The sequence below is a fragment of the Dermabacter sp. HMSC06F07 genome, assembly GCF_001807345.1.
GTDB classification, from domain to species: Bacteria; Actinomycetota; Actinomycetes; order Actinomycetales; family Dermabacteraceae; genus Dermabacter; species Dermabacter hominis.
Map to the genome: position 1 here is coordinate 208,005 of NZ_KV788577.1, position 47,810 is coordinate 255,814.

General features: G+C 62.3%; 36 protein-coding genes. 15 read left to right on the forward strand and 21 right to left on the reverse strand.

Annotation, left to right across the window (positions count from 1 at the left end):
- Positions 1-107: 107 nt before the first annotated feature.
- The 3 genes from HMPREF3157_RS03305 to HMPREF3157_RS03315 form a co-directional block, all read right to left on the reverse strand.
- Positions 108-2,258, reverse strand: a complete 2,151-nt coding sequence (locus HMPREF3157_RS03305; RefSeq protein WP_070435498.1) for a bifunctional metallophosphatase/5'-nucleotidase — start codon at positions 2,256-2,258, stop codon at positions 108-110.
- 371 nt (positions 2,259-2,629) lie between these two features.
- Positions 2,630-3,430 (reverse strand): anaerobic ribonucleoside-triphosphate reductase activating protein, encoded by an 801-nt coding sequence (locus tag HMPREF3157_RS03310; protein WP_070435499.1) that lies wholly within the window; start codon positions 3,428-3,430, stop codon positions 2,630-2,632.
- Positions 3,427-5,286 carry a ribonucleoside triphosphate reductase gene (locus tag HMPREF3157_RS03315; RefSeq protein ID WP_070435500.1) on the reverse strand — a complete coding sequence of 620 codons (1,860 nt, stop codon included), beginning with the start codon at positions 5,284-5,286 and terminating at the stop codon, positions 3,427-3,429. Before HMPREF3157_RS03315 ends, HMPREF3157_RS03310 begins: the two co-directional genes overlap by 4 nt.
- A gap of 1,034 nt (positions 5,287-6,320) precedes the next feature.
- Here HMPREF3157_RS03315 and speC point away from each other — a divergent pair.
- Both speC and potE read left to right on the forward strand, forming a co-directional pair.
- Positions 6,321-8,501 (forward strand): ornithine decarboxylase, encoded by a 2,181-nt coding sequence (gene speC, locus HMPREF3157_RS03320; RefSeq protein WP_070435501.1) that lies wholly within the window; start codon positions 6,321-6,323, stop codon positions 8,499-8,501.
- Between the two features lie 77 nt (positions 8,502-8,578).
- Positions 8,579-9,979 carry a putrescine-ornithine antiporter gene (potE, locus tag HMPREF3157_RS03325; RefSeq protein ID WP_070435502.1) on the forward strand — a complete coding sequence of 467 codons (1,401 nt, stop codon included), beginning with the start codon at positions 8,579-8,581 and terminating at the stop codon, positions 9,977-9,979.
- 328 nt (positions 9,980-10,307) lie between these two features.
- Here potE and lysS read toward each other — a convergent pair whose 3' ends face one another.
- The gene (gene lysS, locus HMPREF3157_RS03330) at positions 10,308-11,810 is read right to left on the reverse strand and encodes a lysine--tRNA ligase (protein WP_070435503.1); all 1,503 of its coding nucleotides are present in this window, start codon (positions 11,808-11,810) and stop codon (positions 10,308-10,310) included.
- Positions 11,811-12,096: 286 nt separating this feature from the next.
- On the opposite strand from lysS, the gene HMPREF3157_RS03335 reads away from it, so the two are divergent.
- Both HMPREF3157_RS03335 and HMPREF3157_RS03340 read left to right on the forward strand, forming a co-directional pair.
- Entirely contained in the window at positions 12,097-13,650 is a 1,554-nt protein-coding gene (locus tag HMPREF3157_RS03335; protein WP_070435504.1) for an MFS transporter, read from the forward strand.
- Between the two features lie 50 nt (positions 13,651-13,700).
- On the forward strand, positions 13,701-14,690 hold the full coding sequence (locus HMPREF3157_RS03340; RefSeq protein WP_070435505.1) for a GNAT family N-acetyltransferase: 990 nt from the start codon (positions 13,701-13,703) through the stop codon (positions 14,688-14,690).
- A 330-nt stretch (positions 14,691-15,020) separates the two neighbouring features.
- Here HMPREF3157_RS03340 and guaA read toward each other — a convergent pair whose 3' ends face one another.
- From guaA to HMPREF3157_RS03355, 3 genes are read right to left on the reverse strand one after another with little or no spacing between them, the layout of a single operon-like run.
- Positions 15,021-16,625 carry a glutamine-hydrolyzing GMP synthase gene (gene guaA / locus HMPREF3157_RS03345; protein WP_141740608.1) on the reverse strand — a complete coding sequence of 535 codons (1,605 nt, stop codon included), beginning with the start codon at positions 16,623-16,625 and terminating at the stop codon, positions 15,021-15,023.
- A 25-nt stretch (positions 16,626-16,650) separates the two neighbouring features.
- Positions 16,651-17,031 carry a DUF3817 domain-containing protein gene (locus tag HMPREF3157_RS03350; RefSeq protein WP_016663906.1) on the reverse strand — a complete coding sequence of 127 codons (381 nt, stop codon included), beginning with the start codon at positions 17,029-17,031 and terminating at the stop codon, positions 16,651-16,653.
- 35 nt (positions 17,032-17,066) lie between these two features.
- Positions 17,067-17,993, reverse strand: coding sequence for an SURF1 family protein (locus HMPREF3157_RS03355; RefSeq protein WP_070435507.1), 927 nt, complete (start codon positions 17,991-17,993; stop codon positions 17,067-17,069).
- A gap of 82 nt (positions 17,994-18,075) precedes the next feature.
- Between HMPREF3157_RS03355 and pta the strand changes: the two genes are divergently transcribed.
- Together pta and HMPREF3157_RS03365 are read left to right on the forward strand one after the other, a co-directional pair.
- Positions 18,076-20,136, forward strand: coding sequence for a phosphate acetyltransferase (gene pta, locus HMPREF3157_RS03360; RefSeq protein WP_070435508.1), 2,061 nt, complete (start codon positions 18,076-18,078; stop codon positions 20,134-20,136).
- Positions 20,137-20,175: 39 nt separating this feature from the next.
- Complete coding sequence (locus HMPREF3157_RS03365; protein ID WP_070435551.1) at positions 20,176-21,372, forward strand: acetate/propionate family kinase; 1,197 nt, start codon at positions 20,176-20,178, stop codon at positions 21,370-21,372.
- 62 nt (positions 21,373-21,434) lie between these two features.
- On the opposite strand, the gene HMPREF3157_RS03370 is transcribed toward HMPREF3157_RS03365, so the two are convergent.
- Both HMPREF3157_RS03370 and HMPREF3157_RS03375 read right to left on the reverse strand, forming a co-directional pair.
- The gene (locus tag HMPREF3157_RS03370) at positions 21,435-22,547 is read right to left on the reverse strand and encodes a GuaB3 family IMP dehydrogenase-related protein (RefSeq protein ID WP_016663902.1); all 1,113 of its coding nucleotides are present in this window, start codon (positions 22,545-22,547) and stop codon (positions 21,435-21,437) included.
- A 10-nt stretch (positions 22,548-22,557) separates the two neighbouring features.
- Positions 22,558-23,262: an exonuclease domain-containing protein gene (locus tag HMPREF3157_RS03375; protein ID WP_070435509.1), complete on the reverse strand. Its 705-nt coding sequence runs from the start codon at positions 23,260-23,262 to the stop codon at positions 22,558-22,560.
- Positions 23,263-23,352: 90 nt separating this feature from the next.
- Between HMPREF3157_RS03375 and HMPREF3157_RS03380 the strand changes: the two genes are divergently transcribed.
- Positions 23,353-26,730, forward strand: coding sequence for an ABC transporter ATP-binding protein/permease (locus HMPREF3157_RS03380; RefSeq protein ID WP_070435510.1), 3,378 nt, complete (start codon positions 23,353-23,355; stop codon positions 26,728-26,730).
- A gap of 9 nt (positions 26,731-26,739) precedes the next feature.
- Here HMPREF3157_RS03380 and guaB read toward each other — a convergent pair whose 3' ends face one another.
- The 6 genes from guaB to groES form a co-directional block, all read right to left on the reverse strand.
- On the reverse strand, positions 26,740-28,236 hold the full coding sequence (gene guaB, locus HMPREF3157_RS03385; protein ID WP_070435511.1) for an IMP dehydrogenase: 1,497 nt from the start codon (positions 28,234-28,236) through the stop codon (positions 26,740-26,742).
- Positions 28,237-28,245: 9 nt separating this feature from the next.
- Entirely contained in the window at positions 28,246-28,887 is a 642-nt protein-coding gene (locus HMPREF3157_RS03390; RefSeq protein WP_070435512.1) for a hypothetical protein, read from the reverse strand.
- Positions 28,880-29,857, reverse strand: coding sequence for a pseudouridine synthase (locus HMPREF3157_RS03395; protein ID WP_070435513.1), 978 nt, complete (start codon positions 29,855-29,857; stop codon positions 28,880-28,882). Before HMPREF3157_RS03395 ends, HMPREF3157_RS03390 begins: the two co-directional genes overlap by 8 nt.
- Before the next feature lie 29 nt (positions 29,858-29,886).
- A complete protein-coding gene (locus HMPREF3157_RS03400) occupies positions 29,887-30,528 on the reverse strand; it encodes a hypothetical protein (protein ID WP_141740599.1) in 642 nt (213 codons plus the stop codon).
- A 256-nt stretch (positions 30,529-30,784) separates the two neighbouring features.
- Positions 30,785-32,371 carry a chaperonin GroEL gene (gene groL / locus HMPREF3157_RS03410; protein WP_016663895.1) on the reverse strand — a complete coding sequence of 529 codons (1,587 nt, stop codon included), beginning with the start codon at positions 32,369-32,371 and terminating at the stop codon, positions 30,785-30,787.
- 10 nt (positions 32,372-32,381) lie between these two features.
- Entirely contained in the window at positions 32,382-32,678 is a 297-nt protein-coding gene (groES, locus tag HMPREF3157_RS03415; protein ID WP_016663894.1) for a co-chaperone GroES, read from the reverse strand.
- Positions 32,679-33,117: 439 nt separating this feature from the next.
- Here groES and HMPREF3157_RS10495 point away from each other — a divergent pair, with 439 nt between their 5' ends.
- Positions 33,118-33,291, forward strand: a complete 174-nt coding sequence (locus HMPREF3157_RS10495; RefSeq protein WP_016663893.1) for a hypothetical protein — start codon at positions 33,118-33,120, stop codon at positions 33,289-33,291.
- Positions 33,292-33,392: 101 nt separating this feature from the next.
- On the opposite strand, the gene HMPREF3157_RS03420 is transcribed toward HMPREF3157_RS10495, so the two are convergent.
- Genes HMPREF3157_RS03420 through glp form a run of 4 tightly spaced genes read right to left on the reverse strand, consistent with a single transcriptional unit; the run spans position 33,393 to position 36,215 of the window.
- Positions 33,393-33,881 (reverse strand): molybdenum cofactor biosynthesis protein MoaE, encoded by a 489-nt coding sequence (locus HMPREF3157_RS03420; protein ID WP_016663892.1) that lies wholly within the window; start codon positions 33,879-33,881, stop codon positions 33,393-33,395.
- Positions 33,878-34,372 (reverse strand): MogA/MoaB family molybdenum cofactor biosynthesis protein, encoded by a 495-nt coding sequence (locus HMPREF3157_RS03425; protein WP_016663891.1) that lies wholly within the window; start codon positions 34,370-34,372, stop codon positions 33,878-33,880. The genes HMPREF3157_RS03420 and HMPREF3157_RS03425 overlap by 4 nt, the downstream gene beginning before the upstream one ends.
- A complete protein-coding gene (gene moaC / locus HMPREF3157_RS03430; protein ID WP_016663890.1) occupies positions 34,369-34,896 on the reverse strand; it encodes a cyclic pyranopterin monophosphate synthase MoaC in 528 nt (175 codons plus the stop codon). Before moaC ends, HMPREF3157_RS03425 begins: the two co-directional genes overlap by 4 nt.
- Entirely contained in the window at positions 34,893-36,215 is a 1,323-nt protein-coding gene (gene glp / locus HMPREF3157_RS03435) for a molybdopterin molybdotransferase MoeA (protein ID WP_016663889.1), read from the reverse strand. Before glp ends, moaC begins: the two co-directional genes overlap by 4 nt.
- 100 nt (positions 36,216-36,315) lie before the next feature.
- Between glp and HMPREF3157_RS03440 the strand changes: the two genes are divergently transcribed.
- Positions 36,316-37,545 (forward strand): GTP 3',8-cyclase MoaA, encoded by a 1,230-nt coding sequence (locus HMPREF3157_RS03440; protein WP_070435516.1) that lies wholly within the window; start codon positions 36,316-36,318, stop codon positions 37,543-37,545.
- 25 nt (positions 37,546-37,570) lie between these two features.
- On the forward strand, positions 37,571-37,846 hold the full coding sequence (locus tag HMPREF3157_RS03445; RefSeq protein ID WP_070435517.1) for a MoaD/ThiS family protein: 276 nt from the start codon (positions 37,571-37,573) through the stop codon (positions 37,844-37,846).
- Positions 37,847-37,976: 130 nt separating this feature from the next.
- Here HMPREF3157_RS03445 and HMPREF3157_RS03450 read toward each other — a convergent pair whose 3' ends face one another.
- Complete coding sequence (locus HMPREF3157_RS03450; RefSeq protein ID WP_141740601.1) at positions 37,977-38,990, reverse strand: hypothetical protein; 1,014 nt, start codon at positions 38,988-38,990, stop codon at positions 37,977-37,979.
- A 349-nt stretch (positions 38,991-39,339) separates the two neighbouring features.
- A complete protein-coding gene (locus HMPREF3157_RS03455) occupies positions 39,340-40,599 on the reverse strand; it encodes a HesA/MoeB/ThiF family protein (RefSeq protein WP_070435519.1) in 1,260 nt (419 codons plus the stop codon).
- Positions 40,600-40,968: 369 nt separating this feature from the next.
- On the opposite strand from HMPREF3157_RS03455, the gene HMPREF3157_RS03460 reads away from it, so the two are divergent.
- The 5 genes from HMPREF3157_RS03460 to HMPREF3157_RS10715 all read left to right on the forward strand — a co-directional run.
- Positions 40,969-41,964, forward strand: a complete 996-nt coding sequence (locus tag HMPREF3157_RS03460) for an ABC transporter permease (RefSeq protein ID WP_070435520.1) — start codon at positions 40,969-40,971, stop codon at positions 41,962-41,964.
- 4 nt (positions 41,965-41,968) lie between these two features.
- Entirely contained in the window at positions 41,969-42,952 is a 984-nt protein-coding gene (locus HMPREF3157_RS03465) for an ABC transporter permease (protein ID WP_070435521.1), read from the forward strand.
- The gene (locus HMPREF3157_RS03470; RefSeq protein WP_070435522.1) at positions 42,903-45,020 is read left to right on the forward strand and encodes a dipeptide ABC transporter ATP-binding protein; all 2,118 of its coding nucleotides are present in this window, start codon (positions 42,903-42,905) and stop codon (positions 45,018-45,020) included. Before HMPREF3157_RS03465 ends, HMPREF3157_RS03470 begins: the two co-directional genes overlap by 50 nt.
- Before the next feature lie 74 nt (positions 45,021-45,094).
- Positions 45,095-46,828: an ABC transporter family substrate-binding protein gene (locus tag HMPREF3157_RS03475; protein WP_070435523.1), complete on the forward strand. Its 1,734-nt coding sequence runs from the start codon at positions 45,095-45,097 to the stop codon at positions 46,826-46,828.
- A gap of 193 nt (positions 46,829-47,021) precedes the next feature.
- On the forward strand, positions 47,022-47,810 hold a 789-nt coding region (locus HMPREF3157_RS10715; RefSeq protein ID WP_246816500.1), incomplete at its 3' end, for an ABC transporter substrate-binding protein.

Sequence of the window (47,810 nt, forward strand, 5' to 3'; positions counted from 1 at the left end):
GCCCCGCAGCCCCGCAGCCCCGCAGCCCCGAGCAGCTTAAAACGCGAGACTCGGACCCAAGCCACATAGGCCCGGATCCGAGTCCCGAAATCAGAGGTCAGCTCAAGCTACGCGCGGCTTGCACGTCGCCGCGATACGAGCACACCACCCGCAGCGATAGCCGCGAAGGCAACGCCAGCAACACCGAGCGACTCAGCGCCTGTGCGCGGGAGCGCCGAAGCGCCCGTACCGCGCGCACCGGTCGAACCGGAAACCCTCTCGCTTCCATCGCCCGCCGACGCTGGAACATCCGAGCCCTCACCATCGGCGGGGGTACCGTCGGAATCGCCCACGCCCGGGTCTTCCTCACCGGCCGAGCCTCCCGCGCCTTCCGAATCATCCGCCGGGGTGTCCTCGGAACCGTTGCCGGTACCCGGCGCTATACCACCCCGGTCGAACACAAGGGCCACGTAACCGGTCGTCGCGCCAGCCTTGATGGTGTAGACGTAGGTACCGGATTCCGTGTAGTTCGGGATCGTAATGGTGAACGTGGCCTTGCCTGTCTCATTGCCGTCAAGGGTGTTGTCCACCGGGCCGCGACCAACCTCATTGCCCTTGTCGTCGTACATCACCGCTTCGGTCGGCTTGTCTTCGTCGGCCGTCATGGACAGTGAACTCAGGCTCACCTCAACTTTGTCGCCGGCCTTGAACGATTTGGCGGAGGACGTGAAGCCGATTCCGCGCTGGCCCTGATCAACCTTGTAGGGGGAAACCTTCTTTAGCCATGCATTGAACGCATCGAGATCAACCTCGGTCGAGTCGATGCGGTTCTTACCGTCACCGAACACGCTCGAAAGGAGGTACGACGTCGTGGCGACCGTATACGTCGCCTTCGGATCGATCGGTGTGCCATCGAGACGGACGTCCATCACCTTCGATCCCTCGGGGGCCGTGGGATCGTAGGTGTAGGAAAGGTTCCGGCTGAAGCCAGCATTCTTCACGCGGGGCTTGCCGGCATCGTCGGTACCAAACTGCGCCTCGACGAGCCCGATCAGCTGCGCACCGGTGATCTCGACAGTACCCAAAGTGTTGCCGAATGGCTGCACCGTTCCCGACTCGACAACGGTGATCTTGCCGTCCTGGTTCGGATCGAGGTCAGCGCGGGTACCGCCGGCGTTCTGGTAGCCGAGGTCGGCGCCCTGCTTCTGGTCCTTACCCCACGCAAGGAAACCGTCGGCAATCATGTTGACGGCCGTGGACTCGGCACCCGAGGAGCGGGCGGTGAGTGCCTTGCCCTCGATTTCGGCGAGGGTCTTGTTTGTCTTTTCGGCGTAGGCGGCGGCTTTGGAGTAGATGTCCATCGCCTTAGGCTCCGTAGGGGCATCGGGAGTTTGCTCGATGTCGGCAACCTCGCTCATCGACGCCTTCACGCTCACCTTGCCGTCCGCAGCAACGGTGATGTCGAAGCGGCCGAGAAGCTGGCCGAAGTTTGCCGGTTGAATTACGGGAGCCCCGCTCGCCGTTGCGAGCTCAGCCTTGCGGTGGCTGTGGCCACCCACCGCGGCATCAACGTTCTTGCCAACCTTCGCCGCAATGTCAGCATCATCGTGCACGAGGGCGATGACGACGTCGGCTTCGCCGTTGGACTCGTCGCCATCCTTGAGCTGCGCCGCGTACTTGTCGACAGCGGCAACGGGGTCAGTGACCGCTAGCCCCTGGTTCGTGAAGGAGTCCACCGAAATATCCTTCGGCGAGGAAATGGGCGCGGTACCGATGAAACCGACCTTCACGCCTGATTCCGTGTCGATGATCGTGTACGGCGGGATCGCTTCGGGATCGGCCCCGGTGAGGTTCGCTGCGAGGTACGGGAAATTCGATTCCTTGTTCAGGCGCGCACCTGCCGCCATGTCTTCTTTGTACCCCTTGTCGAACTCGTGATTGCCGGCCGAGGACACCTGAAGGCCCATCGCGTTGAGCGCTTCGATGGTAGGTTCGTCCTTCTGGACCGACGAAATGTAGGCGCTACCCCCCACCGAGTCGCCGTTGGACGCGACAATCGTGTCGCCTGGGTTCTCCGCCTTGATCTGTTCAATCTGGTAGGCAACGTTCGGGACTCGTTCTAGATGCCCGTGGAGGTCGGTGAACGTTGCGACGGTAATGGTCTTCGAACCGTCGTCGTTCACGGCCGCGAGCGCGGGCGCTGCCGCGGAAAGGGCAAGGGCGCTGGCTGTGGCCAGGCTCGCGCCCGTCAGCAGGGCACGGCGGGGGAAAAGGCGCATGAATGATCCTCACGGAGATGCGGGCATGGGACAAGGGGAAGCAGCCCAAGGTTACGCCCACAACTTTGCACTTCGGGGTGGACACGGTGACGGCTTGGTGAACGAGTGCAGTTTGCGGGATCTGCAGGGATAAGGGTCCGACGGCTCTCGCGCTTAAGGTCCACGCTTGTCGTCCGTGCCCTTCGATTCTAGACCCAACGTTTGCGGCGGTATGCCGGGCTATTCCGCCACAAACGTAGGGTTTAGATTCCTAGCCTATTCGGAGGCAGCCCCGCAGCCCCAGGCGGCGTACAGGGATCACCTTGATCAGTGCCGTAGCCCATAGCCGATTCCCCGCAACCTCATCCCGTAGGCGCGGCGGAAGGTCCTACCTAGGCACGAGCCTCGACACGAACACCCACCACGTCGCCGGTCGTCCGCGCACTTTCGAGCACCGCCTCGAACATTCGGTTCCAGCGGGGGCGCTCGGGAAGCGTGCGCGCAAAGGTATCGGACGTACCGTCGGACCTCGCCTGCTGAAAAATCAGCGTTCGCGCTTCCCTCTCCGCCCCGGCTTCGCGCCAGAGATCCGAGGCGACCTCGACGATGCGCGGGGCGTACGGGGCGAGCACCGGGGTGAGGGTCGTGCGCAGCTCAATCTCTACCCCGGCGCGTGCAAGTGCGAGGAACGACTCGCGTGAGCGTTCAAAGGCGCGGCTCGCGTTCGGATTCACGCTTCTCAGTCCGACGGTTTCCTCAAACACTTCGGGCGGTGCTTTGAGGTCAAATCCGACCCAATCGACGAGAGGCCCGCCTGGGTCCGAGGAGACGATGTCGTGAATCCGGGACGGAAAGGCACCTCCCGTGTGCAGGCCGGTGCGAAACCCGAGCGCCCGCACCTCTTGAAACGCAGGGGTGATGGCACGCTGGAGCGTCGCCTCTCCCCCGGAAAACACGACACCATCGAGGAGCCCGCGCCTTCTTGCCAAGAGATCCTCGACCTCGCCCCACGTGACCGTGCCCGGAGTTCGGGGGTCGAGGATCGCGTGGTTGTGGCAATAGTTGCACCGCCACGGGCAACCCTGGAGAAAGAGCGTCGCGGTAAGCTTTCCAGGCCAATCCACCGTCGAGAGCGGCACGAGGCCCGCAATTGCGAGATCATGCGGACTCAGGGCTGCGGAATGCTCACTCATGCAGGGACGACGGTTTCCGGGCGAGCGTCGGACGCGCGAAGTTCCCCGTGGCGCTCAGCCGCACCCTCCGTGAAGAACTTTCGCTCTTCGAACTCCCCCTTTTTGCCAATGTTGAACGAGCTTACGGGGCGGTGGTAGCCCATTACGCGTGTCCACACCTCGCAGCTTTCGCCGCACGTGGGACACACGTGGTGTTCGCCCTTGAGGTAGCCGTGGCTCGCACAGATTGAAAACGTCGGCGTGATCGTGAGGTACGGCAAGTGGAAACGCGTCAGGGCCCGCTTGACGAGTTGTTTCGCCGCCTCGGGCGAACTCATCTGTTCATTCATGTACAGGTGCAAAACCGTGCCGCCCGTGTATTTCGTCTGCAGCTCATCTTGCCATTCCAATGCTTCAAATGGATCGTCGGTCGCGCCCACGGGAATTTGCGAGGAGTTCGTGTAGTACGGGTTTTCGGCGGTACCCGCTTGAATGATCTCGGGATAGCGCTCGCGATCCGCTTTCGCGAGGCGATAGGTTGCGCCCTCGGCAGGTGTCGCCTCGAGGTTGTAGAGATTCCCGGTTTCTTCCTGGAATTCGACCATTTTCCCGCGAATATGGTCGAGAATCCGCACGCACATCGCGCGCCCGTCATCCGTCACGAGGTTGTGGGCATCACCCGTAAAGTTCCGCACCATTTCGTTCATGCCATTAACCCCGAGCGTCGAGAAGTGGTTACCGAGGTGGCCCATGTAGCGCTTCGTGTACGGGTAAAGCCCGCGATCGATGAGCTCCTGCACCGTCGCGCGCCGCCTCTCGAGAGTGTCTTTACCCAGGTCAAGGAGGCGATCGAGAGCATCCATGAGCGCGGCTTCATCACCCTTGTGGAGGTAGCCCAGGCGCGCCATATTGATCGTGACCACGCCAATCGAGCCCGTGAGTTCAGCGCTTCCGAAAAGGCCATTGCCGCGTTTGAGGAGCTCTCGAAGATCGAGCTGGAGGCGGCAGCACATCGAGCGAATCTGCCCGGGATCAAGCTCCGAGTTGATGAAGTTTTGGAAGTACGGGAGGCCGTACTTCGCGGTCATCCGGAAAAGACGCTCTGAGTTCGGTGAGTCCCAATCAAAGTCCCGCGTGATGTTGTACGTCGGAATCGGGAAGGTGAACACGCGACCATTCGCGTCCCCCTCCGTCATCACGTCGATGTACGCGCGATTAATCAGGTCCATTTCTTCTTGCAGCTCGCCGTACGTAAAGTCGCACACCTCTGAGCCAATAAGCGGATACTGATCCTTGAGGTCATCCGGGCAGTTCCAATCAAACGTCAAGTTCGTAAACGGGCACTGGCTCCCCCAGCGACTCGGAACGTTCAGGTTATAGATGAGCTCCTGCATGTTCTGCCGCACCTCTTCGTAGCTCATCGCATCGAGCCTCACAAACGGCGCCATGTAGGTATCGAATGAGCTGAACGCTTGCGCACCCGCCCACTCATTTTGCAGCGTCCCGAGGAAGTTCACGATCTGCCCGCAGGCACTGGAAAAATGCTTCGGGGGCGCGGAGGCAATCGCGCCCGGCACACCATTGAAGCCCTCCTGCAAGAGCGTGCGCAGCGACCAGCCCGCACAGTATCCCGTGAGCATGTCGAGGTCATGGATATAGAGATCGCCCTCGCGGTGGGCCTGGCCAGCCTCCGCGCTGAAAACCTCATCGAGCCAGTAGTTCGCGACCAGCTTTCCCGCCGAGTTGAGCACGAGCCCGCCAACGCTGTACCCCTGGTTCGCGTTCGCATTCACGCGCCAATCGGCGCGGCCAAGATAATCACTGATCGTCGAAATCGGGTCTACAAGGGTGCGCTCGGCGTGGTGGCGTGCGGGCATGGTGCGCTCCTATCGCAAATGGGGTGGTGTGCTTCGATGTGCCGATGGGCCCCGCGTGCGGAGCTTTCGGCTGCCCACCTAGATTCACTCGCGAGAGGCACATCTTGTGCCGCGACACGCGGAGGCCACAACATGTAGTGGTTTCGTGACGGTGTGAGCGGCACAGATCGGGACGAACGTCCCGATAGGCGGGCGCCGGGGCTACTCCTAATTAACTGTCGCCAAATTCGCCCCCAACAGCCGCCCCAACCCCCGCCCCGGCAGCCGCCTCCTCTCGGGAAAGTGGTGAAAAACAGCCGCAGATGCCCGGATTCCAGCTCCAGGCGGCCACTTTTCACCACCTTCAAACAAGCAACCACCAACGACCCGACCAACACCCCACCCAAAGCCAACAGCTCCAGCGCCCGCAACACCCACCGTCAGCACCCTCGCAGCACCCCAAACCCCCGATGCCCCTCAACACCCGCAATCCCCACCTTCAGTACAGCCCCTCACCCAGCACCACCCCCACCGGACAAGAAGTGCGTGCGCGCTGACCAACCACTAAACCAGGGCAATATGCCGAGGAATTTTAAATATCCAGAAAAACGCGCGATTAAGAGGATTACTGGCAATAGATATCGACGAGGGCTACCCACCTTCAGTCTCACTGTGCAGTTTCAAAGGTGTCGCATCACTGAAACGCCGGCGTCCAACCACCTGCCAACAAGGCGCGCGCCACACTGTGTCCTTAGTCACGATGTCACACACACCACCATCGGACCCTAAAAGCCAAAACTGCAGGCCGTAACACTGGGAGCGCACCCGCCACAAAAGGATCTAGATCACTATTTGGACGAAGTTGAACGAGAGCGCGCAGCGTTGCACAGAAACCGACCCCGCGCAAATCGCAGACGCACTCGACGTAAACATCCCGTTACAACAACAAACGAAGGGACTTAACTCCCTAGAAATGCGCGCGGGGATGGGTGTAGCTTCGAGGTGTCGGACAAAGCTGTGCCGACGAGATTTTCTCCAATGCAAGGAAAGTGAAAATGCTCCGCAGGACTATTGGAGTCAGCGCCGCTCTTCTCGGCTCTGACACAACGATCCATCCGATTCCCGGCTACGAACTGACCGCACTCCAGGGCGGCGACCTCGCGAACATCTCCGCGATCATCCTCGACCAGGATGACATCGACGCGGGTAAGGTCGCCGAGATCAACGAATACGGTTTCGGCATTCCCGTTTTCGCCGCCGTTAAGAGCACCAAGGACACCACTAACCTCGAGGGCCTCCACGGCGTTATCGCCCTCGACGAGCTCCAGGGCGACTACTTCGCTCGCCAGATCGCTGCCGCTGCTGACAAGTTCGAGGACGAGGTTCTCCCCCCGTTCTTCGGCGCGCTCACGAAGTACTACAACCGCGGCTTCTCGCCGTTCGACTGCCCCGGCCACCAGGGCGGCCAGTTCTTCCGCCAGCACCCGGCCGGCCGTCGCTTCTTCGACTTCTACGGCGAAGAGCTCTTCCGCACCGACCTTTGTAACGCGGACGTCGCCATGGGTGACCTCCTCATCCACGACGGCCCGCCCGTCCAGGCCACTGAAGCTGCTGCTCGCATCTTCAACGCCGACAACACCTGGTTCATCCTCAACGGCACCTCGTCGTCGAACAAGGTTGCCATCAACGCTGTTGTTGGCCCCGACGATCTCGTGCTGTTCGACCGCAACAACCACAAGTCGAACATCCACGGCGCCCTCGTCATGGCCGGCGGCAAGCCCGTCTACCTCGAGACCGCACGTAACGCGTTCGGCCTCATCGGCGGTATCGACGAGCACTGCTTCGAAGAGGACTACATCCGTGAGCGCCTCGAGAAGGTTGACCCCGAGCGTGCAAAGGCTGAGCGCCCGTTCCGCCTCGCCATCATCCAGCTTGGCACCTACGACGGCACGATCTACAACGCCCGCCAGGTCGTCGACAAGATCGGTCACCTCTGTGACTACATCCTGTTCGACTCCGCATGGGTTGGCTACGAGCAGTGGATCGACATCATGAAGGAAGGCTCGCCGATGCTCCTCGAGCTCGACGAGAACGACCCCGGTATCCTCGTGACCCAGTCGGTGCACAAGCAGCAGGCTGGCTTCTCGCAGGCCTCGCAGATCCACAAGAAGGACTCGCACATCAAGGGCCAGGATCGGTACGTGAACTTTGACCAGTTCAACAACTCGTACATGATGCACGCCTCCACGAGCCCCTACTACCCGCTGTTCGCCTCGCTCGACATCAACGCCAAGATGCACGAGAACGGCGCCGGCGAGAAGCTGTGGGACGAAGCTCTCAAGAACTCCATTGAGGCTCGTAAGCTCATCCTCGGCAACCTCAAGATGCTCAAGCCGTTCGTTCCCACCGAGGTCGACGGCAAGCCTTGGGAGTCGTACGACACCGAGACCATCGCTTCGAACCGTAAGTTCTTCGAGTTCCACCCGGGCGAGCAGTGGCACGGCTTCGACAGCTACGTTGAGGGCCAGTACTTCGTCGACCCGATGAAGCTCCTGCTCACCACGCCGGGCCTCATCAACAAGACCGGTGGCTTCGAGTACGAGGACTTCGGCATCCCGGCGAACATTCTCGCGAACTACCTGCGCACGCAGGGCATCGTTCCCGAGAAGTGCGATCTCAACTCGATCCTGTTCCTCCTCACCCCGGCGGACACGATCCAGAAGTACTCGAACCTCGTCGCTGCGCTCCGCCGCTTCGAAGAGGCTGTTGAGAAGGACGTTCCGCTTCAGGAAGTTCTCCCGGAGATTTACGCTGCGCACGAGGACCGCTACCGCGGTTACACGATCCGCCAGCTCTGCCAGGAGATGCACGACTTCTACAAGAACCGCACGGTTGCTCAGCTCCAGAAGGACATGTTCCGCGAGGAGAACTTCCCGAAGGTCGAAATGACCCCGCAGGAAGCAAACGTCGAGTTCATCCGCGGCAACGTCGACTACCTGCCGATCGAAGAGTGCAAGGGCCGCGTTGCGGCTGAGGGCGCTCTTCCCTACCCCCCGGGTGTCGTCGTGGTTGTCCCCGGTGAGGTCTGGGGCGGCCCGCAGTACGACTACTTCATGGCACTCGAAGAGGGCATCAACCAGCTGCCCGGCTTCGCGCCTGAGCTCCAGGGCGTTCACATGGTGACCGAAGAAGACGGTCGCCAGCGTGCCTACGGGTACGTCATCCGCAACAAGTAAATTCAGCGCAAGGTTCGGGGTGGGAGAGTCCTGCTCTCCCACCCCTCCTTCCTGACTCGATCTAAAGGTCACATCACATGTCACAGACTCCTCAACGCAAGAAGATGGGCGTTGTCCAGCTCACCATCCTCACGATGGTGAACATGATGGGCTCCGGCATCATCATGCTTCCCACGAAGCTCGCCGAAGTCGGCACCGTCTCCATCCTTTCCTGGCTCGTCACCGCGACCGGCGCTACCCTTCTTGCTTACGCCTTCGCTATGGCAGGCCGCTACTCGAAGCGCCCCGGCGGCATGGGCGGCTACGCTGAATACGCCTTCGGTAAGGCCGGCAACTTCACCGCAAACTTCACTTACTTTATTTCGCTCGTGATCGCGAACATCGCGATCGCGATTTCGGCTGTTGGTTACGCACTTTCGTTCATGCAGATCGACAGCTCGAAAATGGCCAATGGCCCCGTGATCGTTGGTCTGCTCACGATCGCAACCCTCTGGCTCGCGACCGTCCTCAACTTCGGTGGTGCCTCGATTACCGGTAAGATCTCGTCCTTCACCATCTGGGGCGTCATCATTCCCGTGTTCTTCATGTGTATCTTCGGTTGGTTCTGGTTCGATGGCAGCCTCTGGGCAGCCTCGTGGAACCCGCACTCGTACAACATGTTCGAGGCCATCAGCATGTCGATCTCGATGACTCTCTGGGCGTTCCTTGGCCTTGAGTCTGCTTCGGCCAACTCGGACGCCGTTGAGAACCCCGAGAAGAACGTTCCCCGCGCGGTTCTCTTCGGTACCATCGGTGCCGCTGTTCTCTACATCGTGTCGACCAACGTCATCGCAGGTATCGTCGACAACGCTGCACTTGCGTCCTCCGACGGCCCGTTCGGCCTCGTGTTCTCGCAGATGTTCAACCCGGTTATCGGCCGCATCGTTCTTGGCCTCATGGTTATCTCCTGCTTCGGTTCGCTGCTCGGTTGGCAGTTCACCATCGCCGAGGTTGCCCGCTCGATGGCTCTCGTGCGCATGCTTCCGAAGTGGTTCACGAAGCTTTCGAAGAACGGCGCCCCGATTCTCGGTATGGTCATCATTACCGCTGTCCAGACGCTTATCACCTTCATGACCATGAGCCCCGAGCTCTCGAAGCAGTTCGAGGTTCTCGTGAACCTCGCGGTGGTCACGAACGTCATGCCGTACATCCTCTCGATGGCTGCACTTGCCGCCATGATGTTCGTCGAGAAGGTTCCCTCGAAGACGCGTCGCACGACCGTCATCGTCGCCTTCATCTCGCTTCTGTACAGCCTCTACGCTCTCTACGCCGCTGGCGCCGAAGCGTTCATCGGTGGCTGCCTCGTGACGTTCTTCGGTTGGGGTCTGTTTGGCCTCATCGTTCCGAACCTCATCAAGCATGGTGAGATGAACGTCGAAGCAGTCGGCTCGGATCCGGAGGCACTTGCCGCCGCTGAAGCCGAGGCTGCTCAGGCCTGATTAGTAGCGAGCTAGCTCAGCTCACTTCTTTCACCGTAAGCGCTCCCGCTCCCCTCCAAGGGGCGGGAGCGCTTCTTTGCGTACAGAGCCACTTGCGATTTGCTTTGCCCGCTCACCGCACCGAGGTGCAGATCTCGTGGCGGCAAGCTGGGCACCCGTGAAACGGAAGGTCTGACGCTTGCTGAGCAACCGTCGGACCCTAACCCCCATCGCCGGCCCTAGCCTATATTTCCCAGGCACCAATAGCCCGGCCCAACAAACACACGAAAGGCGACCGCCCCGGGACGAGTCCCGAAGCGGCCGCCTAACGTTTGCTGCTTACGCTCTCTTATTCCGTAATCGGCTTCACGAGCGGGAACAGGATCGTGTCGCGGATACCGAGGCCGGTGATGGTCTGCAGGACACGGTCGATCCCCATGCCCATGCCGCCTGACGGCGGGAAGCCATACTCCATGGCATCGCAGAAGTCTTCGTCGTAGCGCATAGCGTCTTCGTCACCGCCAGCGGCGAGCTGCGCCTGCTGGACGAAGCGTTCACGCTGGATCACCGGGTCGGCGAGCTCGGAGTAGGCAGTGCCGATCTCCGAACCACGGATGTAGAGATCCCACTTCTCGACGACGCCTTTGCGTTCGCGATGGTCGCGGGTGAGCGGGCTGGTCTCAACGGGGTAGTTCATGACGAACACTGGCGCGTAGAGCTCTTCGTCGGGGATGAGGTGCTCCCAAATTTCCTCGACAAGCTTGCCGTGCCCGAGCTTTTCTTCCTCGACCTCAACCTCGAACTTGCGGGCAAGCTCTCGAAGGTGCTCGACGGAGGTTTCAGGCGTGATTTCCTCGCCGGCATGCGTGGACAGGCTCTCGTACAGGTCGATGCGCTTCCATTCGCCGCCGAGATCGAATTCGGTTCCGTCGGCGAGCGTGACGAGCGTCGAGCCAGTCGCGGCAATCGCAGCGTTCTGGATGATTTCGCGTGCGAGCTCGGCCATGCCGTTGTAGTCAGAGTAGGCCTGATAGCACTCGAGCATCGTGAACTCGGGCGAATGCGTAGAGTCGGCGCCCTCGTTACGGAAGTTGCGGTTAATTTCGAAAACGCGGTCAAGGCCACCCACGACAGCGCGCTTGAGGAATAGCTCGGGGGCGATGCGAAGGAACAGCTCCATGTCGAACGCGTTCATGTGCGTCGAGAAGGGGCGAGCCGAGGCGCCCGAGGGGATGGTCTGCAGCATCGGGGTTTCGGCTTCGAGGAAGTCGTGTCCGTGGAGCGTTTGGCGGATGGACTGCAGGACGCGCATACGAAGACGCGCGATGCGCTGCGCTTCGGGGTTGGTAATGAGGTCGACGTAGCGGCGGCGCACGCGCACCTCTTCGCTCAGATCACCGTGGAGGTTTGGCAGGGGGCGCACTGCCTTGGAGGCCATCTCCCACCGATCAGCAAAGACGGACAGTTCGCCGCGGCGTGAGGTGCCGACGGTGCCGTGGACAAAGAGGTGGTCGCCGATATCGACGAGGGCTCGGAAGTCATTGAAGGCCTCCTCGCCGATTGCCTTGAAGTTCAGCATCGCCTGAAGGCGCGTGTGGTCACCGGCTTGAAGAGCGACGAAGATGAGCTTGCCGGTTTCGCGAATATGGATGACCCTGCCAGCGAGACCGACGACGCGGTCGGTCATCTCACCGGCTTCGAGGCCACCGAATTCCTTGACGACTTCGGGGATTGTGGTTGTGAGCTCAACACCTACGGGATAGGGGGCACGGGCGCCACCCGCGAGCATGTCGGAACGCTTGCGCATCCGAACCGCACGCTGATCCGAGCTGGGCGCTTGCGCCCCGTCCATGTGGCCACCATTCAGTTCAGGCACAACGATCGTTTCCTTTTCACGTGTACTGCGTTTTTAGGGTTAGGTACTTCCGGGGATTTTCACCGGTGATTAGTACTGCGATTTTATCACTCTTGCAGGCGTGAGCGGCTGGTTCACTGCTATCCGAAGGGGGGCGTAAGCAGAGTTTCGTTTTGATCCGACGGTCGTGTGCAGCACGACGTTCCCCACATCCACGGGCCAAGCGGTTGCCCGTCAGATATACTGGATCCATAAACTAAAGATTTAAAGACGGTGTATAGAAATGTCGTGGAGAGCGCGCTGGGCTGCCCTAGCTGTCGTTCTGTTGCCAGTTTTCCTGATCAGTATCGATGTCACGGTTCTGAGCATCTCGCTCCCGGGCATCTCGCAGGATCTCTATCCGTCGGCAAATGAACTTCTGTGGATCGTCGATTCGTACTCGTTTGTGCTCGCGTGCCTGCTCATTGTGATGGGAAAGTTCGGTGACAGTTTCGGGCGGCTTCGTCTTTTGATGTGGGGCTCTGCCCTCTTCGGCGCGGCCTCTGTTTTGTCGGGCTTTAGTACGTCACCGCTCATGCTGATCGTGGGTCGTTCCCTCCAGGGACTCGGTGGCGCGACTCTCATGCCGTCGACGCTCGGTATGATCCGCCACATTTTCCAGAAGCGTTCGGAGAGGCGTCTCGCGCTCGCACTGTGGTCGGCAGCTTTCTCTAGCGGTAGTGCGATTGGCCCGCTTCTCGGCGGCATTTTGCTCGAGGTCGCGAACTGGCGGTACGTGTTCTTTATTAACGTGCCGATCGTGATCGTCTTCGTGATCCTCGCGAAGCTTTACGTTCCCGAATCAGAACTCGAGGAAGCCGAGCGCATCGACCTTTTCTCCCCCGTGCTGCTGATCGCGTCGATCTTTGCGCTGGTGCTGAGCTTCAAGCTTCTCATTGATGATTTCGCGATCTGGCAGGTAGGCCTCTTGGTCGCTGGTGCGGCGGGTCTCGCGCTCTTTTGGCGTCGCCAGTACGTTGTTGCGAACCCAATTCTCGATGTGGATGTGGTCTCGGAGCCGACGTTCCGCTCGGCAACACTCATTAACGGCATCGCGTACTTCATCACGATTGGCACGCTGTTCTTCTTCCCGCAATACCTCATGGTTGTTTCGGGACTTTCGCCGATCGAGGCGGGCCTTTGGGCACTTCCGATGGTTGTGGCGACGATTCTCGGCGCACTCATCTCCCCGGTCTTTGCGCGAAAGTTCCGGTCGAACCAGCTCGTGGCTCTCGGCCTTTTCACGTGCGGTATGGGCTGCCTTTCGGTGCCGCTGCTCGTGACCGTCCACTTCAACCCGTTCTTCTACTTCCTGTGCACGTTCCTCATCGGTCTAGGTATCGGGTTCTCGGAGCCGCTCACGAACGACACGATTCTGTCGTCGGCCCCGGACAAGGAGGCCGGCTCCGTTTCGGCGATTTCCGAAACGGCGTACGAGCTTGGCGGGGCGCTGGGCACTGCGGTTCTTGGTGGCGTGGGGATGCTCGCTTATCGCCTCTCCCTGTCCTCGCGTGAAGCTGGTCTGGGTATTTCGGATCAAGTGCTTGAGGAGGCAAAGCAGACGATCGGTTCGGCGGCGGTACTGGCCGAGCCGGGCAATTCTGCGAATCCGGAAGTGGCCTGGAATCTTGCAAAGGCATCGTTCGTTGATGGGCAGAATGCCGCGATGTATCTCGCTGGCATTGCGGCCTTTGCCGCGACCATTATTGCGTTGCGTGGCATGCGCGCCGAACTGCATTTGAGGCTTCAGGACAAGCTCGGTGCAAAACCCCCGCAAGAGTCCCCTGACCTGCAGTAATGGACTTTTCAACACAGTTTTGGTGCAGGTTTTTGCTCTAGGCTAAGGTCATGGCTTTCGTCGATACTCCCACCCCCGCCGATTACCCCGCTATCGCCCTTATTGCGAGGGATCTTTTGCGCGCCTCTGATCCTTCTGAGGTATTCGACGGCACTGACCTCATCAACACGATTGAGGCGGGACACTCCGCGATGGTGGTTCGCGAATCACGCTGTTCTGGCGAGGAACCGGCACCGGTGGTGGCGTACGCGATGGTGCACGATCACGCTCGGGGTCGCATCGATGCGAAGTGGGCGGTGCGTCGTGGCGATGAGTTCTATATCGCGCATGCCGCGCGCTGCCTGGAGTGGATCGAGAAGCAGGCCCGCATGCTTGGCGAGAAGCGCGGCGAGGAGGGCTTCGTGATCGTCACGGAGGTCGGCCCGGGCGATTGTATCCGCGCGGAGGCTCTCGCTGACGCTGGCTTTGCGAAAGCGCGCACCTGGGTGGTGATGGACCAGGACATCCCCGCGCGTGTGCAAGAAATCAGGGAGCGGGAGTCCGACGCTTCCTTGGCTCCCCGCGTAGCTGCGAATGTTCGCGTTCGCACTCTTGCCGACGTTGAGGATCGCCGCGCTGCCCACGCTGCTCTCGAGCATGCTTTTGAGGATCACTTCAATCACTTCGAGGAGAGCTTCGACGAGTGGTGCGAGCGCACGGATCTGTATGCGCATCACGAGTGGGACCGCGATCTTTTGGCTGAGCTCGTTCCCGCGGATGGTTCGGCACCGATGGTGATCGGCACGCTCATGACGTCGTGGCTTCCCGAGTCGAAGACGGCCCACGTGGAGTATCTCGGCGTGACGCGCGAGGGTCGCGGTAAGGGAGCGGCACACGCGCTGCTCGATGCGTTCTACCTGCTTGCCATGGAACATGGCTTTAGTCGGGGCGAGCTCTTTGTGGACGCCGATTCTCCCACGGGGGCAAACCTCGCCTACGAGAAGATGAATTGGCGCCAGGATTTCCTCAAGGAGACGTGGCACAAGGAAATCACTCTCTAGCCCTCGCACCGCCCCACCTTTAGCCGCGGCAACCCCCTCACCCCGCGGCCCCCCTTTATCCCTCCCCTCCACTCCCCTCACCCCGCCCCACCCCTCACCCCGCGACCGTCTTCTTCCCTGCGGAAGTGGTGAAAAACAGCGTCAGAGGCCCAGATATCAACGTGAGGTGGTGATTTTTCACCACCTTCGAAAAGAGACGACGGTAGCCCAGGGACCCGGAGCCAAGGAAAGTCAACTACTAGGCTCCCCAATGCGCTGGTCGGGGAAGCTCCCCCTGGGCATGGCAAAGGGCCCGCTCCCCAAAGGAGCGAGCCCTTTACTACCGCGGGATCACTCCCACTCGATCGTGCCCGGCGGCTTGCTCGTCACATCGAGGGTGACGCGGTTAATGCCATCAACCTCGTTCGTGATGCGCGTCGAGATCTTCGACAGAACATCGTAGGGAACCTTCGCCCAGTCGGCGGTCATTGCGTCGTCCGACGTCACCGGTCGAAGAACGATGGGGTGGCCGTAGGTGCGGTGATCGCCCTGCACGCCAACGGAGCGCACGTCGGCGAGGAGCACGACGGGGCACTGCCAAATGTCGCGGTCGAGACCAGCGAGGGTGAGCTCTTCGCGCGCGATAGCGTCGGCGGCGCGAAGCGTGTCGAGTCGCTCCTTCGTGATCTCGCCGATGATGCGAATGCCGAGGCCCGGGCCGGGGAACGGCTGGCGCCACACGATTTCGTCGGGCAGGCCGAGCTGGGTGCCGACGGTGCGCACTTCATCCTTGAAAAGCTGGCGAAGCGGCTCCACAAGTTCGAAGGTCAAATCGTCGGGAAGCCCACCGACGTTGTGGTGGCTCTTGATGTTGGAGGTGCCATCGCCGCCGCCCGACTCCACAACATCGGGATAGAGCGTGCCCTGCACGAGGAAGGCTTTGCGGCGAGCCTGGTCGCCGTCAACAACACCCTGCTCACGCAGGATGTCTTCCTGCGCCTGCTCGAATACACGGATGAACTCACGGCCGATGATCTTGCGTTTTTGCTCGGGGTCGGTGACGCCCGCGAGCGCGGTGAGGAAGCGCTCTTCGGCGTCAACCACGACGAGTTTCGCGCCGCCCGTTGAACCGCTGAAGGCGCGCTCAATTTCTTCGGATTCGCGAAGGCGCATGAGGCCGTGGTTGACGTACACGCACGTGAGGCGATCGCCGATCGCACGCTGCACGAGGGCCGCGGCAACGGCGGAGTCGACGCCGCCGCTCAGGGCGCAGATGGCGGTGCCGTCTTCACCGATCTGGGCGCGGATCAGCTCGACCTGTTCGTCGATGACGTTGGACATCGTCCATTCGGGCTTGATGCCGGCGCCGCGGTAGAGGAAGTTCTCGAGGATTTCTTGGCCGCGCTCGGAGTGCTTGACTTCGGGGTGCCACTGGACGCCGAAGATGCGCCGTTCGCGATTCTCGAATGCGGCAACGGGCGAGCCCGCCGAAACGGCGATCACGTCGAAGCCTTCGGGGGCTTCGTGAACGCTGTCGCCGTGGCTCATCCACACGTTCTGGTGGAGATCCTGGCCCGCGAGCAGAACGGAATCGCCCTGAATTTCAGTGAGCAGGGTCGCGCCGTACTCGCGCGTGCCCGTAGGGGCTACCGTGCCGCCAAGGGCCTGCGCGATCGCCTGGAAGCCGTAGCACAGACCGAGTACCGGAATACCCGCCTCGAGGAGCGCGGGGTCGAGCTTCGGAGCGCCGTCGGCATACACGGAGCTGGGACCGCCGGAGAGGATGAGCGCTTTGGGGTTCTTCGCGAGGATTTCGCTCGCGCTCATCGAGTTTGGGACGACCTCGGAGTAAATGTTCGCTTCGCGGACCCGGCGCGCGATGAGCTGCGCGTATTGCGCACCAAAATCGACGACGAGGACCGGATCTTGCTGGGTGCTGAGCTGGTTGTCGTTCATCACGCTCTCCATCCTAATGCGCGTACTACTGGTCCGCCGCATCGCCGAGCGTGGGGCGCTCGGCGAGATCGCGCTCGACTTTGGCGTGGGTCCAGCGCTCGCCGAAGAAGCTCAGCACGGGGATCACGCCGAAGAACATGAGCAGGAGCATCCGCTCGAGGCCCCAGCGCATCTTGCTCCACAGGTCGAAGGCGAGCACGACGTAAATCATGTAGATGAGGCCGTGGATGGGGCTCCACGTCTTTGAAATCGTCGCCCACAGATCGCTCTGGCCCCCGTACACGAGGTAGCGCATGATCATGATCGCGACGAGCACGAGCAGGGCGATACCTTCCACGATCGAGGCGACCCGGAAGCGGGCCATCGACGTGCGGATTTGAGTGTCATTGAGCGGCTTGCGAGCCACGGGGCCTCCTTGCGGCATGGTTGGGGCGGTGGCGGCTAGTCCGAGGTTTCGCCGGCGAGCCGCGATTCGAGTTCGAGCCTACGCTCAGCCTGCTCGTCAAGGTAGGTGGAGCGCACGCTTCGCCACCAGATGTAGAGGAAAAACACGCCGAAGAGGATCCACTGGAGCATGTATCCGAAGTTTTGGAGGTTGAGGCCACTCGTGAAGCTCGACTGTGCGGCGGGAAGCGGCCCAAGGTCGCGCCACGCGTCCGCAGCGGCAGCGTCCGCAGCTGTGACGTCGGCAGCGTCGGCCCCTTTCGCCGAGGAGTCGCTCGCACCAGCCTCCGCAGCGGTTTCGCTCGCACCGTCGGACTCCCCCGGCCCGGCCATGTACTGACGCGCCTCGTTCGTGAGGGCCCCGTACCCGGCGAGCATGGGCCCCTCCCACACGTTCACGAGCAGGGTGGAGGAAAGCGTTCCGACGGTCGCCACGCCCCCATCACCCTCGTGGCGCACGGTGCCGCTCGCCTCCTCGGAGGCCTCGAGGCGCACGACTATTTCATGCGAGCCGGTGGGCGGCTCGGGAAGGGTACCCCATTCGCTCGAGGGGGCGGTCGTGTAACCGCGCGCGACGGGGATGGATGTGCCGCGAAGCGGCCCTTTGGTGATGCGTGCGTTTGTGACGACGACGGCGGCGTCGTGGCCGTCGATCTCGCGGCCGGGCACGAGCACTTGCTCCGAGGGCACGAACTCCCCCGTGAATGACGCGAGACGCCCCTGGACCGCGTTTGTGACGGGTGCGTGCGCGTCCATGAGCTCCTCGATCGGGACGGGCGCGGCGGATTGCGTTTCATCGCGGGCGTCGAGGGCTCGCGTTGCTCGCTCGAACTGCCAGTTCGCGAGGAGACCGCACACGAGGGTCGCTGTTGCCATGAGGGCGAGTAGGCCCAGGAACTTGGGGCGGAGAGCGACGCGAAGCATTCCTTAAGTGTAGGCGTGAGATTGAACGAGTGGGCCCTTGGTTCCCGGGCAGCGTCCAACTGCTCGCCCTATCCTAGAAAGCGTGTCTCACAGTGTGTATGTAACCTCGTCAGAAGGACGCTCCGGCAAGTCCACCGTTGCCCTCGGCCTCCTTGAAGCCCTCGTCGCTACGTCAGAGAACGTCGCCGTGTTCCGGCCGATCATCGATTCGCGCCACGAGCGTGACGCCGCCGTTGAACTCCTTACTTCGCACCCGGGCATTAGCCAGGGCTACGACGAAGCGCTCGGCGTCACCTACGACCTCGTGAACTCCAATCCTGAGAAGGCGCAGGAAGAGATCATGCGCCGCTATCAGGAGCTGCGCGAGAAGTACCAAGCGGTGCTCGTTCTCGGCTCTGACTACAACGGTCTCGCAAACCCCACCGAACTCGCCTTCAACGCTTCCGTGGCCGCGAATATCGGCGCGCCGGTTGTGCTGGTCGTCAGCGCACGCCGCCGCGATCCGCAGCAGGCCGCGACGGTCGCCCAGATCGCCTTCCACGAGTTTGCACAGAACCACGCGACCCCCGTCGCCGTCGTCATCAACCGCGCCGCGGAAGAGGACCTGCCCGCAAGCCGCGAAGAGATCGCGAAGGTTCTTCCCGAAGGCGTGATCACCGCTGCCCTTCCCGAATCGGACATCGTGTACTCGCCGAGCGTGAACGCTATCAAGGATGCCGTGAACGGCACGGTCGTCCAGGGTGCGCCTGAGCTTCTCGATCGCGTCGCGCTCGACATCGTCGTGGCCGCGATGGGGCTGCCGAATGTGCTCAAGAATCTCCACGAGTCGAGCACCGTGATCGCCCCCGGCGACCGGCACGATCTCATCCAGGGCATCCTCATGTCACAGCAGTCGGGCACGTTCCCGTCGCTCAGCTCGCTCGTGCTCACGGGCGGCTACGACCTTCCCGAAGAAATCAAGGCCCTCGGCACGGGCGACCTGCCGATCATCGTGACAGAGGAGAACACCTTCGAGGCTGCCGTTGCCGCGAGCAATATCGACGGCAAGCTCACCTCGACGCCGCAGAAGGTCGACGCTGCCCGCCGTCTCGTCGCCGAGAATTTCGCGATGACCGACCTCATTTCGGCACTCAACCTCGCAAAGAGCGACGTTGTGACACCGATGATGTTCCAGTTCGACCTGATTGCCCGCGCGCAGGGTGAAAAGAAGACGATCGTGCTTCCCGAGGGCGATGAGCCGCGCATCATCGCCGCCGCCGAGGCGATCCTCAGCCGCGGCGTTGCAAACCTCGTGCTGCTGGGCGACGAAACCGCGATCCGACAGAAGGCTGCACAGCTCGGCCACGACATCGCCGAAGCCCGCATCGTATCCCCGCACGACGAAGAGCTCGTCGAGAAGTTTGCCGAAGAGTTTGCGCGTCTTCGCGCAAAGAAGGGCGTGACCCTCGATCAGGCGCGCGACACCGTCCAGGACGTCTCCTACTTCGGCACGATGATGGTCCATTTGGGCTACGCCGACGGCATGGTCTCGGGCGCCGTCAATTCCACCGCCCACACGATCCGCCCCGCGCTTCAGATCATCAAGACGAAGCCGGGCGCGAAGGTCGTCTCCTCCGTGTTCCTCATGGCACTCGAGGATCGCGTCCTCGTGTACGGCGACTGCGCAGTGAACCCCGACCCTACAGCCGAGCAGCTCGCCGACATCGCCGCTCAGTCCGCCGCAACGGCAGAGCAGTTCGGCGTGGACCCGCGGATTGCGATGCTCTCGTATTCGACGGGCACGAGCGGTTCGGGGGCCGACGTCGACAAGGTTCGCGAAGCGACCGCGCTCGTGAAGGAGAACCACCCCGACCTGAACGTCGAGGGCCCGATCCAGTACGACGCCGCCGTGGACGCCTCAGTCGCGAAGACCAAGCTTCCCGATTCGGCCGTTGCTGGCCGCGCGACCGTGTTCGTGTTCCCCGATCTCAACACCGGTAACAACACGTACAAGGCAGTGCAGCGCTCCGCCGGAGCGATCGCGATCGGCCCCGTCCTGCAGGGACTCAACAAGCCCGTGAACGACCTTTCGCGCGGCGCGCTCGTCGAGGACATCATCAATACCGTCGTGATCACCGCGATCCAGGCGCAGAACCAGAACTGACGGGCGAAGAGCCCCTTCTTGACTACGAACGGAGAAACCGTGACTAACAGCAACGTTCTCGTGATCAACTCGGGTTCGAGTTCGATTAAATTCCAGCTCATCGACCCGACCTCGAATCACGTGACCGCGTCCGGCATCGTCGAGCGCATCACGCTGCCCACGGGCAACGCGTCGATCGAGGCCGGAGACAAGGAAGAAACATGGGAGGGCTCGATCCCCGATCACGTCAAGGGCATGCAGGTCGTCGAGGAGCTCTTCGCGAAGGTTGGCGTTGAGCTGACCGAGGAGACCGTGAGCGCCGTTGGCCACCGCGTTGTCCAGGGCGGCGCGGTGTTCCCTGAAGCCACCCTCGTCACTGACGAGGTCCGCGACCAGATCCACGAACTCGGTGCCCTCGCGCCCCTGCACAACTACGCGGCGGTGGACGGCATCAACGGTGCACGCGCGCTCCTGCCGAACCTTCCCCACGTCGTCGTCTTCGACACGTCGTTCTTCACGCAGCTTCCGCCCGAGGCATACACGTATGCGATCAACAAGGAGATCGCCGAGCAGTACAAGATTCGCCGCTATGGTGCACACGGCACCTCCCACGAGTTCATTTCCTCTCGCGTGCCGGGATTCCTCGGCCGCGAAGGCGAGGATCTCCGCCAGATCGTCCTGCACCTCGGCAACGGCGCTTCTGCCTCCGCCGTCAAGAACGGCAAGCCCGTTGATACCTCGATGGGTCTCACCCCGCTCGAGGGCCTCGTCATGGGCACCCGCTCTGGCGACATCGACCCGTCGGTGTATGCGCTTCTTCACCGCCAGGCCGGTATGGACCCCGCGGAGGTCGACACGCTTCTCAACAAGAAGTCCGGTCTCATGGGCCAGCTCGGCATGAGCGACTTCCGCGACATTTCCGCCGCCGTGGAGGCTGGCGACGAAGCCGCGAAGCTCACGCTCGGTATGTGGGCCCACCGTGTCAAGAAGTACGTGGGTGCCTACGCTTTCATCCTCGGTGGTCTCGACGTCATCACGTTCACCGCGGGCATCGGCGAGAACGCTTCGCTTGCCCGCTCGAGCGCCCTCGAGGGTCTCGAGGAGTTCGGGATCATCCTCGACGAGGAAGCAAACGCCCAGCGTAAGAAGGAACCGTGGATCATCTCGGCGCCTGAATCGAAGGTCACCGTTGTCGTGTACCCCACGAACGAAGAGCTCGCGATCGCGCAGCAGACCCTCGAGGTTGCACGCGGCTAACGATTACCGCACAGAAAGTGGGGCTCGCCGACAATGGCGAGCCCCATTTTTCGTGGAGGGTATCAGCGAGTCGTGACGACCTCGACGCGCTGGAACTCCTTGAGGTCCGTGTAGCCGGTCGTCGCCATCGCGTGGCGAAGCGCGCCGACGAGGTTCGTGGTGCCATCGGCAGAAAGGCCGGGGCCGAACAGGATCTGCTCGAGTGGCGCGACCTGGCCGACCTCGACACGGTGCCCGCGCGGCATCGTTGGGTGGTGTGCCTCGCTGCCCCAGTGAAAGCCGCCGCCGGGGGCCTCCGTGGCTCGTGCGAGCGCGGCACCGACCATGAGACCGTCGGCCCCGCACGCGATAGCCTTCACGATGTCACCGCTGCGACCGAGGCCACCGTCGGCGATCACGTGCACGTAGCGGCCGCCCGATTCGTCCATGTAGTCCCTGCGGGCCGCGGCGACATCCGCGACGGCAGAGGCGAGCGGCACGGAAATACCGAGGGTCTCCCACGTGGTTTGGCTCGCGCCGCCACCGAAGCCCACGAGAACGCCCGCCGCCCCCGTGCGCATGAGGTGAAGGGCCGCGGTGTAGGTTGCGCACCCGCCCACAATGACGGGGACGTCAAGCTCGTAGATGAAGCGCTTGAGGTTGAGCGGCTCGCGGTTGCCCGAGACGTGCTCGGCGCTCACGGTGGTGCCGCGGATGAAGAAGATGTCGACGCCCGCATCGACGACGCTCTTCCAGTGTTCCTGCGTGCGCTGCGGCGAGAGGGAACCGGCCGCGACCACTCCAGCTTCGCGTAGCTGCGTGATGCGCTCACGGATGAGGCCCGGCTTGATCGGCTCCGAGTAAATCTCGCGGATGCGGTGGTGAACATCCTTCGGGTCGAGACGCGCAATCTCCTCCAGGAGCGGCGTGGGATTCTCGTAGCGAGTCCACAGGCCCTCGAGATCGAGCACGCCGAGCCCGCCGAACTGGCCGAGTTGGATCGCCGTTTCGGGGCTCATCACGGAATCCATAGGGGCCGCGAAGATCGGGATGTCGAAGTGGTAGGCATCGACCTGCCACGAAGTTGAGACATCCTCCGGGTCCCGCGTGCGGCGGGAGGGCACCACGGCTACATCGTCGAGGCCGTAGGTGCGACGGCCTCGCTTATTGCGTCCAATTTCGATTTCGTTCTGCACGGTTTCCAGTCTACAGAGGCCATACGGGATTGACGTCTGGTGTTTTGCCCTGCCGCTTGAGATAGTCGATGAAATTTTCGGCCCATGCGCGGTGAAGCTCGATTTGCTTCTTGTGGAGCTCGGCGAGATCGCTTTCGGCAATGACCGTGTGCTTCTTCGCCATGGCGCGCAGAACATCGAGGGTCATGGATACATCGACATCTGCCGTGTGCATGTTCCCCTCGGGCTCCTCGATCCCGTACACCTCCATGAGAGTCGACAGATTGCGCTTGCCCTTGCGGTAGCGATCCAGCCCGCGATCGAGCACGAGCGGATCGACGACAGGCGCAATCGCGCGGCCAAGGCGATCCTCGATCGTGGGCAGGCCGTTGCGGCTCAGCTCCGCTTCGATGATCGAAAGATCGAAGCCACCGTTAAACGCGACGATCGGCGCGCCCTGCTCAAGGCACTCAACGATGCGCACCGCTATTTCCTCAAGAGCGGGCGCGGGCTCCATGCCGTAGGCGCGCGCGTGTTCCGTGGAGATGCCGTGCACGCGCGAGGCCTGCTCGGGAATCTCCACGCCCGGGTTGATGAGCCACGTCGCGACGGTTTCGCCCTCGCGGCCCGGCCCCGTGGAGAACACGAGGGCTGCGGTCACGATGCGATCATTCGCGGTATCCGTGCCGGTGGTTTCCGTATCAAAGCCCAGCATCGGGCCGTCAATCCAACTCATGTCACAAGCCTACGTCGGGGTGGGACATTTAAACGTGGCCGGCCGTAGGATGAGGAAAGACCCCCTCCGCGCGAGCAACCATGGAGAGCCGTGCTCGAACTGCACAACATCACCAAGTCCTACACGACGGGCACCTTTACCCAGGTCGCGCTTGCCGGTGTGAGCGTCGCGTTTCGTGACAACGAGTTTGTCGCAATCCTCGGCCAATCTGGATCTGGCAAAACCACGATGCTCAACGTGGTTGGCGGCCTCGACCACTTCGATTCCGGCGACCTCGTCATCGACGGTATCTCGACGAAAAACTTCAAGGACCGCGACTGGGATCGCTACCGCAACAACCGCATCGGTTTCGTTTTCCAGAGCTACAACCTCATCCCCCACCAGAGTGTCCTTGCGAACGTTGAGCTCGCTCTCACGCTCTCGGGCGTCGAGCGGTCCGAGCGCCGCACACGCGCCCTCGATGCCCTCGCCAAAGTGGGCCTTGGCGAACACGTGCACAAGAAACCGAGCCAGCTTTCCGGCGGGCAAATGCAGCGAGTCGCGATCGCACGCGCCCTCATCAACGACCCCGAGATTCTTCTTGCCGACGAGCCCACGGGCGCCCTCGACTCCGCCACGTCCGTGCAGGTCATGGACCTTCTACGCGAGGTCGCGAGCGATCGCCTCGTCATCATGGTCACTCACAACCCCGAGCTCGCCCACGAATACGCAACCCGCGTCGTCGAGTTTGCCGACGGCAACGTCGTCGGTGATTCCGATCCCTTCGACACGGCCCTCGAGGAGACGCGCGAAGCGAAGCCCACGCGCAACACGCGCATGGGGCCGCTCACGGCACTCATGCTCAGCTTCAACAACCTCATGACGAAAAAGGGCCGCACGATCATGACCTCGTTCGCGGGCTCGATCGGCATCATCGGTATCGCCGCGATTCTCGCGCTCGCGAACGGCGTCAACAGCTACATCGCCAAAACCGAGGAAAACGCTCTCGCGAACTACCCGCTCAGTATCCAAAAAACGGGGGTCTCGATGGAATCGGGACTCGCGAACGCCAAGCCCAAAGGCGAAGAAAAAGCGAATACGGTGCGCGCCGTTGAGATGTACACGCGCTCCATGAACTCGACGAGCACCAACGATCTCGCCTCCCTCAAGAAGTATTTCGACGCCAACGGAGGAGGAATCAACTCCTACGTCAAGGCGATCGAATACTCTTATGCAGCCGAACCCCAGATCTACGCGCTCGGCACCGACAAGCCCGTGCAGGTCCATCCTGAACAGGCGTTTTCTCAATACTCGGGGGGCTTTTCGCTCAGTCCCGCGAGCGCAATGTTCTCGATGAACGCCTTCCGTCAGCTTCCCGAAAACACCGCGCTCTACACCTCGAAATACCGAGTTCTCGACGGGCGCTGGCCAAAAAACGCGCACGAACTCGTGCTCGTCCTCGACGAAAATGGCCGAATGCCCGATCTATACGAGTACACGCTCGGCCTTAAGGACCACGCGAAACTCGACGAGATGATGGAAAACACGCAGGCGGGACGAGCATCGGGAGATTCCGACGGCACCTCGGGCGACAAAACCTCCACAAAACCCGGCGAGTACACCTACGACCAGATCATCGGCACCGAGTTCTCACGCGTCAACGCCTTCGAGACCTACACCCACAACGACGACACCGGCACGTGGATCGACCGCAGCGGCGATGCCGACTTCATGCGCGAGAAAATCGACAAGGGCGAGCGCCTCACGATCGTCGGCATCGTGCGCCCCAACGAAGGCGAGGACATGGGTGCACTCCAGCAGGGCATCTCCTACCTTCCCGCCCTCACGGACCAGGTCATCACCGAAGCTGCCCAGTCGGAGATCGTCCACGAGCAGCGGGCGCATCCCGATGTCGACGTTTTCACCGGAAAGACATTCGACGAACTCAAAAACGACGATCAGGGCGACGACTTTGACATGAGCTCCCTGTTTACGGTCGACCAGGAGAAGATCCGCGGCGCATTCCAGATCGACGAGTCGAAACTCCAGATGGACCTCGGCGGTCTCGATCTCAGCTCGATGCCTGCACCGAACTTCGATCCGGGCGCACTCGATATGAGCGACCTTGATTTTTCGAGCCTCGACCCAGGCGCGGCAACCATCGGACCCCCAACCGTGGAACCCCAGGACCTCGACCTTGCCGACCTCACCGCGCGCTACCCCCAGCTCGCCGACATCGACCTCCAGGGCGCGCTCGCGAAGGCTCTCGAGGGCGACGTGATCCGGCCCGGTGCCGGCGCGTACCTCAGCGGCGAGGCGGGCGCGCTCATCCAGGGCTTTCAGGAGTACTACGCGGCGCATGCGGATTCCGACGGCGACCAGATTCCCGATCGGGACACGGCCGAGGTCGTGCTTGAGTACATGCAGACCGACGAGGTCAAAGGGAAACTAGACGAGATTTCGAACTCCGACAAGGTGGTCGATCGCGCGCTACTTGAACAGCAACTTTTCGAGGCCCTCGGCGACGACCCGGCCCTCAAGGACGTTTCCTCCGCGGTCAGCAACGATCTCTCGAACGCCATCGCCGAGCAGCTCTCCACCCAGCTAGGCGGCGCCCTCGCAAGCCAAATTCAGCAGGCCATCGGCGGATATTTGACGAACGCGATCGGCTCCATGATGCAGGAATACATGAGCGCACTCCAGGGCGAGATTGAACGCCAGATCAATGACGCGATGTCCACGATGGGCGAGAATTTCGCGAATGCCATGAGTGTCGATCCGGAGAAATTCGCCGATGCGTTCGAAATGAACATGGACAAGGAAGAGCTCGCTGCGTTCATGTCGACGATGGTGTCGACGCGCGCGGCAAGCTACGAGGACAATCTCGAAAAGCTCGGCTGGGCAGACCGCACGAGTCCCGATCAAGTCGATATTTACCCGGCGAGTTTCAAGGACAAGGACAAGGTCAAGGCCATTCTCGACTCCTACAACGCGCAGGCCAAGGCGCGGGGCGAGAAGAAGAAGGAGATCGTCTACACCGACATGGTGGGGATGCTCATGAGCTCGGTAACGAGCATTATCAACGTGATCACGTGGATGCTCATCGCCTTCGTGTCGATCTCGCTCGTGGTCTCGTCGATCATGATCGCGATCATCACCTACATTTCCGTGCTTGAGCGGCGCAAAGAAATTGGCATCCTGCGTGCGGTAGGGGCGTCAAAGGCCGACGTCCGCCACGTGTTCAATGCGGAAACGATCATCGAGGGGCTTCTCGCGGGCCTTATTGGTGTGGGCATCACGCTTCTGCTGTGCATTCCGGCGAACATCATCGTTGAGCAGAAATTCGACGTCGAGAATATTGCGAGCCTCCCGCCACTAGCGGGAGTGATCCTCGTGGGAATCTCGGTGCTGCTCACCGTACTGGCGGGTGTGATCCCCTCGGGCAGGGCGGCGCGACAGGACCCGGTCGAGGCCCTGCGCGCCGAATAGCCCCAGGCTTTAGCGGGCGCGGTAGTTCGGTGCCTCCACGATCTGCGCCATATCGTGCGGGTGCGACTCCTTGAGGCCCGCCGCCGTGATGCGCACAAACTTCCCGCGCTCCTTGAGCTCGGGAATCGTGTGCGCCCCCACGTAGAACATCGACTGCGCAAGGCCGCCCGTCAGCTGGTGCACGACGGTGCCGAGCGCGCCCTTGTAGGCGACGGTTCCCTCGATGCCCTCGGGCACGATCTTGTCGTCGGTCTCGACATCCGCCTGGAAGTAGCGGTCCTTCGAGAAGGACTTTTTGCCGCGCGAGGCCATCGCGCCGAGCGAGCCCATGCCGCGGTAGCTCTTGAACTGCTTGCCGTTCATGAGGATCACCTCGCCGGGCGACTCGGCGGTGCCCGCGAGGAGCGAGCCGAGCATCACGGTATCGGCGCCGGCAACGAGAGCCTTCGCGATGTCGCCCGTGTACTGCAGGCCACCATCGCCAATGAGGGGAACACCCGCGCTCTTGCATGCCTTCGAGGCTTCATAAATGGCCGTGACCTGCGGGACGCCGACGCCGGCGACGACGCGAGTCGTGCAGATCGAGCCCGGGCCCACGCCAACCTTGACGGCATCCACGCCCGCGTCAATCAGGGCCTGGGCACCTTCGCGGGTTGCGACGTTACCGCCGATGATCTGAACGCCGTCGAAGGCCTTATCAGCCTTGAGTCGGCGAATCATGTCGAGGGCGAGGCGCGCGTGACCATTCGCGGTGTCGACCACGAGCACGTCGACGCCCGCGTCGCGCAGCGCACCGGCGCGCTCGTAGGAATCGCCAAAGAAGCCCACGCCCGCGCCGATCAGCAGGCGCCCCTCGGCGTCCTTCGAGGCATTCGGGAACTGCTCGCTCTTGACGAAGTCCTTAACGGTGATGAGACCCGTGAGCGTCCCGTTCTCGTCGACGAGGGGAAGTCGCTCGCGCTTGTGCTTGCGCAGCAGTGCCGTTGCTTCGTCGCGGCTCACGTCGGTAGGTGCCGTGTACACCTCGCGGGTCATGACGTCCGCAACCTTCGTGCTCGCCCACTCGGCGACGGGAATGAAGCGCAGGTCGCGGTTCGTGCAGATACCGAGAAGCTTCCCGTGTTCATCGACGACGGGCAGGCCCGAAACTCGGTAGTTGCCGCACGTCGCATCGAAGTCCTCGAGAGTCGCCTCCGGACCGATGGTCACGGGATTCGGGATGCGACCGGTCTGGGTACGCTTCACGAGGTCGACCTGGTGGGCCTGATCCTCAATCGAAAGGTTGCGGTGGAGGATGCCAATACCGCCGAGGCGCGCCATCGCAATCGCCATACGGGCCTCGGTCACGGTGTCCATCGCGGCGGAGGCGAGGGGCACCCTCAAGCTAATCTCGCGCGTGAGGCGCGAGGTCGTATCAACATCGCTGGGAATGACGTCCGTCTCCCCGGGGAGAAGCAGCACGTCGTCGTAGGTAAGGCCAACAAAACCGAAGGGATCATTCGTCATGATCCAACCTTAGCGCCGCCTCCTTGCCAGTTGCTTCCTGCGCGCATCAAATGCTTCGAGAAACACGTGCGGATCCTCGAATTCGCCGCGCCACGCCATCCCGTACTTCTTCGCAAGAGCGCGGTTCTCCCAGGACTTTCGCGCGGCTCGGTCACGGGCAAGCAACTGCGGGCGAGATGCCCCCTCCCCCGCAAATACCCTCCGCTCGAATTCGGCGATTCCCTCGTAACTGCGGTCGTCCCAGCCGCTATAGGGGATGAGCAAGCGTCGGGCCCCCTCCCCCGCCTCCAGCGCCGTGACACCCTGGGGCCGAAAGTCCGGAACCACCGCCTGGACGTGCGCGACCGCAAGATGCTGCCGGCCCCGACGGACCTCGCCCGCAACCGGGTCCCACCAGGTAGTCCTGTGCACGCACGCGAGCACGGCGAGCAGAAGCAGCGCGAGCAGGGCCCAGCCCGCACACCACGCAAGCGGGAGCGACACAAACCATGGCCAACCGCTGATGCGCCCCACATACAGGCCCGTGACCGGAAGGAACAGCGCGGCAAGGAGCGGCGCCCCCCACTTGAGCCACGGCACTAGGCGCGCGACAAAGGTCGGGCCGAGCGCGATCCGGCCACCTTTCACACGCGGCTCAACGCGCTCAGTCATCTCCCGGCACCTCCGGCGGCCACCACTCGAACCGACGCTCCCTGCCCGTCACCGGATCAGTGAACGCCATGAGCACGCTCCACAGGGCGAGAGGCTCACTCACGTCCCGTCGTGACCGCTCCCCCGTCGCGGGATCGGGCGGGGGCGCGGGATACAGTTCGTCCCCCACAATCGGCAGGCCCACGTGTGCAAGGTGCACGCGCAGCTGGTGGGTGCGGCCCGTATGCGGTACCAGGCTCACGAGACTCCGACGGCTCTCCGCCTCACGCCGCATCATCCGCACGCTCGTCCACGCCTCTTTCCCATGCGGGTCAATGTGCGCCCAGAGATCACCGTGCCGTTTCGCGATGGGTTCGCGGATCTCGATCGGGCCGCGCTCGAGTTCGGCAAGCGTCGGCCCCTCCCCCGACACCCACGCCACGTACCGCTTTTGCACTTCCCCGCGCGCGAAGAGCTGCTGGTAGGCGCCCCGCTCCTGCGGAATCTTCGAGAGCACGAGGATCCCGCCGGTCTGCTTATCGAGCCGATGAATCGGCGAGAGATCGGGAAGCCCATGCGCGACTCGTAGTCGCACGAGGGCACTGCGGCGAATGTGCTCGCCGCGCGGAATGCTCGCCATCGTGCGCGGCTTCGCGACCACGAGCAGATGCCCGTCCTCGTACACGATCGGAATCTCGGCCGGCTCGAAAGGTTCCGGCGCGAGCTCCCGGTGGAAAAATACTTCGCGCGCACGCATCATCGGCTCCTGGGCTGACCACGCGGCGCCATGCTGGTCCACGACCTCGCCCTCGGCGAAACGCGCACCGAGGTCACGCGCCTCAGGCGAACCGAGCGCAGGGAATCGGTCCAGCAGCACCTCGCCTACCGGACGGCCCACCTCGCGTGGCGCCGCCACCACCCTCACGGCATCGAGCCCAGCCCTCTGCGGCAAAGGCGGGCGGGCAAAACGCTTCGTACGGCGGGCAGGCATGGCTCCATTGTGCCAAGGAACCGGTGGCTTCAAATCCCCCAGATCATGAAGGTCAGCACATTGTGCGCGGCGTAGAACGCGACAATCGCGAGCACGAACATGTTCGGGTGGCGATCGATGACCGTCAGCGAGCCGGGCATCATGCGGGCAAGCTCACCGGGGCGCGCATGATCAATATGGTCGATTTTGACGCCGTGAGCCTCGGCTTCGCGCACGAGAATTGACTGCGCCCGCGTGCCGTAAAACGCGCCCGAGAGGTTCGCAACGCGGCTCGTACTCGAGCGCATGATGAGGGCGGCATCGAAGGCATCGACCTCGGATTCCACGGGGTCACGGGGTTCTTTACCGCGGTAGATGTCGCGCACGAGCCAGATTCCCGAAAGCGCACTCCAGCGCGCCGAACGCGGGATACGGAAGAGCCCTCGAACCTTGATCCGATCGTCCTGAAGGATCACGCACTGGCTGACGATGCGCAGCACCCCGATGAGCGCAAGAGCCACGACACCGAACCACACGTAAAGCGGCAGGGTGAACCAGTGATCGCGAAACAGTCGCGCATCACTCCAGAGGCCCTGACCGATGAAACTGATGCCCACGAGAAATTCAAGAAGAACCGTGAACACGATCGCCGCAAGGAGCGAGGCGCTCATGGCCGCGGGGCTCGGCCGCATAACAATCCTGTGCGCCTTGCCGTTGTGTCTCGTCGTCACATCCTGCGTGGGGCACTCACCCCTGGGCGTGCTGCGCGATGGTGAGTGGAACACTGCGCTCATGCGATCCCCTCTCACTCTCGCGAGTTTCGGCAGTTCGGGCTTCGGTGTGCGTGGGCGCGCGCGGCGCGTTGTGGGTGCACTCCGCTAAGAATACGCCCCGCTTCTCGAGAAACCTCAAGGAGCGGGGCGCGTGAGATGGGGGGCCGACGATTGACTACTCTTCGTCGTCCTCGCGCTTGTCGACGACGAGGGTCTCGGTCGTCAGAACGAGGCCCGCGATCGAGGCGGCGTGGCGCAGGGCGCTGCGCGTCACCTTGACCGGGTCGATGATGCCAGCGTCGACGAGGTCGACGTATTCGCCGGTCGCAGCGTTGAGGCCGGTGCCCACCGGGGACTCCTTGACCTTCTCGACTACGACGTAGCCTTCCTCACCGGCGTTCTCGGCGATCCAGCGCAGCGGCTCAGCAACGGCCTTGGCGACGGCGCGAACGCCGACGGCCTCGTCACCCTCGAGCCCGAGATCATCGGCGAGGACGGTCGCGGCCTGGACGATGGCCGAGCCACCGCCAGCGACGATGCCCTCTTCGATCGCGGCACGCGTTGCGGCGACCGCGTCTTCGATGCGCATCTTCTTTTCCTTGAGCTCGACCTCGGTGTGCGCGCCAACCTTGATGACGGACACGCCGCCCGAGAGCTTCGCGAGGCGCTCCTGGAGCTTCTCGCGGTCCCACTCGGAATCGGTGTTCTCAATTTCTGCCTTGATCTGCTGGACGCGATCGGACACGGCTTCGACATCACCGGCGCCGCCCACGATGGTCGTGTTGTCCTTCGTGATGACAACACGCTGTGCGGTGCCGAGCTGGCTGAGCTCGGTCGTCTTGAGGTCGAGGCCGAGATCCGGCGTGATGACCTCAGCGCCCGTGAGGATCGCGATGTCCTGCATCATGGCCTTGCGGCGGTCGCCGAAGGCAGGAGCCTTTACAGCGGCGCCCTTGAAGGAGCCGCGCAGCTTCGAGACCACGAGGGTTGCGAGGGCTTCGCCCTCGACGTCCTCGGCAATCACGAAGAGGGGCTTGCCGGACTCCACAACCTTCTCGAGCACGGGCAGGAACTCCTGCACGTTCGAGATCTTGCCCTGGTTAATGAGCACGTAGGCGTCTTCGAGAACGACTTCCTGGCGGTCAGCGTCGGTCACGAAGTGCGGGGAGATGAAGCCCTTGTCGAACTGCATGCCCTCGGTGAAGTCGAGCTCGAGCGCCGTCGTCGAGGACTCCTCGACCGTGATGACGCCGTCCTTGCCAACCTTGTCGAATGCCTCGGCAAGGAGCTCACCGATCTCGGCATCCTGCGACGACACGGTCGCGACGGAAGCGGTCTGCTCCTTCGAATCGATGTCGATCGCGATCTCGCCGAGCTTCTCGCTGAGGGCCTCGACAGCCTTCTCCATGCCGCGCTTGAGCGCCGCGGGGGCGGCACCCGAAGCAACGTTGCGCAGGCCCTCGTGCACGAGCGCCTGGGCGAGAACGGTTGCGGTCGTCGTGCCGTCGCCAGCAACGTCATTGGTCTTGGTCGCGACTTCCTTCGCGAGCTGAGCGCCGAGATCCTCGTAAGGATCATCGAGCTCGACCTCGCGAGCGATCGTCACGCCGTCGTTCGTGATGGTGGGGGCGCCCCACTTCTTGTCGAGGACGACGTTGCGGCCCTTGGGGCCAAGCGTCACCTTGACGGTGTCCGCGAGCTTGTCGACGCCGCGCTCAAGCGCGCGACGCGCCTCCTCGTCGTAAATGATTTCTTTTGCCACGGTGAGCCTTTCAGCCTTCGATGATTGCGAGAACGTCGCGCTGGCTCAGAACGAGGTATTCCTCGGAGCCGTACTTCAGCTCGGTGCCGCCGTACTTCGAGAAGACGACCTTGTCACCAACCTTGACGTCCATGGGGATGCGAGCACCCTTGTCGTCGAAGCGGCCTTCGCCAACGGCGACGACCTCGCCCTCCTGGGGCTTTTCCTTGGCAGTGTCGGGGATGATCAGGCCCGAAGCAGTCACCTGCTCGGCTTCGAGCGGGCGGACGACGACACGGTCCTCGAGGGGCTTAATGGAGACCGACATGCGACCTCACTCCTTCTTTAATCAATGTGAAGTTGACGGGTGTGCCACGGTGGGATGCTCGTCGTCGCGGTGCCGAGCAACCCGGCGCACCTTTGGCACTCTCACGCTGAGACTGCCAACGGATCAAGACTAGTGTGCCCGTTAGCACTCGTCAAAGCTGAGTGCCAGCTTTACGCGGAGCGCAAACCCCCACAACTCCTATGCAATTCAGGTGGGTGGGATTCGGGTCAAAACGGGGCCTAGGTCCCATAAGCCCGCGGCTCCTACGTCACATATCCGGCATACCGGAACCCGGGTTCCATATCACACGGTCCACCCTAGCGCGACTTTGTGTCCACTTCATAAGATTGAAACACGTGAGAAACCAGCGGTGGAGAGCGCTCTACCGCCACTTTTCGCGCACAAATTAGGTACCACCGGTAGTGAGGACACACCCAAAATGACCATCATCCGCTCAATCTTCAAGACCTTCGAAAACCTCGCCGATCACATGGTTGGACAGGACGTCGAAAGACACAACACGGTTCACAAGAACCGACTTGGCGGCGACTTCGCGGCAATCGCACAGGCCCGGAGCAGCCAGGGCTCGACAACCCTCGGTCTCGGCCGCTAAATCCCCCAACCTCACCTACCGAACGCCCCGCGCGCCGCTCCTACGAGCGCAGCAGCGCCGGGCGTTTATTCATGCCCCAAAACCTAAGATCGAAACGCTCCTCAGCCGATCGCGGCGACCCACTCGTGGGTACCGTCGGAAAAATACTGGTCCTTCCAAATCGGAACGCGCGCCTTCACCTCATCCACGAGATCCGCACACGCCTCGAATGCACGCGCCCGGTGGGGAGCTGCGACCGCAGCAACGAGCGCCGAATCGCCCACCTCAAGAGCACCGTGGCGGTGGCTTGCGGCGACGAGCACATCCGGGTAGCGCTCGGCGATCGTGCGCACCACATTGGCCATGACCTCGCTCGCGCTCGGGTGCGCCTCGTAGGCGAGACGCACAACCCCGCGCCCCTCATCGTGGTCGCGCACGAGTCCGTCGAAGGTCACGAGCGCGCCGCAGCGCCGATCCTCGACACAACGGACCATGTCAGCGACGGCGACCGGCTCGCCACTCACGCTCGCGTGACGCACGCGGTCCTCGACGCCGCCGAGGCGCGGGTCGCGCTCATCCTGCACTGCTTTCACGTCTTTCCCCTCGCTCATTCGTGACCTCCCCCATCGCGCTGGCGCAGGACGTGCTCGACAATGGGCTCGAGCACCGCCATACCGTCCTTCACTCCACCACGGGAGCCGGGCAGATTCACCACGAGAGTGCGACCGGCGAAACCGGCAAGCCCCCTGCTCACTACCGCGTACGGCGTCGATTCGCGCCCCTTGAGTCGCAAAGCTTCCGCAATCCCGGGGATCTCTCGCGTGAGGTGGGGGCGAGTTTGTTCCGGCGTGACATCGCTCGGCGTGAGGCCGGTGCCTCCCGTCGTGATCGCGAGATCCACTCCCGAGGCGATGACATCTGCAAGGGCGCGGCCAACGTCGGGCCCATCCGGAACCACCGTGACGCCACACCCGCGAAAGCCGCACCGTTCAAGCCACGCGGAGAGCACGGGTCCCGTGAGGTCTTCGTATTCGCCGCGAGCCGCGCGCGTCGAGGCGACGATCACGCACGCCGACCAACCGCGCTCCCCCACACACTTCACCGCGCACCGCCCTTGTCGCCGCTCGCGACGTTACGGTCCCAATCGCCGCTCTTACCCCCGGACTTCGCGAGAACCTTGACGTCGCCGATTACCGCGAGGTGATCGACGGCCTTCACCATGTCGTACACCGTGAGCGCCGCAACGCTCGCCGCCGTGAGTGCTTCCATTTCGACGCCAGTCTTCCCCTCGGTCTTGACGCGCGCGCGAACCTCGATCGCCTCGGGAGCGATCCGCGCGAAGTCCACGGTGACCTTGGTAATGGGAAGCGGGTGGCACAGCGGGATCAGCTCGTGTGTGCGCTTGGCCGCCATGATGCCCGCAACTCGGGCGACGCTGAGCGCCTCCCCCTTCGGCAGCTCGCCCGCGAGAACCCGGTCGATCACGTCGGCGCGGCTCGTCAGGGTCGCGCTCGCGACAGCTTCGCGGGTCGTGACGGCTTTGCTCGACACATCGACCATGTGGCTCGAACCGTCGGAGCGCACGTGCGTAAGGGGGCTGCTATCGCCACTGTTGACACTGGTCATCGAAGAATCATCACCTCATGAATGTCGCCGTCGGCCACGCGCGTGACCTCCGGGGGAATAAGCACGAGCGCATCGCTCAGGGCGAGCGCGCCCACGAGATGCGAACCGGGGCCGCCCACGAGCTTCACAGTTGAGTCAGCGTTGAGCCGGGCCCGCCGCACCTGCACGAGCCCCTCCGGGGAAGGCTCGCTCGCGCCGGTTTGTGTGCGCACCGGCAGGTGCACACGCGCGCGCGGCGGTGCTGCGAGGGCGTCGCGAACGAACATCTCGAGGCTCACGTACGCCGAAACCGGGTTGCCGGGTAGCGCGATCCACGCGACCTCGCCATGCTCCGCCGCGAGCATCCCGAGTCCTTGCGGCCCTCCCGGCTGCATCGCCACCTTGTCAAACGCGAGGCGCAGCGGCGAGGCTGCCATCTGGGCCGCCTGGCGAATCGGCTCGACGGCCCCCGCACTCACCCCGCCGGTCGACACGACAAGATGCGCCCGGGCACTCTCGCATGCCGCACCCACGTCATCGAGAAGCGCACGCGGATCATCCGGAACGCGAAGCCTGGCGCACACCTCGATCCCCGCGTCTTCAAGCGCCGCGGACACGAGGAAGGAGTTCGCATCAAAAATGCGCCAGTCATCCGGCTCCGGCTCCCCCGGCTCGCGCACTTCAGTTCCCGTCGAGACGACAACGGCGCGCAGCCGCTCGCGCACCTCCACTTCGGCCACGCCAACAGAAGCGAGGTGCCCGATCAGGCGCGCAGTCAGCACCTGGCCCGCCCGCGCGACAACGTCGCCGCACTCGGTGTCGCTTCCCGCGGGGCGCACGAAACACCCCTCGGTGCGGTGCTCGGGGGCAAGGGTAAACGTGAGGTCCGACGGTTGCTGGCCGACGTCGGATTCTTCTTTCGTCCGCTGAGCAAAACGGCCGACCGCGGTCTCTTCGACGGGGATCACGGCGTTCGCGCCCGCGGGGATGGGGGCGCCCGTCATGATGGGGCGAGCCGATCCCGGCTCGAGCGTCGAGGGCTCGTCGCCCGCCGCGATGAGAGGGCCGAGCGGAAGCGTAATCGGGGCACCGTCGGGGGTTGGGGCGAGGCTTTCAACGTTGAGCGCGAAGCCGTCCATCTGCGAGTTTGCGACGGGAGGCACATTCACGGGCGAGGTCACGTCTCGGGAGAGGGTGCGGCCTCGGGCACGTTCGAGGCCGACGGTTGCCACGCCCGGGGCGTGTGGCGAATCCAGCACGGCGCCCATGAGCTCCCGAAGGCTCCGCCGGTGCTCGGCGAGAGGGATGCGACCAGGCGCGAGGCGCGAGTCTTGCTCCACGGTGGTGTTCCTTCCTCGTGTGGCCAGGGCCTCTAGGGTAGCGCGCGAAAGTCCCCTAAGCTGGTGTGACACCTCTTTGTCGTTCCCCGTAAAGGAGAGCATGTCGATCGATCTCGGGATGCCGAAGCCCCGCGCCATGGACCCCATCGAGGAAGCGCCCTCGACCGAAGGGCGCCCCGCAACGGGCGCGCTCATCGACACCTTCGGGCGTACGGCGCGCGACCTGCGCATCTCCCTCACGGATTTCTGCAACCTCCGCTGCACCTACTGCATGCCCGAGGCCGGCCTCCAATTCCTCAAGAAACCGCAGCTCATGAGCGTCGAGGAGGTCGCGCGGTTCGTCCGCATCGGCGTGGAGGAGCTCGGAATCCGGGAAGTGCGTTTCACGGGCGGCGAGCCACTTACGCGCGCCGATCTTCCCGAGATCATCGAGTCCGTGGCCGCGCTTTCACCGAGACCCGATATCTCGCTCACAACCAACGCGATCGGGCTCGAAAAGCGCGCAACGAAGCTCGTGGAGGCGGGGCTCAACAGGGTTAATATCTCGCTTGATTCGGCGCACTCCGAAACTTTCGAAGCGATCACCCGGCGTCCATTCCTCCACCGCGTCCTCGAGGGCATTGATGCCGCGCGCGAAGCGGGGCTGAGCCCGGTCAAAATCAACGCCGTTCTCCAACCCGGTGCGAACGAACACGAAGCCGCTGAGCTCCTCGCCTGGTGCCTCGAGAGGGGGCTTGAGCTTCGTTTCATCGAATACATGCCGCTCGACGGTGCGGGACGCTGGAACCGCGAACGCATGGTCACGGCGAACGATGTATGGCAGCTTCTCAGCCCCTACTACGTGATGCACCCCGTGCGCGAAACTCGCGGCGGTGCCCCCGCCGAGAAATTCGAGGTATGGCCGCGGTCGGGCGCTTCGGCGCCGGGTGCGCCGGGCACGATCGCAGGGGTGTTGAAGGAGCGTGACATCGATCCAGCGGATACGGAAGCTGTGCGCCAAGTTCTGCCTCCGACCCCCGGCGAACCGTTCATAGAGACGTGCGAAAGGCCGCGTGAGGAGTCGCTGGGAACCGTCGGAATTATCGCTTCCGTAACGCGCCCCTTCTGCGCGGATTGCACCCGCACTCGCCTTACTGCCGAGGGCCGCGTGCGCACGTGCCTCTTCTCCCACAGCGAGACCGATCTGCTTGGCCTCATGCGATCCGGGGCGAGCGACGAAGACATCGCCGAACGGTGGCGCGCCGCCCAATGGGGAAAGCAGGCGGGCCACGGCATGGATCGCAGCGACTTCGTGCAGCCCGAACGCCCCATGAGTGCGATCGGAGGTTAAAGACATGACCGAAAGGATTCACACGATGACCAGGGCCGACGTCCGCTTCTTCGCCGGTGCTGCCCACGCTTTTGGCACCGACTCCCAATTCGTCCAGTTCGAGGGCGACACCCTCGGGGACCTGCTCGATGCCCTCAGGTCAGGTGCCATTGAATCGGCGGGGGCCGACGCCGCAGTAGTGCTCGATCGATGCAGCTTCCTCGTGAACAAGGTGAGCGAAAACGACCCCGCGGCACGCCTTATCGAAGGCGCCGATGGCGGTATCCGCGTAGATGTTCTGCCGCCGTTCGCGGGCGGCTGAGGCTCGACTCTCTCCCGGTTCCCTTCCTCCCGGCCTAGGAAACTAAACCCAACATTTGTGGCGGTATTCGAGGCCATTGCGCCACAAATGTTGGGTACAGATTCTCGATACGAACTGCACGCGGGCCTCGCTACCGCCGCGTTGGGCTGCACACAACTTTCACTCGACGTCTCAAGGCCCTCTTCGCGATAGACGCCGCCCGTGAGTTCGCGAGTGCTCGTGCCACGACATCATCGGGCGCTTTGACCGGCAAAACTGGCAGGTCACGAACGTGAAGCCGGAACACCTCGAGGCCGCGATCGGCGTAGAAGAAATCCTTTGCTCGATCTTGCTCGATGGCGTCAATTTTTCGGTGATACTCCCCGTCATACTCCCCGACGACGCCTTCCCTCTCCCACCAGAAATCCGGCGCACACACAATGCGCCCACGAGCATCGTGAATCGGCACGTTGAGACTCGGCTCCTTGAGCCCAGCAAAGACCATCGCGAGCCGAGCCCGGGTTTCTTGCGCCGAATCAGATCCCACTCGAATGAGTTCAAGCGCGCGGCGTGCACGACAAATACCGGGCAAGCCTGGATAAGCGGCGACCGCGGTCTCCAGTTCGGCGAGCGTCGCGTACGGAGCGGTGCGCCCGAACTCGAGTGTCGATCGAGGCACCCGCACAAGGGCATCGCCCGCAGCCACGAGGTAATCGAGCGGAACGATCGACGCGAGATCGAGCCACGTGCGCACACGCGACATGATCCGAAGCCTGTGCTCACCGTTCGTGAGAGTGCGAATCTCATGCTCATCGATCCGAGAAAAGTGAACGTCAATGAGCGGATTAGGCCTCGCTGCTTTCAGCGGCGTAACAAAGCTCATCGGAGCCGCGGGTTCCCACGTCGAGAGCTGAGGAGGCAGCGGCATCTCGTGCACGCGCGCCGCATTCACCCCCGAAAGCACGAGGTGTGGATATTTCGCACATAGAGCCCGCGCAAGTTCGGACTCCGTGAAGTCACGATTGTCGTTGGCATAGATACCCGGGCCGAGGATCGTAATGTCGCTGCGGCGGAGCCGGTCGCGTGTGCCGCCGAGCGCGGCGAGATCATTCGCGGTGAACACTGGCGGAAGCTTGCTCGGCAGTGGCGAGGGAGGTCGAGTCATGGAGTCAGTCTTGCCGCGACAGGACCATCGAAAAAGCGGCGACTGCCAAATTGTGGATAACTTTCAAAGTGGGGTAGCGCCCGAAGAGACTGAGTGACGCTGGAATGAAGGCATCGGAAGCTGCTGCCGGCGGCTACCGAACAAACTCGGCGACGACAGGCCATGCTTCCAAATCCTCACCCAACGTTCATGGACGGGATTCGGCGACTACGGCGCATGCCCCCGAATCTGCACCCAACGTTTGTGGCGCAATAACCGCGAATACCACCGCAAACGTTGGGTTTAGCATTCTAGGCCGGGAAAAAGGGTCGAGGCCTAAGACCCGATGCGACGAAGCTTCCGTCCCGGCCTAGCCGCCGAGAGACGCGGCCACGTATCCTCCCGCCATATCCCCCACCTCAATCCCGAGGGCGGCGAGCTCAGCCTGGGCCGCCGCCGATCGGGCGCCACCCGCGCAGTGGAGGATTGCGCCACGCAGGTCATCAACCCCACTCAAGGGCCCGACGCTTGCCCGCTCCCCTCGAGCAAACTCCATCAGTTGATCCTTCGGGATGTTCACGGCGTGAGGCAGCATGCCCTTTGCAGCTTCCGACTCTTCGCGGATGTCGATGAGCAGACGCCCATCGGCCGCCTCCCGAAGCGCCTCGGAAGGGGAAAGCACTTCGGGGTCAAGGTTCGAAGTAGGAGCGGCAGAAGAATAGTCGGCGTCGTTTGCTTCGGCTTCGTCGGCTTCACCGTCAGTGCTAGTGAAACCGGCACCGGTCGCAGAAGCAAACGGTGGCGCGGTCATCGTCGGAAACCCGCAGGTCTCGACAAGATCCTCGATCTCGGTGACGGGTAGTCGGCCTGGCTTACGCTCAACATCGATGCGAGTCCACTCACCCGTGAGCGCACTATAAAGCTGGAGTCGTCCATAAAGCGGCGACCCGAGCCCCGTGAGAATCTTCAGTGCTTCCATAGCCATGGTTGAGCCGATGACTCCCACGAGTGGTCCGAGAACCCCAGCCTCGCTACAGCTCGGCACCTCCCCTGGTTGCGGCGGGCGAGGATGCACGTCGCGATAGGTGACGCCACGTCCATCATCACTGAAGAAAGCGGCGACTTGACCGTCAAAGGCGAGGATAGACCCCCAGATCAGGGGCATATTGAGGATCTCGCATGCGTCGGACACAAGGTAACGAGTGGGAAAATTATCAGTGCCATCAAGTACGAGATCGTGCCCCGCGAGAATGTCGAGCGCGTTCGCAGGCGTAAGAACCTCAGGGATCTCGCGCACGTGAACGGCGTGGTTGAGCGCATGAACAGCCTTGGCGGCGGAGGAAACTTTTGGGGTTCCGACGGCAGCTTCGGAGTGAATAACCTGCCGCTGTAAGTTGGAACTATCCACTAAATCTGCATCGATGACAGTCAACGAGCCGACTCCGGCCGCGGCGAGATACTGAAGGATTGGCGCCCCAAGTCCACCCGCACCTACGACTGCAACCTTCGCTGACCTCAACCTTTGCTGACTCTCGGGCGTGAAGCCCGGCAGAAGAAGATGTCGTGAGTATCGCCGATAATCCGCTCCACTCAGTGCGGACCCCGACGCTCCGGGTGCATAATTAACCATGACTTCCAGTCTCAGAATTTGACCTCAACCTAGGTGGGTGGGAATAATCCACCAGAATGGCGCGGTGAACCACCTCACATGGGGTACAGTTCAACCGTTCCATGAATAGTTCATGACCTTTCCGTGACGCCACTGTTCACATTACGAGAATAGGCGCCCCGATTAGCGAATTGAACTACTCTGAAGCATCCCCGCGCCCCCGGGCGCATCCGGTCCCACCGCCCCCGGGCGGCGATACGAAATAAGGAAAACGCACGTGTCCCTTATGTCCACCAACCTCAGCGACCCTCGCGCCGCAGCACCCCCGCGCCGCATGTGGGGAGCTAAGGATGTCGACGAGCGTAAGACCGCTCTGATCGGAGCACTCTCGTGACAAAGTATCTCCTTCGCCGCTTCGCGAACTACGCGATCCTCACCGTCGTGGCTACCGTGTTCGCCTACATCGCGGCTGGCAGCTTCTTCTACCCACGGCGCCGCTGGCTCGGGCAAAATCCCCCGATCCCCGAGGCCTCAATTGACGCGGCCCTCAACGAACTCAACATGAACGACAAGGTGCCGATCCTCCAGCGCACCTGGACCTGGCTTTCGAACATCGTTGTCAAGCCATGGAGCGAGAAGCTCGGCAAGGACATTTCGGGTCAGTGGGTCATCGACCAGATGACGATGCGCGCGGGCGTGTCGCTGCGCCTTCTCATCGCGGGTGCGCTCCTCGGCGCGATTATTGGCGTGGCCCTCGGCGTGTGGGGCGCTGTTCGCCAGTACAAGCTTTCGGATCAGGTCGTCTCCTACGCCTCCTACATTCTCATCTCGACTCCGACCTTCGTGGGCGGCCTCTTGATGATGGTTGTGGCAACGAAACTCAACCAGGCGGTTGGAACCCAGCTCATTCGTTTCAGCGGCTCGTACACGCCGACGCTGCGCGCGCAGGGCGGGATGACAGCCTTCCTCGATAGCATGAACCACCTGATTCTGCCCACAATCGTGCTCGCAGCTTTTGGTGCCGCCGGCTATTCGCGCTACCAGCGTTCGATCATGCTCGATGTTCTCGGAAGCGATTTCATTCGCACTGCCCGCGCGAAGGGCGCCACACGTAATCATGCGCTCGTGAAGCACGGCGTACGCGTCGCCCTCATCCCCATGTCCACATACTTCGCTTATTCATTCGGCACGCTCGTTGCAGGTGCAGCGTTTCTCGAGATGATTTTCTCGTGGGCCGGCATGGGCCAGTACGGCATTAACGCAGTGCAGCAATCCGATGTGAACGCCCTCGCGGGCAACGTGTGCTTCACGTCGATCGTGATTCTGTTTTCCTCGATGCTTTCCGAAGTTCTTTACGCGGCGCTCGATCCGCGAGTGAGGGTGTGACGCCATGAGTACGAGCAACCCCGTACCCCCCGTAAGCGATTCGACCGACCTTCCGGAAGCTGTTCCCGTCGACGAAACTGAAACCGCGACCGCCGGCCCCGGTGGCAATCAAGCCGCTAAGAAGCAGCAAAAGCCACTTTCACGCTGGGCCCTCGTGTGGCGCCGTTTGAAGCGCAAGCCGAACTTTTGGATCGGCGCGATCGTCCTCGGCGGCATTGTGCTCTTTGCCCTGTTCGGCAACATTCCGAACGTGTATGAGCTCGGCGAAGCGGATTCATACAGCTACAACGCACCGCCAGGCGCTCAGCACTGGTTTGGCACGGACTCGATCGGCGTCGACCTCTACGCGTCGATGGTCGAGGCGCTTCGCAAGTCGCTCCTTATTGGCCTGCTTGCCGCACCTGCTGCCACCCTTATCGCTGCGTTCGTGGGTTCGCTCGCGGGCTACCTCGGTGGCAAGTTCGAGACGTTCGTGAACTGGATCATTAATCTCTTGCTCGTGCTTCCCGTGTTCTACGTGCTCATGATCATTTCGCCGCTCCTGTCGAACGTGAGCTGGATCGTCATCGTCGTGGCGATCGCGGGCTTCGGCTGGATGATCATGGCACAAATCGTCAAGAACCAAACCAAGTCGCTCAAGGACCGCGAATACGTCAAGGCCGCACGCTACATGGGCGTGGGCACCGGCACGATCCTTGCGCGCCACATCATTCCAAACGTCGCCTCGCTGCTCATCATCGATGCGTGCCTTGGCGTGAGTGGCGCCATCCTTTCCGAAACGTCGCTGAGCTTCTTCGGCCTCGGCATCCAGCCGCCCGACGTCTCCCTTGGAACGCTCATCGCGAATGGTCAAAACGCGGTTCTTACCCGCTGGTGGCTGTTTGTGATTCCCGCTACGTTCCTCGTCGCCCTGCTCACGTCCGTGAATTTGCTTGGCGATGCCCTCCGCGACGCTATCGATCCCACGAGCGAGGTCAACCGTGCCTGAACCACTTCTTTCCGTCAAAGACCTCACGGTCACCTTCCCGAACGCTGCTGGCGACGTGCGCGCCGTGCGTGGCGTGAACTACGACGTCCACGAAGGCGAGTTTCTCGGCATCGTAGGCGAGTCCGGTTCCGGCAAATCCGTGAGCTCGATGGCAGTCATGGGCCTTCTTCCGACGTCTGCGAAGATCACCGGCGAGATCACGTATCGCGGCGAATCGCTCCTCAAGAAGAGCGACCGTCAGCTCTCCGACCTCCGCGGCCGCGAGATCTCGATGATCTTCCAGGATCCGCTGAGCGCACTCACCCCCGTGTACACGATCGGTCAGCAGATCGAGGAAGCTCTCACGCTTCACAACTCGAACATGAGCGCAAAGGCTCTTCGCGAACGCTCGATCGAGCTGCTCAAGATCGTTGGCATCCCTGCCGCCGAGCGCCGCGTGAAGGCCTTCCCCCACGAGTTTTCGGGCGGCATGCGCCAGCGCGCGATGATCGCGATCGCGATGGCGAATGACCCGAGGCTCATCATCGCCGACGAGCCGACGACAGCTCTCGACGTGACGATCCAGGCGCAAATCCTCGAGGTTCTCCAGAAGGCGAAGGAAGTTACGGGCGCTGCAGTCGTGCTCATTACACACGATCTCGGCGTTGTCGCGGGCAACGTTGATCGCGTCGCCGTGATGTACGCCGGGAAGCTCGTGGAAAAGGGCGGAGTCGAGGAGATCTTCGCCGAGCCTCGCATGCCATACACGATGGGCTTGCTCCGCTCGGTTCCCAACATGCTTACGGCTGGGAAAGACCGGCTCGTCCCCCTCGAAGGTCGTCCGCCGAGCCTCGCGAACCTCAAGCCGGGCTGCCCCTTCGCAGATCGTTGCCCTGCGGCCATCGATCTTTGCCGTACCGAGGAGCCCGAGCTCGCTGAGCAGCCGGGCGAAACGAAGCGTGAGGTGGCCTGCCACCGTGCGGATGAGATCGCGGCGGGCACCCTGAAACCGTCGGATATTTTCCCCCGCCCCCCGCACACGGAGCGCGTGGTGAAAAACCACGATAAGGATCAGCCGATCGTCAAGGCGACCGAGATCCAACGCCACTTCCCCCTTTTCAAGGGTGCAGTCTTCCGCCGCCAGGTGGGCGTCGTGAAGGCCGTGGACAACGTTTCGTTCGAAATCAAGCCTGGCCAGACCCTCGGCCTCGTGGGCGAGTCAGGTTCGGGCAAGTCCACGACGAGCCTTGAGATCCTCGAACTCGTTGCGCCGCAGCACGGAACGCTCGAGGTGAGCGGCGTCGATGTCTCAACCCTGAAGAACAAGAAGGAACGCCTTGCCCTACGCAAGGACGTGCAGATCGTGTTCCAGGATCCGATGGCTGCGGTTGATCCACGCATGCCAGTGGGCGACATCATTGCCGAACCCCTCACCGTGCACAAGGTGCCGAAGGACGAGCGTTACAAGCGCGTCTACGAGCTCCTTGAACGCGTGGGTCTCGACCCGGAGATGGCCGATCGCTACCCCCACGAGTTTTCCGGTGGCCAGCGCCAGCGCATTGGTATTGCGCGCGCGCTCATCACCGAACCTAAGCTTCTCGTGCTCGATGAGCCCGTATCGGCTCTGGACGTGTCCGTTCAGGCCGGCGTGATCAACCTGCTCGAGGATCTCCGCGATGAACTCGGTTTGAGCTACCTTTTCGTGGCTCACGACCTCGCGATTGTGCGCGAGATCGCCGACAACATTGCGGTGATGTATCTGGGCCGCATCGTTGAATACGGCCCCGTCCAGGATGTCTTTGAGAACCCGAAGCATCCCTACACGCGTGCTCTCATGTCGGCGGTTCCGGTTCCGGATCCGAAGCTTGAGCGCGCCCGTACGCGAGTTCTTCTTGAGGGGGATCAACCAAGCCCCACTGAAGAGATCATCGGCTGCAACTTTGCTTCGCGATGCCCCCTGATCGGGATGCTCAGCGAAGAGCAGCAGAACCTGTGCCGGACTGCGGACCCTCAGGGCACGCAGGTCGGAGCCTCCCGGGTGGAATGCCATCATGCCGAGGAGACCTGGCGTCTAGACGACGATCAGTAGAAACTTTTTCCGCGGCCCGAGAACCCCTTTTCCCTTAAAAAGGGCCGCGGCTTCACACAGGAAGTGAGATAACCATGAAGATCACGAGTACTCGCCGACTTTTCCTCCAGGGCACGGCTATCACGGGTGTCGCCGCCGCCGTCGCAGGCTGCTCGCAGAAGAGCGCCGAGGAGCAGAAGGAAGAAAACAAGAAGAAGAATGATGCCGCTGCGAAGGAAGCAGAGAAGCTTCCTTCGACCGCGTGGAAGCGCCTGGATTACGATCAGGTTGCCGAGGGTGGCACGCTCTCAGTTGCGATCACGCAAATTCCGGCGAACTGGAACCCGAGCCACATCGACGGCAACGAGGTAGCGACAACCAACGTCTCGAACTGGAAGGGCAACGCCCGAAGCATCATTGCCGATGAAAAAGGCCAGATGAGCCCGAATCCTGATTACATCGAGTCGGCCGAGATCACGAGCGAAGATCCCCAGATCGTCACCGTGAAGTTCAACCAAAAGGCCGTATGGGATAACGACGGTTCGCCCGTCACCGTGAACGATCTCATCGCCGAGTGGAAGGCCTGCAACGGCGAAAACGAAGAGTTTGCGGCCGTCACAACTCAGGGATGGGACTCCATCAAGGAGGTCCGCGCGAAGGACGACTTCACCGCGGAAATCGAGTACAAGAACCCGTTCCCTGATTGGCTAAGCTTCACCTACCCGAGTGGCCCAAAGGCGCTCTTCGAGACCCCCGAAGCCTTCAACAAGGGATATGTGAACGATCCTGTTCCCGGCTGCGGTCCGTTTAAGATCACGAGCGTTGATCAAAACGGCGGTGTCGTCACGATGGAGCGCAACGACAAGTGGTGGGGCCGCGCTCCGAAGCTTGAGAAGGTTATTTTCAAGGTCACCACTCAGCAGAACATGCCGCAGGCCTTTGCCAATGGCGAAATCGACGTCATCGACATCGCCGATGGTGACACGCTCGGCCAGGCGAAGGGCCGCAAGGGCGCGCAGATTCAGCGTTCGAATGGTCTCACGTGGACCCACCTCACGCTCAATGTGAACGCTGGTGAGGGCATTCTTCAGGACATTGAGGTGCGCAAGGCTATCTTTGCCGCGGTGGACCGAAACGCCGTGGGTCGCACGGTGGTTGAGCCCCTCGAGGCACCCATTGTTCTCAAGAACAATTACGTGTACATGCCTGGTCAGGAGGGCTACGAGGATTCGTTCGGCGACAACCTTTCGCCTGACGCCGACACGGAGGGCGCGAAGAAGATCCTCGAAGATGCGGGGTACACGCTCAACGGCAAGGTGTACGAGAAGGACGGCAAGAAGCTCAAGTTCTCGATCATTATTCCTGCGGAGGCGAAGTCGAACGAGGACCGCGCTCGCCAGATCATGACGAACCTCAACCAGGCTGGTTTCGAGATTGATCTGAAGACCGTTCCGAGCGACAAGTACTTCACCGACTACATCCTCAAGCAGAGCTTCGATTTCGTGACGTTTAGCTGGGTGGGTACCCTGCTTGCCGAACTTTCGAGTTCGAACACGTACCTGCCGGATTCGCAGCAGAACTACACGGGCTTTAAAGACGAGAAGCTCACGGAGATCAACACGCGCCTCCAGTCTGAGCTCGATAAGGCGAAGCGCCGCGAGATCGCGAACGAGTACTCGAAGAAGGTTGCCGAGAGCTACACCGTGCTTCCGTTCTACGCGACGCCCAACATCACCGGCCTCAAGGAGGGGCTCGTGAATATCGGCTCCGCGCAGCTCGAAACGGTCGATTACACGGCCGTTGGTTACGAGCCGGGTAAGGAAGGCTAAGTAGCCTAAGCACTTACTCACCACACCACCGAAGGCCCCGCCTGGTCGCGTGCAACCAGGCGGGGTCATTCTTGTTCACAATGAGTGTTCTTTGGCCCACAACGATGGTTCTCAGCAGGACTTTTGTCGAAATTCCTGAAGCGTCAACGATACGATCGAGAGAGTCCCCCGACCATTCTCGAGAAAGGCCATCATGGCTTTCACAAGCACCCGCCGTCTCTTCCTTCAGGGCACTGCCCTGACTGGCGCCGCGGCAGCACTCACCGCGTGCTCGCAGCAGAGCGCCGAAGAGCGCGCGAAGCAGGCAAGCGCTGCAAACGAAAAAGCCGTAGAGGAGCAGATGAAGCTCCCCTCGACCGCGTGGGAGCGCGCCGACTACGACAAGGTTGCCGATGGCGGCACGTTTACCGTGGCGATCCCCCAGATTCCCGCGAACTGGAACCAGAGCCACATCGATGGCAACGAGGTTTCCGTTTCCGCAATCATGGAGACCGTTTCGCCGGAGACGCCGCTCAAGGCCGATGAAAAGGGCGGCGTTGAACTCAACCCCGATTACTTGACGTCGGCCGAGCTCACGAGCGAAGATCCGCAGATCGTCACCGTGAAGTACAACGAGAAGGCCGTGTGGAGCGATGGCACGCCCGTCACGGTTGACGACTTCATCTCTCAGCAGAAAGCGCAGAACGGCGAGAACGAGGCTTACCAGACGGCCTCGACGACCGGCTGGAGCTCGATCAAGGAGATCCGCAAGATCAACGACTTTGAGGCGGAGATCGAGTACGCGGAGACGTTCCCGTTCTGGAACGTGTACCTCTACCCGAGCTTGCCGAAGGCCATCACTGCAACGCCCGAGGCGTTCAACGGTCTCTCGAGCGAACCGCCCCTCACGCGCGGCCCGTTCAAGATCGACAACATTGATGCCACCGGTGGCGTGGTCACGGTGAAGCGCAATGACAAGTGGTGGGGCCGCGCTCCGAAGCTT

Excerpts from the sequence above, each read along its gene's own strand:
- HMPREF3157_RS03305 (WP_070435498.1), bottom strand. The coding sequence starts at position 2,258 with ATGCGCCTTTTCCCCCGCCGTGCCCTGCTGACGGGCGCGAGCCTGGCC.
- HMPREF3157_RS03310 (WP_070435499.1), bottom strand. The coding sequence starts at position 3,430 with ATGAGTGAGCATTCCGCAGCCCTGAGTCCGCATGATCTCGCAATTGCG.
- HMPREF3157_RS03315 (WP_070435500.1), bottom strand. The coding sequence starts at position 5,286 with ATGCCCGCACGCCACCACGCCGAGCGCACCCTTGTAGACCCGATTTCG.
- speC (WP_070435501.1), top strand. The coding sequence starts at position 6,321 with ATGCTCCGCAGGACTATTGGAGTCAGCGCCGCTCTTCTCGGCTCTGAC.
- potE (WP_070435502.1), top strand. The coding sequence starts at position 8,579 with ATGTCACAGACTCCTCAACGCAAGAAGATGGGCGTTGTCCAGCTCACC.
- lysS (WP_070435503.1), bottom strand. The coding sequence starts at position 11,810 with ATGGACGGGGCGCAAGCGCCCAGCTCGGATCAGCGTGCGGTTCGGATG.
- HMPREF3157_RS03335 (WP_070435504.1), top strand. The coding sequence starts at position 12,097 with ATGTCGTGGAGAGCGCGCTGGGCTGCCCTAGCTGTCGTTCTGTTGCCA.
- HMPREF3157_RS03340 (WP_070435505.1), top strand. The coding sequence starts at position 13,701 with ATGGCTTTCGTCGATACTCCCACCCCCGCCGATTACCCCGCTATCGCC.
- guaA (WP_141740608.1), bottom strand. The coding sequence starts at position 16,625 with ATGAACGACAACCAGCTCAGCACCCAGCAAGATCCGGTCCTCGTCGTC.
- HMPREF3157_RS03355 (WP_070435507.1), bottom strand. The coding sequence starts at position 17,993 with ATGCTTCGCGTCGCTCTCCGCCCCAAGTTCCTGGGCCTACTCGCCCTC.
- HMPREF3157_RS03375 (WP_070435509.1), bottom strand. The coding sequence starts at position 23,262 with ATGAGTTGGATTGACGGCCCGATGCTGGGCTTTGATACGGAAACCACC.
- guaB (WP_070435511.1), bottom strand. The coding sequence starts at position 28,236 with ATGACGAATGATCCCTTCGGTTTTGTTGGCCTTACCTACGACGACGTG.
- HMPREF3157_RS03390 (WP_070435512.1), bottom strand. The coding sequence starts at position 28,887 with ATGACTGAGCGCGTTGAGCCGCGTGTGAAAGGTGGCCGGATCGCGCTC.
- HMPREF3157_RS03395 (WP_070435513.1), bottom strand. The coding sequence starts at position 29,857 with ATGCCTGCCCGCCGTACGAAGCGTTTTGCCCGCCCGCCTTTGCCGCAG.
- HMPREF3157_RS03400 (WP_141740599.1), bottom strand. The coding sequence starts at position 30,528 with ATGCGGCCGAGCCCCGCGGCCATGAGCGCCTCGCTCCTTGCGGCGATC.
- groES (WP_016663894.1), bottom strand. The coding sequence starts at position 32,678 with ATGTCGGTCTCCATTAAGCCCCTCGAGGACCGTGTCGTCGTCCGCCCG.
- HMPREF3157_RS10495 (WP_016663893.1), top strand. The coding sequence starts at position 33,118 with ATGACCATCATCCGCTCAATCTTCAAGACCTTCGAAAACCTCGCCGAT.
- HMPREF3157_RS03420 (WP_016663892.1), bottom strand. The coding sequence starts at position 33,881 with ATGAGCGAGGGGAAAGACGTGAAAGCAGTGCAGGATGAGCGCGACCCG.
- moaC (WP_016663890.1), bottom strand. The coding sequence starts at position 34,896 with ATGACCAGTGTCAACAGTGGCGATAGCAGCCCCCTTACGCACGTGCGC.
- HMPREF3157_RS03440 (WP_070435516.1), top strand. The coding sequence starts at position 36,316 with ATGTCGATCGATCTCGGGATGCCGAAGCCCCGCGCCATGGACCCCATC.
- HMPREF3157_RS03445 (WP_070435517.1), top strand. The coding sequence starts at position 37,571 with ATGACCAGGGCCGACGTCCGCTTCTTCGCCGGTGCTGCCCACGCTTTT.
- HMPREF3157_RS03450 (WP_141740601.1), bottom strand. The coding sequence starts at position 38,990 with ATGACTCGACCTCCCTCGCCACTGCCGAGCAAGCTTCCGCCAGTGTTC.
- HMPREF3157_RS03455 (WP_070435519.1), bottom strand. The coding sequence starts at position 40,599 with ATGGTTAATTATGCACCCGGAGCGTCGGGGTCCGCACTGAGTGGAGCG.
- HMPREF3157_RS03465 (WP_070435521.1), top strand. The coding sequence starts at position 41,969 with ATGAGTACGAGCAACCCCGTACCCCCCGTAAGCGATTCGACCGACCTT.
- HMPREF3157_RS03470 (WP_070435522.1), top strand. The coding sequence starts at position 42,903 with ATGCCCTCCGCGACGCTATCGATCCCACGAGCGAGGTCAACCGTGCCT.
- HMPREF3157_RS03475 (WP_070435523.1), top strand. The coding sequence starts at position 45,095 with ATGAAGATCACGAGTACTCGCCGACTTTTCCTCCAGGGCACGGCTATC.